The sequence below is a fragment of the Nitrospira sp. SG-bin1 genome (genome assembly GCA_002083365.1).
Lineage (GTDB): Bacteria > Nitrospirota > Nitrospiria > Nitrospirales > Nitrospiraceae > Nitrospira_D.
On the sequence record LVWS01000042.1, the window covers coordinates 1 to 57671 of the forward strand.

A 57671-nucleotide genomic window follows, 5' to 3' on the forward strand; every position below is an offset into this window, starting at 1 on the left:
GGCTTTCACTAGTACGAGAGGACTGTGAAGGACGGACCTCTAGTGTGCCGGTTGTCGCGCCAGCGGCAGTGCCGGGTAGCTATGTCCGGTGGCGATAATCGCTGAAAGCATCTAAGCGAGAAGCGTGCCTCAAGATAAGCTCTCCCGGGGCGTATGCCCCCTAAAGACCACTCGTAGACGACGAGTTTGATAGGCTGGGTGTGGAAGGCGTGTGAGCGCTGTAGCTAACCAGTACTAATCGGTCGTGCGGTTTAACATCCTTTGCTCCTGATAGACATGGTCTCACCGCAATGCTATGAACGCATTGCGGAGTGCTGAGTAAAAAGTTCTGAGTGCTGATTATTTTACTCGGAACTCAGCACCCAACCCTCAAGACTGCTCAGTTTAGAATGTTCCCGGTGGCCATACCGGAGGGGCCCCACCCGTTCCCATACCGAACACGGAAGTTAAGCCCTCCAAGGCCGATGCTACTGCTGCCGCGAGGCAGTGGGAAAGTAGGACGCTGCCGGGTTACAAATAGAAAGCCTGCTGGTGAAAGCCAGCAGGCTTTCTTATTTTGTGTAACCCGTAGCAGCGTCAGAAGAAAGTCGATGGGTTTCATCCGGCGACGTTAATCACGATACAACGATAGAGAGTCGCCGGTACGAGCAAGCTCGGTGTGGACCTCTGCCGGGTTACAAAAAGGGCCGGTTGATCTTTGGATCAACCGGCCTTTTCTTTTTTGTCCCCCCGGCAGCGAAACTTACTTTCAATGAATAAAGTCGAAAGGTTTTATCCGCCGGCAACAAATCACGATAAAACGCTAAAGATCCAGCGGTTCACACTAAGTGCGGTTTAAACATCTGCTGGGTTACAACGAGGCTCGCTGGAGCACTGCCGTATCGCATAGAGTACAATGCAAAGCATGAAATGCGAATATGAAGGAAGTATCCATCATAAACTCTGCTATGCCATCAACAAAAGGCTTAAGGCAAAAGTAACTTATAAAAAGGATAAGGATGTCCGGATTATTGAACCCCATGACTATGGAGTTCTTGAAGGAGAAGCCATTCGCAAACTGCTTGCCTATCAGCTTAAAGGCAACAGCCGCAGTGGCGGTCTTCCTGATTGGCGAGAGTTTGCAGTGGCCGGCATTCGACGAATGACGGTCTTACGCGAACGATTCCAGGGAACTCGCCTTGCGCTGAAGCACCACAAATGGGATCGTGTATTTGCGAGTGTTTCGCTGCCGAGCGAAGGGTGTGGATGTCATGAAGGTGCCCATAGGACAGGTTGAAAACATCGTATCGGCTTCTGGTGGGCAAAGAGAAGATTGGTATGTCTGAACTGCCCGACTTGGCGGTGTTTTCTGAAAATTTACACGCTTGTCTTCAAGGGCGGAATGTTCTCTCGCCCTCATTGGCTGTCACGCGACGAGAAGTCGCTCGATGTCGGAGTGTAAGGTGCGGCCCTATTCAGATGCTATGAAAGAATCGACAGAGTACCGGATCGTCGAAAAGGGGCGAAGACAATCGGTAAGTGAGTAACGTCGGCCCACGACAGCACCGCGACCTCCTGTCCGATCCCGAACGATTGAAGCAGCAGGAAGAGACCGAAGACGAGAGCCATGATGCCGGGCCAGATCATCGAGAGAGAGCCAAGAACAAGGACGAACGCCATCGCGGCCACTGTGTCTTGTGCAAGTTGGCTTTTGGCTGTGAGCATACACTCCCCTTTCCTGGCTTGCTCGTTCCCGAACACGCGAGCAGTGTCGGTTGTATGGTTCGCATGATAACTCCTGAGGAGACCTAATTAGCAACAGAGAAAAAGACCTAGTCATGGTTAGGGCTATTGCCAAGGTGGCAATTGATACGGTTAGAGGTCAACACCGAAGCCGAAACAAAGGGTCCGGAACAAGGGCGGGAAGTCTTTGGTTGAAAAAGTTCTCTGGACGATTGTACTTGGTCGGGCCTCCCCTGAATCTATTGTTCTCCTCCGCGAGATGTGACGACGACTCTGCGCAATTGACGATGCCGTAGCCTGCCTAGTCGGTGCTTCATAGGTGTTGAGGTGAAAGAGGTGGCCCGGGAGAGCGGGCAACCTCTTTCGGACCTCAGGCAGCTTTTGCTGGTTTTAAGAGCTGCTTTTGCGCCGCAGCCACGATGTTGTCCGCCGTGAACCCAAATTTCTTTTGGAGTTCTTTGAGGGGCGCCGAGGTCCCAAACGACGTCATACCGATGATCTCGCCTGTCGACCCCGCATAGCGCGCCCATCCAAACGTGGACGCCTGTTCCACGCAGACCCGGGCCGTCACGTTCGGCGGAATCACGCTGTCGCGATAGGCCTGTGGTTGATGCTCGAACAGCTCCCACGATGGCATGCTGACGACGCGAGCTTTGATCCCTTGCGCCTTCAGCTGCTCCGCTGCCTCAAGACAGAGCGAGACTTCACTGCCGCTGGCGAGGAGCAGCACGTCCGGTTTTCCGCCTGGCACGTCGGCCAACACATAGGCGCCTTTTGCCACGCCGGATGCGGCAGCATAAATGGAGCGGTCGATGGTCGGGAGTGCCTGCCTGGTCAGGATCAAGGCCACCGGCTCATGTTTCAGTTGCATGATGACGCGCCAGGCTTCTGAGACTTCGTTTGCATCTGCAGGACGAAGGACGATCAGATTGGGGATCGCCCGCAGCGAGGCAAGTTGCTCGATCGGCTGGTGCGTGGGCCCATCCTCGCCGACCCCGATCGAATCATGCGTGAAAATGTGGATGACCGGGATTTCCATCAGCGCGCTCAATCGGATCGCGCCGCGGCTGTAATCGCTGAAGATCAGGAAGCCTGAACCATAGGGGCGCACCTTTGAAAGGGAGAGTCCGTTCAACACGGAGCCCATCGCATGTTCTCGAACGCCGAAATGCAAGTTGCGGCCACCGCGGCACGTCGCGGTGAAATCACCGGCTCCCTCGAAGGTCAGGCGTGTCTTTGTCGATGGAGCGAGGTCCGCGGAGCCGCCTAACAGCCAAGGGACGTTCTTCGCCAGAGCATTGAGTACCTTAGCCGAAGCATCGCGACCGGCCACGCCCTTGGCATCGGTCGGGAACAGGGGCAGATCCTTGTCCCAGCCTTCAGGCAGTTGGCGCTGTTGCATGTGTGAAAGATGATCAGCGAGCTGCGGGAATTGCTTCTTATACTCTTCAAACTTCGCCATCCAGGCTGCGCGCGCCTCATGCCCACGTTTGCCCAGGCCCTGCTGGAAATGTTCGTGGACGCCGTTGGGCACCAGGAACTTTTCCAGTTCGGGCCAGCCGTAGTTTCGCTTCGTCAACCTGATTTCCTCTTCACCCAACGGTTCGCCATGCGCGGCGTGGGTATCTTGTTTATTGGGGGAGCCATAGGCGATGTGGCTGTCGACGATGATCAGCGTCGGGCGATCCGCTTCCTTTTTAAACGTCGTAAAGGCCCGCTCAAGCATGTCGAGATCGTTAGCATCGCCGACTCTAGTGACGTTCCAACCGTAGCCGATGAACCGAGTGGCCACGTCCTCGCTGAATGCCCACTCTGTATGTCCTTCGATCGTGATCTTGTTGTTGTCGTAGATCCAGCAGAGGTTGGCCAACCTCAAGTGCGCAGCCAGGGACGCGGCTTCGGCTGCGACACCCTCCATCATGCAACCGTCGCCACACAACGCGTAGACGTCGTAATTAAACATGTCGAACCCTGGGCGGTTGAAATAATGCCCTTGCCACTGGCCGGCAATCGCCATCCCGACGCTGGTGGCAATCCCTTGTCCGAGCGGACCGGTCGTGGTCTCCACGCCGGAAGTCCAGCGGTATTCCGGATGTCCGGCGCACTTGCTGTTGAGCTGGCGGAAGCGTTTGAGGTCGTCGAGCTGCACCGAGAGCTCACCCAACCGTTCGTATTGGGGGTTCACCGCCTTTACCCCCGTCAAATGCAGCAGCGAGTAGAGGAGCATGGAGGCATGCCCCATCGACAGCACGAACCGGTCCCGGTTCGGCCATATCGGATCGGCCGGATCAAATCGTAGAATGCGCTGCCAGAGACAGTAGGCCACCGGCGCCATGGCCATCGGCGTTCCCGGGTGCCCGGAATTGGCTAGCTGCACGGCATCCATCGAAAGGGTGCGGATCGTGTTGATGCAGGTCTGATCGAGCTGGGTGTTCGTCACCATGGCCCCCTTCTTAGTTAGCATTGTGGTCCGAGTGCGTTGTCGTAGGTAGTCCTATTCAATAATGATGTCGGTCGTTTCAAGCGCAGGCTTGAGTAAAAGTGGTGTGATGAGCAAGCTCACCGGCAAAGGACCCCGTCTCGGCTGGTTCGGGGGGATGTATTTGACAGCCTGACTCGTGGGCGCGAGTAGGATATTTATGCAACTGGGGCAGTAGGTTGGGAGCGTCTCCCGTGTTACAGTCTAGTTGATGAGCGATAACTCGACGAGCAGGTCCCCCCTGTCTCCGCAACACGGCCGTTGGACAATAAACATAAAAGGCAAGGTATACGCATGAGATCAGGAACAATCACGTTTACGAAACAGTCGCTGTGGTTTCTAATCACTGTGTTCACGGTTGTGGCGTTTTCTGGGGCAGGGTTTTGCGATTCAGGGGCGGTTAAGCCAGACACCGGTACATTGTCCACAGATATTCCTCTGTTGCCTGCTGCAATAATGCAGCCTGAGAAAACGATTGGCCAGGCGATGATGGATAAGCTGTCAAATGCGGTCAGCAGTGAATATGTGATCGGTGCCGAAGATGTATTGGACATTACCGTCTGGAGGAATCCGGACCTGTCAAGGCAAGTGCAAGTGCGTCCGGATGGGCGATTTTCAATGCCGATCATTCGTGACGTGGTGGCAGTGGGGAAAACACCCACTAAATTGGCCGAGGAAATGACGAACAGACTCAAGGAATATGTCCAAAACCCGGTCGTTGCCGTGACCTTGAAGGAGGTCAATAGCTCAAACATCTTTCTGCTCGGCGAGGTTGCTAATCCTGGCAAGTATCCGCTGAAGAGCAAAACGACGCTCTTGCAGGGAATTACCATGGCAGGTGGATTCAAGGAGACTGCGGCGAGAAATCAGATCGTCATTTTTCGGTTTACGGAGGTTGCCCCAGGGCTGAAGCGATTCACGGCGAGCTATGACGATATCGTGCTCCGCAGCGGAATAGCGGATAACTTTGAATTGAAACCGGGTGATACTCTTGTGGTCCCAAGTGAATCCATGGTGGTCTTCCCTGGTCGGTAGAGAGGGGAAAACGCACGCTTCAAGCCAGGAGAAAGAAAAAAGACGGGTTGATTTGTTACAGCTGTCGGGCTCCGCGCAGGATCGCGCTTCGTCTGTTCCATCGCCTACGCGGGGGACACGCTTGCCATGTAGCCCGGCGCGCGCTGCACTTCGAGAATCGCCGGGTCCCAGCGGGCATCGAATGGATGGTCCGGCTATCGATGGTTACCGGTGCATGATCCGAACGGAGCGGTTCGCCTTTCGCGACTCGCGATCGAATTCGACCCAGATAGGACCGCGTCTAATGACGCGTTATGATCAGGTCGATCTGCGTGCCGTTGTGGCAATCGGCAAGAACACGATCATGGGCGCCGTGCAGTGGTCGTCCCAATAGTCCCGCCGCTTGTTCGCGATTCAGAAATCCTGCATGGGTTCATTATTCCTCTCATTATAGCGAGCTCCGTAGGTTCCGTAAGGGCTGGGACTTTCGCTAGGCCACAGTGTCCAGATCACCTCGTACACTGGAAGTTGGCCGGGTATAAACCACGCCGGACGGGTGTGCATGAAGAAAGCCAGCGTCGACGAATCTGCGCTGACCTTGCACGGTGTGACGATCACGCATCCCGATCGGCTTGTCTTTGAACAGGGCGCGATCACCAAAGGAGAGGTGGCCCGCTACTATGCAGCCGTCGCACCCTTTCTTTTGGAGGAGATCCAAAACCGTCCGATCAGTTTGTTGAGATGTCCGAGCGGTGTCGACGCCGACTGTTTTTATCAACGCAATCTCGGTTTTGGATTAGGCACGCATGTGCACCCGTTCGTGTGGAGGTATAAAGACAGAAGCTACAACTATATCTATGTGAGGGACGAACAGGGGCTCATGGAGATGATCCAGATGGGCGTCATCGAAATACATCCCTGGGGCGCTACGATTGACCATATCCATGCTCCGGACAGAATGATTTTTGATCTGGACCCGGATCCAACCGTGCCGTTTTCAAAGGTGAAACGCGCGACGTGTGAAATCCGCGATCGCCTCAAGCAGGTAGGACTCGAGAGCACGTTGAAGTGCACGGGCGGCAAGGGACTGCATGTCGTGGTGTCGTTGGCGCCGACCAGCAGTTGGAAGCAAGTCAAAGACTGGTCGAGGGCGTTGGCTCAAAGCATGGTACGAGATGCGCCGAATAAATATGTCGCGACGATCACCAAATCCAAGCGCGTCGGAAAGATCCTGATCGATTTCTTCCGGAATGATTATACCGCCACGGGTATTGCCGGCTATTCGTTACGTGCCCGTCCGGGCGCGCCGGTCGCTGTGCCCTTGGAGTGGCGCGAACTGGCTGGCCTTAAAAGCGCCGATCAATTTCACATGGGTTCGGTCCTGGAACGGATTAAGGGTCGCACACCACGGCAGGCACCGCTGCAACAGCAGCTGCCGAAGATGAGATAGTCAGGGACTCAGTATGCCGACAAGCCTCCCGTTTCCGATGGAAGCGCTGCTCGTCAGTGAGTTGCCGATAGGGAAGGAGTGGCGGTATGAGCCGAAATGGGATGGCTTTCGCTGCTTGGCTCAGAAGCGGGAGTCTACCGTGACGTTGCGGTCCAAATCGGGAAAGCCGCTGGAGCGCTATTTCCCCGACATGGAACGCCTGCTCGGGAAGCTGGCAGCCAAGGCGTTTCTTCTCGATGGGGAATTACTGATCGAAGGTGAGAACGGGTATTCGTTTTCGGATCTCCAGCTGCGCCTGCACCCGGCGGCCAGCCGTGTTCATAAGCTGGCTCAGGAACAACCCGCGACTTTTGTGATCTTCGACATTCTCGAGACAGGGGACGGGCGGACGTTGATGTCGATGCCCTTGTCTCAGCGCCGACGACTGTTGGAGCAATTTTACGAGACGTATTGCTCGAAGGAAAAGGCCATCCGGCTGTCACCCCAGACGGATCAGCTGAATGAAGCCATGAATTGGCTGTCTTCTTCAGGTTGGTACATCGACGGCATTGTCGCGAAAAAGAGCACGGATGTGTATGTGCCGGGCGAACGGGTGATGCAGAAGTACAAACCCATGCGGACGGCGGATTGTGTGGTGGGCGGGTTTCGTTACGGCAAGGATTCGGACGAAGTGGGTTCCCTGCTGCTCGGCCTGTATGACGATGCCGGACGGCTCAATCATGTCGGATTTACGTCCTCCATTGCCAAAACCGACAAGCCTTCGCTGACGAAGCAACTCGAACGGCTGATTCAAGAGCCGGGCTTCACCGGGAACGCGCCCGGCGCACCCAGCCGGTGGTCGACCGAGCGGTCGGCTCAATGGAAGCCGCTGTCTCCCCAACTCGTCGTGGAAGTCAGTTTCGACCACGTGACGGACGGCCGGTTCCGCCACGGCACCAAGTTGATACGATTTCGGCCCGACAAGTCACCTCGGCAATGCACCATGAAACAGCTGCGGCCATAGATCGTGGCTTAACCCCTCCCCTAAAGCCTGGGACGCCGCCGCTACTTACCGCTAGGAGATGCTCTTCGTGCTGAAACCCCGCTCTGGACCTGGGAGCCATACTGGCTTATCATATTCTTGTCTACCCGCCCGGAGGTCCGTATGAACTCCGCGACCGCCTTTCGATTCCTCATCCTGATCGTTCCAGCAGTCTGGGTCATCTTTCGCCTCTTGCCCGCCGAGCACCCGCCATACGGGAATCTCCGTGCCCTCGCCTCGCATGAACAGCAATCACACCAGGAAACAACCGGGAGGGACAAGACCCCATTCGAGCAGTTCGCCGGCCACGAGTCGATGTTTAAGACGCATTACCAATCGCACTACGCCGCATCGGGATACGATTACAATCATTATCGATTGGCGTACAAGTATGGGTTTGACCTCGCCCGTGACCCAGATAATCAGAAGATGAACTGGAACAGCATCGAACCGCAAGCGCGTCAAAACTGGAATGAAGGAATCATGGGACGGTGGAGTCAGCACCACCAAGCCGTGCTCTACGGATGGGAACAAGGGATCAAGGTGAACGGCGGGTAAGTCATGCGAACAATCGGGGGCGAAGGAGAGGAACCGTTCAACCCGAAGCGACCGCTCCCCAGTGCATGATCCTCCCTTGCCATCCAACATGATACCAAGGTCTCTGTCAGCGGCGCGGACTTCTTGGTAGACTTTTAAAAGAGCTGAACATGAATCCCGCTTATCACAACTAGAAGGAGGCACATATGGATCATATAAAACTGCTCATCTATGGCTTTGTCGGCGTGGGAGTGCTGGTCGCGATCGTGGCTTTGCTTACGCAGATGCTCGGCATCGCCAGGCCGTCATACTAATGAGCCGGAAATGACTAAAGCGATCTGTGGAAGGATGAAGTAAGGAAGCTTTCACAGGCCACCTTCGTATGGAACATAGTCGGCACTGCCGGATGCACCAGCGAAGAGCCGACGATCACAAAGATCGTCGGCTCTTTTCCACCCGGCGGTCGTCTAGATCGAGGTGGTTGAGACCGGCGTCAGCAAGTTTGCACGATCAGCGGGCATCGGCTTACATCTGACCATGTGTTTCGTTCCCACAGCCTCTTGCTTTTGATTGATGCACGGCACAACGCCCAATCCGAATGACGCTGGTTCTCGACCGGAGCCTTCGAGATGAGCGCCTCCTTTTTCACGCTTGGCGACGTACGCCGCCCGCTTTTCCCCCCACGATCGGCACGAGATGAGCTAATCTGTACGCATGCGGATTGCCACCTGGAATGTCAACTCGCTCAAGGCTCGCCTTGAGAAGGTCATATGGTGGTTGGATCGGGCGAAGCCCGACGTGCTGCTGATGCAGGAAACAAAGCTGGTAGACGCGGACGCACCTGCCGAAGCATTCAAGCAGGCTGGATACGAGCTGGTGCATCATGGTGAGGCCCGATGGAACGGCGTGGCGATTGCAAGTCGGTGCGGGATTGGGAGCGTAAGCATGAATTTCGGAGAGCCGTTACGGACGGTGCGGACCTCGGATACCGGTGATGATGAACCACTGGCTGAGGCGCGGATGCTCGCTGCCGAATGCGGCGGCATGCCCATCATTTGTATATACGCGCCGAACGGCCGGCAGGTCGATTCGCCGTTTTATGAAGCGAAGCTCGCCTGGTTCGACAAGCTGGCTTGCTGGATTACAGCGTTCATCACAGCAGAGACACCGGCTGTCATCGGTGGTGATTTCAATGTGGCGCCCGAGGATATCGATGTATGGGATCCTCAGGCTTGCCATGGCGGCACACACGTCTCCGGGCGAGAGCGGCAGGCGTTTGCACGGCTGTTGCGCGCGGGATTTGTCGATGCATACCGATTGCACCATCCGGAACCCGGACGGTACACGTGGTGGGACTACCGAGCCGGCAATTTTCATAAAAACATCGGCATGCGCATCGATCATCTGCTCGTGACGCCGCCGTTGAAAGGCCGCGTAGTCTGGTCCGATATCGACCGCGAGGCGCGAAAAGGCAAACCGTTGCCCTCGGATCATGCACCGGTGGTTATTGACATCGATAGCCCCGGCCATCCGTTCGACGCCGGCTGGGCGTCGGCGGAATCACGAATCGCCGCGCGTACGAGAAAAGAGCGATGACTACAGGCCGGTGCGGACGGTGCTGCATCGGATGGTTCTGGCGAGGTCATCCTACCTCTGCCGGAGTCGCATCGACGCATGTACAGACAAAGAGTTCCCTGACCACTTTTTTTCCTATTGATGAGTAGCAATCTTCCCCCTATTCGTAGCATAGCGGCCGTCCCCTCGCCTTTCATACTCTGATTCCGTGTCTTTACGCTCCTTGCACCGTTCGCTAGGGTTTGACCCAGTAGGTGTACGGCTCAGTGTTGTTATGCTCGAACCTCCAACCGAAGTACACGCACATCGCGTACGGATTCTTCGTATGTGTGATCGAACTGGTGCTTTTCTGGAGACACAGCGCCCGCTTCTCACCGGACCTCGCACACAGCGGTTGATCCCCCTCGCTGCCACAGTGGCGCTGATCAGCCTTGGGGCACAAACAGGATGTCGTCCCACGCCTCATGCAGTTCTCAGTCAATCTTCACACGCTCCGGTTATGATGAGCGAACGTGTGCCGCAGGATGTCCGTCGCTTGGCCGTATGGTATCCCCGCACGTCCGAGCAAGAACTGCTGTACGGGTACGGGAGGCTCGAACAGGCCACGTTTCAGCTCAAAACACAACGCTCGTGGATCAAGATCGTCGAACGGCGCGACATCGGCCGATTGACGGATGAACAGCGGTGGCAACTCTCAGGGCGAGTCGGAGATGACAGTGCGGTACGGATCGGCAGGTGGCTCGGCGCGGACAGCATGGTCCTGTTCAGGATTGAAGGCCCGACCATGAGGGAACGGATGCTCGCACGCTTGTACGGGAGGATGCCGCCGTTCGTGGTATCGAGCAAGATTATCTCGGTGGAAAGCGGCGAAGTGCTGTACCACGACGTCGTCACCGCTATGGCGGTTCCCCCATCCGGCGAGTGGGGGGACTACGAAAGCGATTATGAATTGCAACCGGCGATGCACGCCGCGCTCGATCATGCGTTGTCCGTGGCGATCATGCATCTGACCCAATCATTTCGGTGAGCGGAGCTCGCAGAGCTCCACCAAACCCCTGAAATCGATCCCAAGACCAGGAAACCGTTTCCGTCGAATCACCCACCGGCAGTCATCAACCTCGGCAGCCCCGGCCATCCGTTCGACGCCGGTTGGGCTTCAGCGGAAATCGTCGCGAATCCTGGCACACTGTCAGTGATGCGCCGCAGGGCGGTGGGGATGCCACAGGAGGCGATCACGTCGCGAACCGCCGCGTCTCGGAACGGGACTCTGCTTCATTCCGATGAGCCTGATGGTCGGCCGCATTCTTTGCGTGGTAAGAGGATGGATTTACGCGGAGTCAATCGGACCAGGACGTTTCGCTTCGGGGCTGATACCGTACGCAAGGGCCGGTCAGAGTGTGAACCCGGCCGGCCTTGCCCTGTATGTTCTTCCGCCACTATTTTTTCTTTCCCATTGTTTCTTGGAGCAGTGATTTCCATTCGTCGCGGTTGACGGCCGGCATCGTCGTGATCTGGATGTGCCCCAGCGAGGCATTCCTCACCGCTGCCTTCATGGCCGTCTTGTTGTCCGGAAAGTCCCAGATGGCGACGACGTCGTATTCGCCCAGGCAATAGTAGGCCTGGACCAGCTTGCCGCCGAGCGCCTGGGCGTTCTTCTTGACCATCTCGGCGCGCTCGATGCCATGGTCCTTCATGGTTTGAAGACCATGTTGGGTAAACTTCACAAGGCTCACGTAGGTTGGCATGGCAGACCTCCTTTGATGGGGCGACGCGCAGGGCGTCGAGTAAGGAAATCTTAGGCGCTTTCGGTCGGCTAAAACAAGCGAGGTGTCGATCGGCCATTGGTTCCATACGTGGCGGAGGCAGTTCGAAACCTCACCCCTTACTTCTCCTGCCGTGCGTCTATCGCATTTCCCACTGATTTCCCATCAAGCCCACTCGAACGCGGCGTCGGGTGGGATCATCATGTGGCTTGCCGTCGATGCTCATGCGGATATCGGCATTGATATTCCCCACCAGATAATAACTGTGCTCCACGAGCCCTTTGACGATCGGTGTGCAGTCGATCTGATGAACCTTATTATGGACATGGGTCGGCCGCGCGGGCCCGTTGGAACCCAGACGATCGGGATTGCCTTTGGTGTAATCCGATATGACCAAGGCGGCATCACCTCGGTTGTGGTAGACGCTGATGCTTCTGGCTAATTCGTGCGCGCGCCACAAGGGTTGACCTTCTTCCAATGCCGTGTCGTCGACGTCGGGTGCGCACAAAAAAATGTGCTCGAACAGGCGGGGCAAGGCGTTTCCCGGCGTGAAGGCGTCGCACCGCTCGAGGGCGTTCTGCAGCAAATAATTGCCCATGGAGTGGCAAAGGAGATGGAGGTCCTGCTTGCAGAGCTGCTCGTCCGCGCGCCGCAGGCTCGCGAGAAAATCCCGTACTTTGAGAATGCCTCGTCCGACGGCGTTCCCGGACCCGGCCGCTTCCGACCGGTCCGATTTATAGGAGACGAACGGCAACCCCAGGCCGTCCGACGGCCAGGTGAACAGCACCACTTGCACGTTCTGCTCGGCATCCCTCTCCGGGCTATGGTTCAGCATTTCCTGAAGCGACAGGGCCGTGCCGACGGCCTCGGTCCAGGAGACATTGAAGCCATGGATGAAAATCACGACGTCCGTGTTCTTGCGCATGATCGTCTGCAGATCGGAAAACGCCGCTTGCGAACCCAACTTAATGTTGTCCTGTTGGTCCTCCGCAATCGACCGATTGATCTTCTCCCGATAAGCGACGATGTCGGCGGACTCGGCGCACCTTGCCAGGTACTTGATCAGTCCTTCACCGTCTCCTCGTCCCATGGGTTCGCAGTCCGTATCCAGGTGCTTGGTCAATTTGGCATCATCGACCGTGACGGTCAGACGGCCGAAGCGGAGATTCTCGACTCCGTCGTCGCTGAACTTCTTGCCGTAACCGTCCGGGTGCCAACGATCATTGCCGAGGTGGTTGCGATTGGTCGCGTAAAAGAGTCGTCGCTCAGCCATCTTCTTGGCTCCTTGTCTGAGACGTGAGGTGCAATCACCGCCGTCGGGCGGCGCCGGGCGAGATGTGCTTAGCCGCTTCGACCGGGAATGTCAAGAATGCACCTAAGCTTTTCTTCGTGAGCGACGGGGCCGGCTGATCGTGGAAGACAGCGTGTCGTTCCAACACGACGGGTGAGGAATTGTGTCTCTATCCCGCCGCGAGTGCCTTCAGGAGAAATCCTTGAACCTGTTCGCGCGCATTTCGTGAAGGCCGGCCTGCTTCGCCCTGCGCTCTCCACGAACCGATCAACGTGCTGTGGGCCTTGACCGGCTTCCCGTCCATCCGGTACTCGATCGCTCCATCGAATTGGAAACGGTCCGGGAAACGCGCACGTAGCGTGGTGATTTTGTCGGGATGTGAGACACAATCGGTTTCAAATCTCAAACCGAGAATTGCGGCGGTGCTGCGCTCGGCATGAGCGACATCTTCAGACGAAAGGCCAAGAGACTTGCGGTCGGCATCCGTATACCACCAGAACCGGAGAGGCAGGGCCGGTTGGGCCACGACGACGGCTCGTACCGCTGGGTGATCCAGCAGCGCGAGAGGGATCGGGCCTGACATGCAGTTGCCGATGATGCCCACGTGTTGACGGGGATGCCGTTCTCCTACCGTCCGTACCACGCCTCGCAGCCACGTCACGACAGGAGCGCTTCCCTGGGCGGGGATGCCCCATTCGCCGCCGGGGAAAAAGTCCATGAATCCCTGGAACCAATAGGCCCACAATCCCGTCGTCAGGGAGAACTTCCCTTTCTCGCCGAAGAGGAGCGGCACATACACCGTGAAGTCCTTCGAGAGCTCCTCTGCGTAGGCCAATGTTCCCGGAGATAGTCCGGTCAACTCATGGAGCAAGAGCAGCGGCGGTTTGTCCGCGCCGTCATTCAGGCAGAACACCGAATGGGTGATCCCGGCATGAGCGAAGGGTCGTTCGAAACACTCGACCCAATTGCGGGTGGGTGTTCCTTCTTCTTTGGCATGAGGCGCGCACATCCCCATTTGGGCGGCGCCACAGCCGGATAGGAGAAAGACAGCCACGATAGTGTGGAACAGGGAGCCGTGCGTTGTCCTCATGTCATTCCTTCGCCGCAATTTTCGCGGGTTCCTGGTTCTCTCGTCGTCGAGCAACGCAGCGGGAGCTTGCCAGTGTTCACGGAGCAGTGCAAGAACCTTCCTGAGTCGGACACCAGGGGTTCCAGAAGATTGATGAATGAAAAATTGATTCGGTTGTTGAAGGACGCCCTTAAACAATGATCCTACCGCGCTGTTCCATGTGGGGAAGGGATATGGTACGCTCCGCCGCTGTGGCTCCCGAGAGAGAACAGCATGTCACAATCCCGGCGTCTCCTGATGCCATCAGCCCGGACTGGCTGACGCTGGCGTTACGGCGTGCAGGTGTGCTTCATCACGCCAATGTCGTGGCCGTCAATGTGCGGCCTGTCGCGGGCGGCAGTGGCTTTGTGGGCCAGACGGCCCGCTTGCAGATTCGATATGACCGGCAAGAAGCAAGCGCTCCCGCCACTGTCTTTGCCAAACTGTCCTCGGCGGATCCTGCTATCAGGCAGCAACTCCGGAAGGTGGGACTCTATGAAACGGAGGCCGGTTTTTACCGAGACGTGGCGCCGCTGCCGACCTTCCCCTTGCCGGTTCCTCGGCCCTATCTGAGCCTGTACGATGAAGAAACGAGCGAGTGTGTCCTGCTGCTGGAAGATCTCGGTCAGGTGGAGTTCGGAGACAATCTCACCGGCAGTTCTTCAGCGGATGCTCCCATGGTCGTCCGGCACCTTGGGCGCTTACATGCGCGATTTTGGAATGACCCGTTCCTGAAAGAGTGGCCCTGGTTACGTACGCTCACCGATGAAGCCGAGACCCGGATCGGCCTGTATCGGGCGATGTTGCCGCGATTCGAACAACGGTGCGCCGACTTTCTGACACCGACCTTGCTGCGGTCTGCAAGAAGGTTTGGAGAAGTGTTTCCGCAGTATGTGGAGCAGACTTCAGGCAAGCCGCAGACCCTGACCCACGGAGATTTTCGGGCCGACAACTTTGCCTTTACCACGACGCGCGAGGGCAGAGGCGTGACGGTATTCGATTGGCAAGTGGCACGGCGCGCGCCTGGTCCTCGGGATCTGGCCTACTTCCTGTCCGGCTCGCTCCCCGTGGGGGAGCGCCGCGCCACGGAAGAGTCGCTGCTGAAACTGTATGAGGAGGCGCTGGCGGCCAATGGCGTTGAAGGATATACCGGCGAGAATCTCAGAAGGGATGTTCAAGCCGGACTTGCCGCGCCGCTCACCACCTGGGTCATCGCCGGAGGCATGCTCGACTTTTCGAGTGAACGTGGAGCCAACTTGGTGAGGCAGGTATGCGAACGGCTCGATGCCACGTTGAAGGATTATCAGTTTATCGATTATCTAAACAAGCTTGCCGCGCCTCGTTCCGGGTCCGGTCGCACAGTGAGACTGGAGAAACACGAAACGTATTCCGCCGGATATGATCCGATGGTGCTGCAAGGGCTTGCCAGACGAACCGCAGCCCGGGATGCCGCGTTCTTCATGCCATACCTCAAATCGGACATGCACGTGTTGGATTGTGGATGTGGGCCGGGGGGCATCAGCGTCACGCTGGCGGAACTGGTTCCTCAGGGACGGGTAGTGGGAATCGATATTGAGGACAGCCAGCTTGAGATGGGGCGCCGAGAGGCCCAGCAGCGCGAGATCGGGAACGTCGAGTTTCACCACGCCAGCCTCTATGCGCTTCCGTTCGCGGATGGAACCTTCGACGCAGTGTTGGCCCATGCCGTGCTGTATCATCTCGCCGAGCCGATGAAGGCCTTGCGGGAACTGTGGCGCGTGCTCAAGCCTGGTGGGGTGATCGGGCTGCGGGATGCCGATTTTGATGGGGATGTGTACTATCCTGCCGATAAGGACGTCGAACGGTTTTGGAAATTGACGGTGCAGGTGATCGAACATCACGGCGGCGATGTCCGGTTCGGACGCCAACAACGCCGGCTGTTGCGGGAGGCTGGATTTCGGAATGTGGTTGGCTCAGCGTCGTCCGATGCCTTTGGCACACCCGAGATGACCGCCGGCTTCAGCCGTTACTTCGGCGGCGTGTTTTTGAATCAGCACCGCGAAGTGATTCTGAAAGAGCAATGGGCGACAGACGCTGAGCTCATCTCCATGCAGAATGCGCTGATCGCTTGGGGCGGCAGTCCGGACGCCTTCTATGCCCGCTGCCGATGCGAAGCCGTGGGGTGGAAGTGATCGTGCTGCTCTATTCATTTCTTAAGGGGACTTCGGTGCAGTGGTCTCGGCCAGTCCCACTGGCCGAACAGATCAACGTCAGTCCTCCTTCCGCTTCGATAAGAACCTGGGTCAGCGATCTCAAAACATTCGAACGAGCGCATGACTCCGTTTGGCGTTGACCGGAGCAGCAGGGAGAAGGGTTGCACTTCTCCCTGCCTCATCTCCTCCAGAGCCGCTTTGTAATCTTTCAGGCCGTACGGCGGGATGGAATCCGCCGATGTATCGTTGCTCTCGTCCGCCCAATGGGTTTCTGTCGCGGCCGGCCATTGTTCTCGATGGTCTCGGCTCGATGATCACCGGCTTGAAAGACGAGTTCGAGTCCGAACTGCTTCAGGGTGCCGACATCTCGCGCCTCGGCATCCCGGATGGTCAACGTCCACGAGCCGTTGAGGCTCTTTCCCTTGAATCCGGCCAACGCGATGGTGTCCAACATGTCGTAGGTCCGTTTGATATTGTGGGCCGCCCCTCCCGCGCGGTTATGTAAGGAAACTTTGGCGGGAGTGATTCCGCGAGGAGGACTCAATGTGACGATGAGATCACCGATGTAGGTATGTGCCAGATCGAGATGAACGATCAGATTCTCCACCGGGGTCTGGTCGTTCACCTCCAGCGAAACCGAGACGGTGTGAAGATCCGGGAGCGGCTCGTTGAATGTCCGGCTGATCAGAACACGGTTTTGTGCCGACGGTTGTGCCAGAGTGACCGCCGTCTCAGCATTCAGACGACCATAACCGTAAAACCGGCTCCAGCCAATGGTGTCGTAGTGGCCACCATTGGGATCGATCTTGTCGCACGCTTGCTTCAGAATCTCTCGCACTTCCTGCCATTTGAGATCGGGATTGACCGACAAGACCAACGCCGCGACACCGGCCGCCCCGGGACAGGCGCTGGAGGTCCCTCCGAAACTGTTGGTGTAGTTGCCCCGCGGGTCTCCTTCGTTCGAATTACCGGTGTTATATCCTTGCAATCCGGTGCGATCGGTGGTCCAAATACCGGGCGTGAGAGGGGCGGGGTGTTGAAAGGGAGCATGACCCATGTCGCTGCTGGGGAAGGAACACCAGACCGCCTTCCCAAAATCGCTGTACACGCTGCGCTTGCCCCGATCATTGCAGGCCGCCACCGCGATAACGCGCTCATAACTGGCGTATCCATCGTTCTCGACACTTTCGTTCCCGTTGCCGGCCGCGAAGAGCACGATGCAGCCCTTGCCGCCTCGGCCTTTCGTCGTGGCATAGTCGATGGCCAGTTTCGTGCTGGCGGGGAGCGGGACTTTCTGATTGTGGGTCGGATCGTTGGGGTTCCACCATTGCCCATCTGTCGGCCCCCAACTGCACGAAATCACGTCAGCTCCATGGTCGGCCGCCCATTCGAACGCCTCCGCTTCTTGCTGCGAGCCGAGCGCGGAGTTCAAGCGAATCGGCAAGAGTTTCGCGGTCGGCGCGACGCCGGAGGCCTTGACCAGTCCACCCGCACAGGCCACTCCGGCACAGGCGGTTCCATGGTCTTCTGTAAAATGGGTATCTTTGGGCCGAGGATCACTGGTGCCGAGCGTGGCATCGCGAGGCGCGACGACTTTTCCCGCTCCGGAAAATTCCGGGTGATCGATGTCGACTCCATCATCGATGATGGCGATCGTCGTGCCTGCTCCCGTCGTCACCTGATGGGCCGCCTCCACGTTCGCACTGGCGGAGACCGAGGTGCCGTTGACGGTGGTGGTCTTCAGGTGCCATTGCTCGGCCGCGATCGCGCGCCGACCTTTCGGTCGAACCAGTTCCGGATGGCAATACTCCACGTCTGTTCGACTCAGGAGCGAGGAAGCCGTGTCGAAGATGGACGTGCCGGTGCCCTCCGGCGCCCCGACAAAGAAGGCATTGGTCGCATACGTCAATTCTTTCTTGATCGTGAGCCCCGCGTTCCGGATCACCGTGCGGCAGTCTTCGGGATCCGCCTCATCGACGAATTTGATGAAGAGGTTTTCGGTATAGAGCACCGGCTCTCCCGACTTTTCATCCACCATCACACCGCCGGCAAATCGGACGTCCGGAGCCGTGCGCAGCGCCGATTTACGGCTGTCCAACGACCTGCGTCCCGTCCCCGCCGGAACCCGGTAGACTTCAACGCCGGCTTCCGGAAACGTGACGACGAGATGTCCGTCGGCCACTTCCCCGGACTCCGGCGTGGGCACGGCGCCGCTTCTGATCGACCGGGTGGAGTGCGTGCGGACTGCGATTAAATCGTCGCTCTTGCGGAGCGTGATCGGGGGTTCGTTCTTCTTGCCCAATCGAACCTGTGTCAGTTCAGGCATGGCATCCTCCTCGAATGAGTGAAAGGTGGGGGTGCGTTTGTCGATCGGTCACCAACGGATAGCTCAGATTGGATAGCTCAGATTCGTATGTCTTCCCAGGTGCGAATTTCCGTTCGCATGGGGCGTAGGGTTCGCCGTTCCTCGGTAGTATAGCCGTCGAACTGTCGCAACTCGCCGAAGTCTAAGTTCGTGAGTTCTTCGATCTGTCCGATACTCACTTGATAGGTCTTGTATCGGCCGAAACCGAACGCGCGCAGCCGTTCGAGCAGATCGGATTGGCTGATCATGTAGGCGGTGGCGGACGGTCTTCCTTCGGTGACGACGGCGACGACTTTCCAATATTCTCGCGGGAGTTGTACGCCGCGATACTCCGGATCGTCATCGCGGAAGACGGGGCCGGTGAACACCGTGACTTTCAATTGGTGCGCGCGGGAATTGTGCAAGATATAGTCTTCCAGGCCAACCCACGTCCGTTGGTTGAAGTGCGCATGCTGCGGCGAACAGTTGGTGAAGTGGAACGTATCGTGATTGGCGGTGGTCGCCTCTTGTCTCCCGCCCCAGACCGGGTCTTCGCGCCGGACCAGGTGACCGCGATCCAGTTCGTTGTCGGCATACAGCACTTCGCCGGTTTGAAACTGCTCGTCCATCCGAGGGTCCAGGCTCCACCGGTCTTTTCCACGCCGGAGTCTCTTGAAACGTCCTCCGTTGATGTTGCAGGCCACATAGAGCGCTAGCCGGCGCGATTTCGACATCACGATGGAAAAATGTTGGTACTTGAGTTCCGTCCCGCAGTCGTCCCGCAACGGGGCCGCGTCATCCTGCCGTATACCGGTGAGCATCGGGTGAGGCACCTTCAAACTTTCGAGGAAGGTCGCGCTATAGCCCGATCGCCCTTCATACTCGAAGGCCGATCTGATCATCGAAACCGGTTCAAGATCACTCGTAGTCCGGGGCGTGGGAGCTGCCTTGTCGGATAATTCCCGGAGGGTTTTCATCTGGGACAATTCAGTTGTCGCAGCCACGATCATGATGCGCTTCCTTCGTCGGTGAACACGCGACACACGAATCTACACCATTTCGCTGAGGTCGGCTAGAAGCCGCACATACTTTCTATGCCAGTGGTATTGCGCCCACGCCTTCGGTCGCTGAAGGACCTTGCAAACTGCCGGCCACTAACCGATAAGAGCAAACTCGAAGGATTTATGAAGAAAGAAGGTCGAGACGAGATTCTGGTACTGAATCTCTTTTGATACGGTGGTATCCATCTTGATACACCTTGAGGAGTCCGGAGATTACCGTTCTGTTTCTTCGCCGGCGTTGCGACCGACTTGGCTGGTTTGGGAATTCACCTGGTGCCTTTTGCTCTCGTTGCTGCTGTGTCCTCAGCCTGTACTTCTTTGAGTTCATAGAGGCCCACTATTCCAACGAGTTTCTGAACTTTATCCTGTAACAACTTTTGTCGCCGTGCCGCAAGAGAGCCACTCTCAATTTTATTGAGTCGGCTGGGAAAAGTCTACTTATCGCGGAGCGTCGCCACGTCTTGCACCAGCTACGCCGTTATTGTGTCAAACACGGCCCATGTCTTAGGCCCTACGATACCATCGGGCACCAGGCCGTGTTCGCGTTGGAAAGCTCGGACTGCTGCTTCCGTCTTGCCTCCAAAAATACCGTCGACATCAGTCACCCCGGTTTTTTGCTGTATTTGTTTAACTAACTCCCCAGTTGCGCCACGCCGCAAAGTCGCTCTTCCAGGAGCAGCTCCTGCTCCAGTTGGTGGCTCAACCGCAGGAATTAAGAGCGGTGCCGGTGCTGTTCCGCTCATAATTTCCGAGACGGAAAGACGGAAGGCATTCATATCGAAATCAGGATCTGATTTGCGACCTGATGGCAAGGCATACTCTTTATGCCCAGCACAGAAATCGACAGTCTGTCCAATGTGCCGTAAAATAGCCGCCACACCGCGGTGATAAGCATTCAGTTGTACATCAGGCCAAGGAAAATCATCAGCGCCGCCAGTATTCTCTGCTTCAATACCGATAAAACTCGCATTTCCGTCGGTTACGCCGCACCAGCTACCCTTGCCTGCATGGTTACATTTTCCCGCTCCAATTACGTAATACGTACCATCGCGTCCCAGTCCCAGCTGTGACAGCGGTCCAGGAAGATCGCTGCGCCCCTCGATGAGGGTTCTTAAACTAGGCATGTTTCCATTCTTTGGCCCCACAGTATGGTGGCACAGGATACCCAGGATCTTTTTTACATCACCGCGCCCTCGGCTCTCCCAGCCGTCAACCTCTGCCACTTTTAATCCGGCTGTTCTTAAGACCGAAGGGAGCCAAGTTAAGGAATAAATCATTTCAGGCCACTCCTCCCTTTGCTGGAGGCAGTTCGTCGTCAGGAGTTGCGTTAGTGATAGGAACTTCGCAAGCGTCCATATGGCTCTCGCTCATTGTGTGCGGGTCGGCAGAGGTTGCCGATTGTGATGCTTGAGCAGCGGTTGGGCTGCCGTTTACACTAGACAATTTTTCTTCGTCCTTTCTTTTCAGCTCTGCGGCCCGGGAGGCAAAATAGAAACTGGTGACAGATGTCATTAGCGTGCCAATAAGTATCAGCAGTTGCTTGGCAAGATCGGTGGATTCTTGCGTCGGAGATGGACGTATGTGAACTGAAAAACGACGATCCTCGGGCCCGCATGGTTCTGATGAGCTCGCGCAACGTTCAGGCACAATGGCAATTACCTGATTCTCACGGATTTTTACTATATTCAATAACGCTTGCTCCTCTACGCCTGGGATGACATACGGCTTATGATCCGATTGGAACAACATAATGGAGATAATGGCAAAGAGGACAATCAATGATAAGGCAATGGCTGCCCTGATCGATCCTTCTGGAAGGGCCAGAGGCTGAGAGGGATCGTGCAGCTTCAATCTTGCAAACAATGTGGAAATCAAAGCCAACGCACCGAACAGAATCATGATTCCGAAGATCGCCAGAATAGGCAATCCTACTGGTTGATTACGGCCTATCTCATCGATTCCATAATACAAAGCGACACAAGGGAGCACGACCAGTGCCAGACCTGCGCCAACGGCTCCGCCAAAGTACTTCCCTTCCTTCTCGTTCACTGGCTCTTTCGATAACTCTGTCATTTGATCTGGCATGCTTCACATCCTCTAGATTTGTGATTCTCAAGTGTTCGCTAGTCGAGCTCTTCTGTTTCACCCTGTGAATTCACAGGGGCAAACACAGTATAGAGGCTTGCGGGTACGATGCGCTGGTAGTAATCCAGACGATCTTCTTGGCTGAACTAGAAGTTCAGATATCGTTTCAACTGGATCGCTTTGTTTTGTCCTTTGAAGGACACAAGGGCGTACAACATGAACTCCCCCCACGCTTTTATTTCAAGATCAAAAGGAGCTTTATTCACTGTCCTTTCTCGTTCCGAAAAAGTTGGATGAAGAAGATAGGTTGCCTTATCTATCTTATCCAAGATAGAAGCTTCATCCGCGTCAAGGTATATTTGGACCTGATAATAATCACTCTTGGGGATTTTGCGAGCACGATGGCAGACGTAAATGCTATCCCTAGGAATTCCGACAGCCTTGTACTGCTCTAGCTCCTCGAGATTGTCGATAATTCCTTCAGCCGTCGGTTTGGGAACCCCGGGTGCTGCCAACAACCCTTTTTTCACATGTTCAATATCACTTACGGCAAGCAGTTCTGTGCGTGGCGTGCTGGGAGGCGCAGGCGGGCCCGGCTCCTTCGGGGCTCGCTTCAAACTGGCTATTCCAGAGCCCCATGGAAAACTGAACTCCTGAATCTGAGGAAAAACCCAGATCAAAACTGCAACTGCGCCTATCAATAAGAGTACCTTGTATACCCAATCAAAGTAGAACTGCCAATTCGCGTGTGAGGCTTTGCTCTCTTCTACATCGATCTTCTTGCCTTCTACTTGCGCTTTTGTCATCTCTGCTTCTGCTCTTGTTTTTTCTGCTTGTGCCTTGAGGTTCTCTGCCATGCCCGTTGCATGAGCCTTGATCTCTTCTACTTCTACCTTTTTCGCTTCAGCTTGTGCCTTGACCATCTCTGCATCAGCTTTTACTTTCTCTGCCTCTGCCTTTAGGTTCTCGATTATATTGGATGCTTGGGCGGAAACGGTTCGCGAATAATTTGTTCCGCTCTTGCTAGCTCAAAGAGATGGAACGTTAAGCACAATGGGATCAAGAGTGTTATGAAAACCAAAGGACGAATTTTAGTAATATGCCTAAATGATTGCATGGTGAACGCTCAGATCAAGGGCTGTATGGATGAGAAAAAGGCATCTTTCCTTTAATATGTTACCTTCCATCCATAAGTGTCGGGAGCTTGATCTACTCGATCAATCTGTTTGATGCAGTGGTGATACCAGACAGCTAGGACTAGATCTTTGAGTCTCGAATTGCGCGATTCGCAGTCTGGCAGCTGATAAGTAAAATCAGCTGGATTATCACGCTTAAAGTCAGTAGCCATGTTGTTCCTCCTGAAACGATGGGCAGCTATCTTTTTAAAGAAGAGATGTAATAGTCCACGGCCTTTAGAACTGTCTCCCGCTTCCCCCATTCGTCCGTGAATTGCTTCAGATGAAGTTTCTGTTCTTCTAGTTCTTTTTGCAGGGTAGCGGTATCTGGGATGCCGTTGTCGCAATTAGGTGGCGGCGGTGAACCATCAACGCGTGGCGGGCAATCAACAGAGAAGCTATTCCTGGGCCGCTTCAGCAATCCCGTAAGCAGTTGGATCGATGATACAAGCTCACTGTGATAATCAATCACTCCATCAAAAGTCATTCTTGCTTTAGGGCTCGGCGATCCTTTTTTAGGATCCGCAATAACAATGTTTGCACTTGCTTCCCTATAATTGTTGAATTCATACTTGTCGGGAAGATACTTAATTAAGTCATCAAGTTGCTTGACCGTATGGCGGGATATTGCATCATCTTGACCGACAGGAGGCTTCGTTCCGAGCTTTGTAAGACCAGAATAGACTTCCCGAAGTAAAGTTAAGGTTCCCAGCCCACTCTTGCCTGATAGCTTATCCGAGAAGGCAGCAGCTTCGGCGGCCCTGACAACTGCGTCAGCTGTGTTCCCCTTTAATTCCCCCTCGTCATCTTTAGCAAACATGAACGCCGCACCGGGCTGAGACACAGCTGTCTTGCCTACGGCTAAGCGCTGGTATATTCCCGATGACTTGCCAGTGTCAAAAATTCCTCCATAGCGCAATTCCATGATTACCTCACCATGGTCTTTCGCTCCATCTCCCATTGAATTTTGTGCGGTTGTGATTTTTTCGGCAGACCGATTAGTTGGAACAACTGCTAGCTCAGCCCGTTGATAGCCAAGCTTGGCCTGAGGTACTTGAGTTGCTGGATTCTGAGAGACTTCCACACCGATCGACGTTCCGGTGGCAGCAATAACCGAGTGGTTATAACTGTGGCAACCCATTTGGACGCTCAAGCCAACGCCCAGTGTCAAGAGTAGCAACAGCTTCATTTCATCGAACATGTTGTCCACCATCTTCTTCCTCCATTTCCGCGCTAGGTGTATTCACGGTCAAAGGCCCACCAAATGGTTTGGATACTTCCACCCGAACATCGGATGCTCCCGGAGCAACTGTTACAACCGTACTTGCTGTGTATCCAATACCAAATTTAAGCCCAGGCCGGTCAGATAAGGTAATTCCGAGCGCAGTAAGATCAGTAGCAACAACAGCATTGCGGGAAGCCTCGTTAGTAGATACCATTCCGAAACCGATCACGATGTGATGTCTCGAATTGTTTTTTCCGTTCATGCTCACAGCACAGCCTGACATTGGTATCAGGAAAATTAATAAGGTTAGATATTGAATAATCCGTCTGTTTTGAAAACACCCGGTTATCATTAGAATAGCGTCACAAGCTCGGTGTCAGCGCGACTATTGGCTTTTCCCGTGCTCCGCGCCGCTTTGCGGTACGGAGTTTCACCGGGCGGTGAGAGTGACCGTGAGCAATAGGAGCAACCACCCAATGTTCAACCACAATGAGCTGCGCATAGGATACCCTTCAAACCAAAAGCGATATGATGCCAAGCACGCCACTAAAATCTTGATGTGCGCATGAACTAGTCCGATCGGTCATGCTGCTTGTCCATCAACAAGCTGTGTAATTTCATGTGCAGTTCCTTCCAGCAAAGAACGGACCACACCGGAATCCATGAGTATCATGTGAATTTCCAAGTATTGTGACGATGGATGATGTCGGCAGCATGTCGAGGTGAATCTCTTTCGATTCATGAAGTATCGAATCAGATTCATAGCTCTTTCTCGAACCGTCAGATTCTTGTGAGCGCGCTCGAATCTTATGACTATTCACACGCATTTCGAGGAATATGTCTCATTCATTCGCGGCGGGATGGTAGCGCTGAAGGAAAGACGAAGATATGACTCGGAGGTGTAGAGAAGAACAGATCTATAAATAGATACGTATAGCTCTACACTGAAATTAGAGCCCAATGGTCTTCTCCGCTACTTTTTATGTGTTCACATGAGAATCGTCTTGCGGCGGCAGCGTGGCATCCAGCATGGCACGCTGTTTCAGCAGTGCTGTCCGAGCTTTCGCGAGGGTGCAGCGGGCAAATGTGATGCTATCGCCGGGACTCAGCTGGGCGGCGAGGGGGAGATCCGCAGAGATCACCACGGCGATCTTGGGATAGCCGCTGGTGGTCTGACGGTCGGCCATCAAGAGAATCGGTTGTCCGTCCGGCGGTATTTGTAGCGCTCCCATCGCCGTGCCATCGGAGATGAATCGGGCCGATTCTTTCCAAGCGATTTTAGGTCCGGTCAATCGATACCCCATGCGATCTGATTGAGGAGAGACAATGTAGGCTGCTGTAGTCAATGTTGCGAATGAGTGTTCCGAAAAGAAACCTTGTTGAGGGCCGGGAATGATGCGAAGGGTTGCGGAATGTTCGTAGCGAGGGTGTAGGTGGTCTGGAAGTCGTGTGCCGATCGACCGATCTGTGGATTTACCTGGTTTCCCGCTGCACAAAATATCTCCCGACTTCAACGGCCGTCCTCCGAATCCGCCGGTTTCGCTCGCGCAATGTGTTGATCGGCTGCCCAAGGCCGATGGAACATCGATCCCGCCGGCGATGGCGAGGTACGCACGAGCGCCGGCACGTCGTGTGCCAAAGCTTAATCGGCTACCTCGTTGAACTGTGATGCTTTCCCACATGGGAATACTGTGGCTGTCGATGGTTGGAGAGAGATCCGCACCGGTGACGGCAATGACGGAGTCTTGTTCGAACTGAAGTTCGGGTCCTTTCAGCGTGAGTTCGAGCACCGCCGCCCGGTCTGGATTCCCCACCAATCGATTGGCGACTCTCGTGGAGAATGAGTCCATCGCGCCGGCGGCGGAAACGCCATAGTGTTGATAACCGTATCGTCCGAGGTCTTGCACCGTGGTGAGCCATCCACCTTTGACCACGATGATGCGGGGGAGATCGCTGTCGCTCATACGCGGTGAACATTGGCGACACGGAAGCCCGCCGATTCAATTTCCTGTCGAACGAGCTGGACGAACTCAATCGCGTGAGGGGTATCGGCATGAACACACAGACTCTCAGCTTGCAGAGAGATTCGCCGCCCATCGATACTCGTGACAGAGCCTGACAGGATCTCACGCAGTTGCCGACGAACTTGCTCCTCGTTGTTCAGCAGTGCGCCTGGTTGGGAACGGGGGACCAGCGTTCCATCAGAGCGGAACGCGCGGTCGGCAAACGCCTCCTGCACCACAGTGAGTCCGGCGCTTTTTCCGCTTTCAACGAGCACTGATCCCGCGAGGGCGAAGAGCAGCAAACGGCGATCGAAGGAAGCCACGGCTCGGGCGACCGCGTCAGCTGCTGTTCGATCTCGTGCCGCCAAATTGTAGAGCGCGCCGTGCAGTTTCACATGGCCGAGCGTGAGATGATCCGATGCCAGGACCTCGGCCAGGGTATTCAGTTGTGTGGTGACCAGTAATTCAACCTCTTCCTGAGATGCGTGACGATCCCGGCGGCCGAAATCTTGGGCATCGGGAAACCCCGGATGGGCGCCGATCGCAGTTCCGTATTGCGCGGCCAGCCTGGCGGTCCGGCGCATGAAGTGAGGATTTCCGGCGTGACCTCCGCACGCAATATTGACCGAGGTAATCAGCGGCATGAGGTGCGCTTCACGAGCCAGCGACTCCGGGCTCTCGTACTCACCCATGTCGCTGTTCAGATCAATGGTCGTCACCCTGTCCCTCGCGGCTCAGACGATCGAATTCACCGTGATCGATCGACTTGAATTGGACCATGTCGCCCGGTTTCAGCAGGAAGGGGACTGCGTTGCTTTGGCGATACAACGAAATTGGTGTCCGGCCGATCAGGCGCCAGCCACCAGGCGTCGTGGTGGGATAAATGCCGGTCTGGCGATCCGCGATACCCACTGATCCAGCGGGGACCTTGATGCGTGGAGTCGGTCGTCGAGGCATGGCCAGCCGCTCAGGGACGATCCCAAGATAGGGAAAGCCGGGACTGAATCCGAGCATGTAGACGCGATAGCGAATCGAGGTGTGTAGCTCAATGACCTGCGCTGGTGTCAGGCCTGCGAAGGCTGCGACTGCTTCCAAGTCAGGTCCCCATTCGTCGCCATACAAAACGGGAATCTCATGGAGGGTGCCATGCGACTCGTGTTCATGTGGCTTGGGCCGAGGCAGTCCGCGCAGCTTTTCTGTCAGGACAGAGGAATCCCATCGAAGCGGGTCGAACGAGACGGTGACTGATCGGTAGGCGGGGACGACATCCAGGATGCCCTCCCACGCTTGGTCAGCAATAGTTTTGGAAAATGCGATCGCGCGCGCATTGATCTCCGGATCGATCTCATTGCCGAACTCGATCGTGATGGCTGCGTCGCCGAGCGGCAAGATGCGGAATAGTTCTTTAGACGTGCGACGCGGCCGCCGTACATGAGCTTGTGGTGGCATAGACTCATGCCTCCGTCCTAACGTTTTTTTGTCGTGCTCAGAATCGATTTAGCCGCGGCGATACCGGACAGTGCCGCTCCTTCCATGAAGCCCTGCCATTCATAGAACGAGTTTGCATGTTCCCCGGCGAACAACAGATTGCCGGCCGGGATCCCCTCCAGACCGGCCATCGTCGTAAATTGGCCGGGGCGGTAACAGGTATAGCTGCCTTCCATCAGGGGGTTCGACGGCCAATGTTCAAGATGCGCGAGGTACGGTCCCCCCGCTCGGGTGGCAGCGCCGAGTGCACCAGGAAAAACGTGATTCAGATGCGTTAGAAATCGATCGGCTTCCGCCTGCACGTTGTTCGGATTCAAACCGGCCCCTCGTGCGCCACTGGAATAGTCGGTCAGCACAGCTCTGGTCTCCGTGCCTCGTGACGGATTCGTTTCCCATGTTGTCTGCATGTTCGCGAGATCGGCGTAGGCAGTACCGTTTCCGCCTAACGCTCTCCACGGTCGGCCGGAAAAACCGACCATCATTTTCGCGTTGGTGCCGTAGCCGAGTTCTTGGATCGCGGTCAGTTGAGGAGTGGGGATTGCCAGATTGGCATCGAGTGCAACGTCGCGGAGGATCGTAAAGGGGATGGCGAGCACGGCGACATCGTGCGCGAAGGTCACGGTACGGGAACCCTGCTGAAACGTGAGTTCGATGCGTCCGTCGCTCAACTTGCGGACTCGTATGAGTCTCGACTCATAGGTGATTTGTCCGGGAAGCTCACGCGTCAGTCCTTCGATGATCCGCTCATTGCCGTCGACCAGGTGATAACGTTCATCGCTGAACACGCCGAAGGGGGTGAACTTCGTGCGGCGGTCGGCATGAATGAACAGGAGAAACGCGAGACAGCTTTGTTCCTTCGCCGCGAGTCCATACTCGGCCTCATAGGCGGCGATGATGGCGGCTTTGGCGAGCGGCCCGGCGGGGACGCGGGCTCCGTTGTCCCCCTCCAGGTAGGCCAGCAGACTCGTACCGTCCAGGGCCACGTCGTCCGCCGTATGGGAGGCGGCCGTGACTTCTCGCGATAGCCGGTTCAGGTCGATCCGCATCACCGAGACGAAATCTCTAAATTCCGCCACGACGGCGGCTTCCGAATACCGCTGACCGCGAAAATGATAAAAGACTTCTCCCGGCTCCTTGTTCACATCCTCGAGACCGAGGCGGAATCGTCGGGCATAGCCCAACATCGTCTTATGGAGATTGTCGATGAGTTCGCCGCCTCGCTCCGCGACCTGGCCGGGGAAGAATCCTTGTAACGACCAGCAGCGGCCGCCCGTTCGCTTGGCCGCTTCGTAGACGGAGGCTCGAATGCCCCGAGTCTTCAGCATATCGGCGCACGCCAGTCCGGCGAGTCCTGCGCCGACAATGCCGATGGAGAGCGAAGAGGACGCCGGTTTCGCAACAGCTCGCAACGGAAATCCGGCCATGGTGCCCAAGGCCAGTGCGGCGCCGGTTGTGCCTGCACTGATCAGAAAATCGCGCCGCGATATCGCCTGTGATGTCCGGTTTAAATTCAACTCATGAATGGTTCCAAGGGCCTCATCGGCAGCACAGCCTCGGCGCTCGGCCAATAACGCAGCTCGTATCAAACGGATCAATGAACGAAACGAAACGGTTCGAGCCATCGGCACACCTCCGGTCGGTGAACGGTTCGGGGCGTATCTTACAGAAGGGGGAGACAAGCGGAAAGAGGTTGAGCAAGGACGGGGACGTCTCTTACGGAAGACGAATGCCATCGGTGATGGCGTAGGCCATTGCATAACAGATGAAGATCCCGGCTCCACCGACTGTGCCGGCCAGGACGGCCGTCGTCCAAGTGCTCCGTGACACCTCTTTGGCCAGGATGGCAAGCAGGATAGCGATGGCGGACTCGCCAAGGATGATGTAATAGGGCGTATGGGAGAGCATCCGGCAATTGCTGTACCGCCACCAGTTGATGTGCCGAGCCATTTCCTCGTAGTAAGGGATATTAATGGCGCCCAGGAGGCCGACTCCTGCTAATCCCCAGCTGCCGAATCGATTCCAGAGCCACAGTCCGATATACCCCAATTGCACGACGACGACTTCCCAGGCAAACGGCATCCAGAGGGGCGAACGCCATAGCATCGGACCGCCGCCGATGGAATAGTCGAGCGTCTTTGTAGAGTCCACCAGCCAGGCATCCGCCACCAGTTCCGTGAATCCCACGACCAGACCGAACAACATGAACCGGGCGAGCAGTCTGTCTCTATGTTGAACGACGAACCACAAGAGAACGGCATTGTCGACGAGGTTCAATGCCAGGCCGGTTTTCCAATCGGACCACGGCGCCAATGTCAGGAAGGCCACTGCGACGATGTTGATCCCAATGGTGGCCATGATGAGCGACAGTCGCTTCTGAGCCAGTAAGTCGTCGGTTTTCCGCCGGGAAGACGGCGACGCGGCAAGACTTAGCGGCTGGCAGTTGGGTACAAGCACAGGTGACTCCCTCATGCTGATATGTTGACCCTATGACCTGAACTACGAGACGGAAGTTATTTTGGATGTTTTGTTGACCGTTGATCCGATCGAGGAGAGCTCAAGGCTTGGATAGCGAAGAGGCGTTCAGCCCATCGAGGACACTGCGCAAAGCAGGATATAGGAAGACGTAGGAATGGGTGGTTACGTGGGTATGATCGGCGGAATGAATGATGTATGCCGATTCGAGATGAGCAGAACCGAGCATGAGGGAGCGTCAGCCCCCTCGTTCGCTTTCTATCAGAACGGGCCGTGACGGGCTCAGCCGCGGCGAAAATTCCGAAAGAATCATGGTCGATTGTTGGAGTTCATCGACCACCGGATGGGAGCCCATGTCGATTGAACCCTTAAAGAACGCGCCTTCCTCCAGTGAAAAGGACGGGGAGGAAATGTCGCCGAGCAGAACCGCCGGCTTCAGGAGTTGGATCTTGCCGCTTGCGGTGACGTTTCCTTGGATCTTCCCCCTGCAGACGACGGTCTCGGCGACGATCGAGCCTCGGATGACCGCGTTTTCGCCGATGACCAACATGCCCTTGGCGTGGATTTCTCCTTCAATGGAACTATCGAGTTGAACGGTGCTATGGAAGTGAACGATGCCTTTGAAGGTGACGTCTTTCCCAAGAACCGTAAAGTTTGCGTTGTCGGACTCGAGTTCTCGTTTCTTGTCCCACATGATGGTCCTCTTTCCCAGTGGTTTCGAAAAATGAGGGATTACCATACAGGAGTCGGTAGAAAGAATCAAAGGCTGATTTGGGGGGTGTGGCTCGGTGGAGAGGGCACTACTTCTTGTCGGATGGAGGATTCCGAGATGGTATGTTTTCCCAACGATTTCCTGCGATGCGGTCCATGTGAAAACTATAGCACATGAGGAAGTCGGTTCCATGACCTCGTGCGCGAGATGGAGTATTCGGATGGGATCGCGTATGATCGCCTCTCTTTCCATAACCGTTCTTGCCGGGGGAACCGGATACAAATGGATGTCGATACATCATCGCGATGGTTGGTGCTTGTCGGCTGCCTCAGTGCAGGACTTGGGGTGGCGGCCGGCGCATTCGGCGCCCATATGCTCAAAGGCCTGTTGGATCAGCCGACGTTGGCCGTCTACGACACGGCGACCCGCTACCAGATGTACCACGCGTTCGGCATGGTGTTGGCCGGATTTGCCGTGCGTCTCGGCCGCGATGCTGGAGCGGCCAAAGCCGGGTGGTTGTTTTTAGCGGGGACGCTCCTATTCTCCGGGAGTCTTTATGGAGTGTCGTTACTGGGTATCCGATGGCTGGGTGCGGTGACGCCGGTCGGGGGCGCACTGTTCATCTTGGGCTGGGCACTGTTGGCCTGGCGCACCTGGCGTTGGGCCGGGAGTTAAGGCTGACAGGGGGCCGTACGTTTCCCACTGATCGGTCCCCATCCTCCCGTGTTGTTCATAAACGAACCTTCAATTTTGTTGTCGTCTTTGATGAACAACAGGCTGTCTTCTTGAATCTGGCCGTTCTGCTCCCAGCGCAAGTAAATCGCATCTCCCAGGACGATGGTTTCCGCGGGTGTTGCGGCATGGGCTGGCGTTTGTCCGGGGGGAGGGAAGATGATGGTGGACTTCTGTTCTCCGTGGATCTGGTGATTGTGAATGATCCACTGCCAGGTCCCGCAGAGCCGAGCTTGGCCTTTCGCCTGTCGGATGCGGTCCTTCCATCCGTGGATGTCCCACCACGTCGCCGTGGCCCGTTGGCTGGACTCAAACGCCGTACGTTCGGCGGCCAAGAGCAGTTCGGTGTTCCGTGGCGGAGAGGTCGGCTGAGCGGTCCGAAGCGCCTGGTCTTCTCGTGCAAGGCGAAGCAGGTCTGAAAACGACGTCGTCCGACTACGGCCTCGCAACCACTCCTGTCGCGCGGCAGGAAGGGAGAGTAGGTCAGGGGACGAGCCTACATCACGACGAACCCCATCGGCGAACTGCCATGTCGCCAGTGTGGCCATCAATTCAGAGGCGGACTGGGACAACTCTGCCAGCCCCAGCTCCTTAACCATTCTACTTGGGAGCCGGGCCCCCAATGCTCCGGCTGCGTCCTTCAGTCCAAGCGCGGGCCCGATCGTCGTGGTAAACAGCTTCAGCGCCGCCGCATCCGAGTCGATGGCGGCCAGTTGGTCGGCTCGTTGAGTCACGACGGCAGCCAGCAGGGCCGGCGACACGTTCCCTTCTGCCATGGCAAGGGAGGCGGCGAATATCGAGAACAGCGCGGTCAGGAAGAAGCCGGTCGTGCCATGGCGATGCACGCGGTGAACCGGATCTCGGCCGATCTTACTCATGACACTGGCGGGGGTGCGAGCTGGCGCGTGGTGCGGAGTGCGATGTCGGATCATGTTCCTTGGAAACAAGACTTCAGGAAGCTCGTGGTTCTGTCCCAAGCAAGGGCCGAACTGTCGGGATCATAGGCATGAGGCTTCATCTCGTTGCAGAAGGCATGGGATGCCTCGGGATAGAGATGAATCTCGACACGCTTGGCATATTCGACCGAGGCGTGGCGCAATTGCTCGGCGTCCTGCTGGGTCGCCCAGGTATCCTTTCCCGCTTGGTGGTAGAGCACCGGTGATAGAAGGTCTTTCATCAGTTCGAGGGGAGTCACCATCTTGCCGTAGTAGGAGACGGCCGCGCGCAGCCGTTTTCGATGGCACGCGAAACGGAGCGCGTAGGATCCTCCCATGCCGTAGCCCACGACTCCGTGAATGTTCCGTTTCGTGAAATGGCGTGCATTGAGGTATTCGCAGCAGGAATTGATATCCGTCATGACGTGGACATCGTTCTGACGTTCCAGTAAGGCGGCCGCGACGTCATCGTTGGCGGTCACCATTCCACCCAGCCGTCCATAGAGGTTGGGGATGATCACCGCATATCCTTCACAGGCCAACCGGGCGCCCAGGTCTTTCATTTGTCCGGTCAGTCCCCACCAGTCATGCAGCAAGACGAGCCCCGGATAGGTTCCCGCTTGTTGCGGCCAGAAGAGGAGGCAATCGAGTTGGTGTTCCTTCGGCATCTTGCTTTTGAAATAGGGGTCCACCATCTGATCGGTATGGGTGGGGATCGGCACACCGCTTGGGAACCGGGCCGTGCCCGTCCCGATCTGCGCGAGTGTGAAAGGGGCCGTCTGTGTCGTGGGCATGACCGATTGTTCTACGGGAGAGGATTTGAGCCGCGCATCACGTTCCTTTACTATATGAAGCCGTTTATCCGAATGTCAAATGAGGTCCGCGAGGCGACGAATAAGGAGCCTCACGTTTGCGGACGGGCGCGAGTTGGTGAGCGCCCAGTGTCTCGGTGAGCCGGCAGTGTCTTCGTGATAGGGCCTGGTCTCGTGAGCCCACTCTCCAACGTAAGAACGAGCCGAACAGATTGTTTCAACGCCCTGGAATATGACGTGGTGAATAAACATTGTATCGGTGTGGGATTGATCGGCGTGGGTCGGCATGGGATGCGCTATGCCCGCCATCTCATGCATGACATCCCAACCGCGTCTCTCAGGGCCGTGTGTCGGCGACATCCGGAGCAGGGGTTTCATGTGGCGGGCGCCGAGTCGGTCACGGTTTACGGAGACGCGCAAGCCCTCGTCGCCGATCCTTCGATCGACGTGATCGTCGTGGTCACGCCGCCCATGTATTCCTCCGACATCTGTCGACTCGCGGCTCAAGCGGGGAAACCGCTGTTGATGGAGAAACCGTTGGCCGCGACGGTTGATGATGCCCGTACGGTGGTGGCTCTGGCCCGTGAATCCGCGGTGCCATTGATGACGGCGCAGACCCTACGGTTCGACAAGACGATTCAAGAAATGAAGAGGCTCCGACCTCATATAGGATTGTCCGAGCGACTGGACTTGGTCAGTCACATCGAGCACAAACAGACGGCTCCAAATCATGCCGACGGCTACGGCAAACGAGGAGCCGTGCTGGAAATCGGTGTGCATATGCTCGACCTGGTTCGATTTTTGATCGGTGAGGAGGTCCAGGAGGTACGTTGCACGATGGATCGGCATCCACCGGCAGCGCCGGAAACCAGGGCATCGGTTCATCTGACGACTGTCGGCGGCACACACTGCCGGATAGACATCCAGCGAGTCGCGGAATCACGCGTCGGTCGAGCGCTCTGGGTCGGCTCACAGGGACGGGTGGAAGCCGACTGGATGCAGCGCCGAGTCCGCTGTGTGAATAGTGCCGGTGTCGAGACCCTGAACGCCGATCTTGCTCCGTCTCAGACCGTCCTCGACACGCTCACCGCCTTCCTGCAGGCCGTGAGCAACAAGACTCCCATGCCCGTCACCGGCGAGGATGGATATCGCGCCGTGGAAATCGCCGAAGCCTGTTACCGGTCGGCAGGGCTCGAGGGAGCGCCCGTCGCCCTTCCGCTCACACGCTAAGATTCCGCCACGATGTGGGTATCCGTTTCTTCGACGCCGTCGATCGCGTGGATCTTCGTGATGACGACGTCGGAGAGCGCCCGCTCGTCCTGGACGCTGATGAAGACAAAAATATCCGGACGACCGAAGCAGGAGTGCGCTTGTTCCACTCCGGGGATGCGTTTCAGCGCGCCGACTACCTCCTTGGTTTTGCCGGCTTTCACTTTGATGAGAATGTACGCTCTCGTGGCCATGTGATCCTCCCTCTAGCATGATGCTGAAAAAGTCTGCCGGCGGCGTTCTCGCGGGACACAGCCGCCTCACCATCTCGGCGGCGTTCACAGTCGTGCCGTGCCTTATTCGGCACGGCGTGAACCTCAGAGGCTCAACGTACCGAAGCGTACGCCTCGCCCCCTCGCTCGCTGCAGTCTTGCTGGACAGCCTTTTTGAGCATCCTGCAGTTATCCTGACGTTAGCGTCGTTCGTGAAACGTAGAATGTAGCACGTTCACGTTCTTTGCGTTGTGAGAAACGAAATACGTTCACAAGATACTGTTTCACCGCCCAGCCCCTCCCGGCATCGCCCGTCGATGACGAGCATAGACCTCTACAAAACTCCGTCCTCGCGCGGCGAGCGCCGATCGGCCGTCTCGGATCAGCTGCATGAATCGTGTGAAGTCCTCGACGGACACATTGAATGGTTTGAACCCGATTGCCAACCGCTCCACCTCTTCGTGCGGCGTGCGCTCTTCCGCGTCCGCGAGCGCGTCCAATAGTTCGGCGGTCCATCCGCTCGCGCGAAAGACTTCGAGCATCGAGACGGCCTCCTCGCCGTATTTGCCGGCCACGGCACGATGCGTGAAATCCTGCAGGGCGCGGTCCGTCCCCTTCGCGAAGGCGGATTGGAACTGAATCACGGACTGAATGACTCGATCGGCTTCGCGGGTGCCCTCCGGGGGAAGGACCTGAGCCTGTTCGAGCGTCGCCAGCACCGCCATGGCCGATCCGACATGCGATGAAGCGCTCGTCGCCCTTTGTAGAGGAACGGGAGTCGGTCGGCCCGCGGAGGACCAAGAAGAACCGTCTGCCGACGGGAAAGATAGCAGAATAGCCAGGCTGATGGTAAGAGCCTGACATGCCCGCCAGTGACGTTGTGGAAGAATCGAAGGGATCGTTCCCTCCGGGACGCACCAGAGGCGCATGGGCGGATTATACAGAGTCGGCGGGAGGGCCGCCAGAGAAGACTCGGCCGCCGGACGCTCTATTGAAACCGCCCGCGGCGACTTCCTATAATTGCCGGGTTTGGCCGCAGTCCCGAACAGAAAGGCAGTATTTCCATGCTTGCCAAGGTCACGAGCGCGGCTCTTGTCGGTCTCGACGCCCACCTGGTGGATGTCGAGGTCGATATCTCCGGCGGCCTTCCGCAATTCTCCGTCGTCGGGTTGCCCGATGCCACCGTCAAGGAGAGTCGTGACCGCGTGCGCTCGGCGCTGAAGAATACGGGGTTTCATTTTCCCGCCAAACGCATCACGGTCAATCTGGCTCCCGCCGGAGTCAAAAAAGAGGGATCGGGATTGGATCTTGCGATCGCCGTGGGAATCCTTGTCGCCGAAGAAGTGATTCCCCAGACGATGCTGGATCATCGCGTGCTGGTGGGAGAACTCTCGTTGGACGGTCGCGTGAGACCGATCATCGGCGCGTTGTCGTTTGCGCTGGCGTGCCGAGCCCGGTACGACTTGTTGTTGCCGGCGGACAATGGCGCCGAGGCGGGCCTGGTGGAAGGCGTCAGCGCCTATCCGGTCCAAAGCCTCCCCGAAGCGGTGGAGTTTCTGAAGGGCAACCAAGCCATTCCGCCGAGTCGATCGACCCATGACGTGCTGGAGTCCGCTCGAGGAGTGGAGGACGAGGACTATAGCGATGTCCGCGGGCAGGACCATGCCAAACGCGCGTTGGAGGTCGCGGCGGCGGGTGGGCACAATGTGCTGATGGTCGGTCCGCCCGGGTCCGGCAAGACGATGTTGGCGCGCCGGCTGCCCTCGATTCTTCCACTTTTGGAGTTGGAGGAAGCGCTCGAAACGACTCGCGTCCATAGCGTGGCCGGACAACTCGCTCCGGAGCGTCCGCTCCTGACCGTGCGGCCGTTTCGAGCCCCGCATCATAGTATCTCGGATGCGGGGCTGGTGGGCGGGGGGACCGTCCCGAAACCGGGCGAGGTTTCGCTGGCCCACAATGGCGTGTTGTTTTTGGACGAGTCGCTCGAATTCAAGCGAGGCGCGCTCGAAGGCTTGCGGCAACCGTTGGAGGACGGCTACGTCGTTTTGACGCGGGCGAGCGGAACGTTGAAGTATCCCGCCCACTTCATGTTGGTCGCGGCGATGAATCCTTGTCCCTGCGGCTACTATGGAGATCGGACCAGGTCCTGTATTTGTACGGGAGTACAGATTCGTCGCTATCGCGCGAAACTCTCCGGTCCGCTGCTCGACCGTCTGGATATTCATCTGGATGTGCCGCCCGTTCCGGTCCGGGAGCTCCGAACCGAATGGCCCGCCTCGGAAGGATCGGCTGCGATCCGTTCGCGAGTGGTGACGGCGCGGGAGCGTCAGCGCCGGCGATACCGCCATGACGGGATTTACACGAACGCCCAGTTGAAGCCGCGGATGGTAAAGCGGTATTGTGGGCTTGAGCAGGCGGCGCAGGAGTTGCTGGAGCATGCGATGGCCAGGCTTCGGTTATCGGCCCGGGCCCATGGGCGTATCGTGCGCGTGGCGCGTACCATCGCCGATTTGGCCGACTCGGACAGGATCGAGGCCGTCCACATCGCGGAGGCTATTCAATACCGTTCCTTTGACCGCAATCCCGACGTGTGAGGCGTCCGTGACATCGGCAAAAGTGTTCCTCTGGTGGTTTGTCATCGGCGCGACGATGGCGCTGTCCGTGATCATGGTGCAAGGCGGCATCAGGGAAGTCATGCAAGCGCAGGGATCCGTGTGGGAATTGAAGCTCGTCGAGCTGCTGACGACCGTCATGGGCGGAGGGTTGCTGGGCGGCTGCATCGCGTTGATCCTCGATCGAATCAAGAAGTCGTAAATTGTAATCCTTCCTCGGGAGTCGTTTTCTGATCGGATGTCGTATCGGCCGTGCCGGAAGCCTCTCCGGCCCTATCACCGTTTACTTTCAAGCAGCCCGTTCCGGCCAACCAATATTATCCCTGACGTGCCCTTCGCGCCGTGGGATCTGCTGCGCTCTCCCGTAGCAAGCCATATGGACGAGCAGGCGAGGACAGCGGGCTTAAACGAGTAAGACGAAAATAGGGAATCACCGACTCATGCCGGCCGCGTGGAGCACGTAGTCCAGTTCACCGTGAAGGCCGAGCTTGTCCGCCCAGTTCCAGAGGTACGCCAGGTCGAGCTGAAGGTGGGGGTTCTTCACGACGCCCAGCGCATCTTCAAAATCATGAGGGCGGCCGGCCTTGAGCTTAAGTAGGACCAGGTCCTCCGGGCCGCAGACGTACAAGGAGACGCCGAAGAGCTGAAGTAAATGTCTGCGAGTAAGCGCCGATTGAGACTGTAAGTCGTTCGCGAAGAGAAGGTCTAGAGGAATCCTAGGGTAAGAAGGATGAGCCAGACGCATCACGACATCCTTGGCCATCGGATTGTGTTCCAGCCAGGTTTGGTCGATTTGGAACTCGTGAGCACGCAACGCATCGATCAGGTCGGTGCGAGCGGGCAGGTCGCCCAGCACGAGCAGGTCAATATCTTTAGTGGCTCGAAGACGGCCCCATGCATTGACGGCCAGCGCGCCGACGAGACAATACGAGGTCAATTCCGGAAGTGCCGTGACGACGGTGTGCAGGTAGTCGGCGAGAGAGTCGGGGTTAGCGGGCGACATCTCGCGATACTGACGGGGCTTGATCGATCGGTGAAACGCGGCGGAATGGATTGTCAAATGGAGGAGGGGCGGGGAGCGGAACAAGTCCCAACGCTTCAGTGCAAACCCTCGACCATCGTCGTATGGCATCGGAGAGACGACAGCACTCTAAAATGCCTTCTTCAGGCGTGAGCGCGTAGTCATGAGAGCTGAGTTGTGCCGCGCTCACGTGGAGTTTGCGCAGCCAGATGGGCGGATTGGCGGGATCGAAAGCCATGAGGCGATTGTACAGGAAGGGCGTGGAAAGGCAAAGCCGGGGAAGAGGCGTATTCCTCAAGTCATTTGTTTCTACTTGCTGTACATGCAACCCTTGTAGTACGGTCTTGTCATACAAGCGAAGGAGAGACGCTCGATGCCGCTCACCGTGCGAGTCGATCAGAAAACCGAACGATTGATCCAGCGGCTGGCCCGCAAGCGGGGGCGGAGCAAATCCGAGGTGATCAGAGACGCCATCGACATCCTGGCGAAACGCGCGCACGAACAGGAACAGACCGAGCGCCCCTATGAGGCTGTGCGGGATCTCATCGGCAGTGTCCGCAGCGGCCCATTTGATCTGTCTGAGCAAGCAGGCGATCGGTTCAGAAGGATGCTCCAAGGCCGGCTTCGTCGGAGCTAAGTATGGTGCTGGTGGATGCCGGGCCGCTGATTGCGTTGATTCATGCCGACGATCGGCATCACCGGCGTTGCGTGGCGGCCTTTCAGCAATTGACCGAACCTTTGGGAACGGTCTGGCCTGTGCTCACCGAAGCCATGTACCTCCTCGCATTCTCGTGGAAATCTCAAGAAGCAATCTGGGAGATGCTCGACCGCGGCGTCATCGTCCTGCTCCCGCTGAGAAACGACGACGTTTCCCGTATGAGAGAGTTGATGAAGAAATATAGAGATCTGCCGATGGACCTGGCCGATGCTGCGTTGGTGGCCGTGGCCGAACGGGACAAGATCCGGCGTATCTTCACGCTCGACCGTCGGGACTTCGACGTCTATCGCCCGGCCAAGCTGGGCCGGTTTATCCTGCTACCGAGTTAGGCGCGTCACAGCAGTCAGGTGCCGTCTACCCCCTCGTGCCTATGGGCATGTTCAGTCATCCAGTCCTATCGCTTGTGAGCATCCCGTGACGGCCATAAACCTTACGCCACGCCATCGCGCTTGGTCATGAAGGGGCGTGATTTCTTAAAGAGAAAGGGGTAAGCTTCCGGCGGAATTGCAGCCTTTTCTTTGGTTGCCCATGGCATGATCACAGAAGCGGATACTTGTCGGAAGTACGTCCTGCCGAAGCTCATCCAATCCGGATGGGATAACGATCCACATTCGTTCACAGAACAGAAGACATTTACTGATGGCCGTATCGTTCTCGTTGGCGAGAAAGTCCGACGTCGAGCTCAAAAACGAGCAGATTATCTGCTGCGCTATACGCGAGATTTTCTCATTGGGGTTGTGGAAGCAAAGGCGGCTTACAAGTTCCCAGCCGATGGTCTCCAGCAAGCCAAAGACTATGCCGAAGTCCTTGATTTAAAGTTCGCCTACTCGACAAATGGGCATGGCATTGTGGAGTTCGATTTTCTCACAGGCCTGGAGCGGACTCTTGATTCCTTTCCGACTCCAAATGAGCTTTGGAATCGGCTACGGGCAGGGGAAAGGTTAAAGGACGATATGGCTGCCGGGCGGTTACTGACTCCTTATAACCACCTGTCCGGGAAAAGTCCACGTTACTATCAGGAAATCGCCATCAATCGAACAGTGCAGTCGATCTTGCAAGAGAAGCGCCGCATCCTCCTCACAATGGCGACTGGCACGGGCAAAACGGTTGTGGCCTTTCAGATCTGCTGGAAACTGTGGCAGGCACGATGGAATAGAGCTGGAGAATACAGACGGCCCAAAATCCTCTACTTAGCAGATCGCAATATCCTCATCGATGATCCAAAGGACAAAATCTTTGCGCCGTTCGGCGATGCACGTTGGAAGATTGAAAACGGCGAAGTGAACAAAGGCCGAGAGATGTATTTTGCAATCTATCAAGCCATCGCAAAAGACGAGCGGCGGCCTGGACTTTACAAGGAATATGCGAGCGACTTCTTCGACCTTGTTATCGTTGATGAGTGTCATCGGGGTAGCGCCAAAGAAGAAAGCAGCTGGCGTGAGATTCTCGAATACTTTGAGCCGGCCTATCAGCTCGGCATGACGGCCACGCCTTTGCGGGAAGACAACCGCGACACCTATGCCTACTTCGGTAATCCCATTTATACGTACAGTCTGCGGCAGGGGATTGAAGACGGGTTTCTCGCACCCTATCGGGTCCACCGAATAGTGAGTACCTGGGATGCAGCAGGGTGGAGACCGAGTCGAGAAGATCTGGATCGATATGGACGAGCCATTCCCGATGACGAGTATCATACCAAGGATTTCGAGCGAGTCGTCGCCCTACGTGCTCGCACGCAGGCGATTGCACGCCATCTAACTCAGTTTCTGAAAAAAACTAATCGTTACGCCAAGACAATCGTGTTCTGTGTGGATCAGGAGCACGCAGCCGAGATGCGCGAAGCACTGACCAATCTCAATGACGATCTGACACAGCAGCATGCCGACTATGTTTGTCGGGTCACAGCCGAGGAGGGTGATATTGGCCGTGGACACCTGGGACGATTCCAAGAATTGGAGAAGGATACACCGGTCATTCTTACGACGTCACAACTCCTCACCACGGGAGTCGATGCGCCGACCTGTAAGAACATTGTGCTAGCTCGTGTGGTCAACTCCATGACTGAGTTCAAGCAGATGATCGGGCGCGGCACCAGAGTTCGTGACGATTATGGCAAGCTTTATTTCAATATTCTTGACTACACCGGATCAGCGACGCGCCTCTTTGCTGATCCGGATTTTGATGGTGATCCGGTTTCTGTTACTCAGGAAGAAATGAGCGAGACCGGAGAACCCAAGACCTACAAGATCGTCGAAGAACAGCCGGTGATGGCAGAGGGGGAGGAATCATTTCAGATCTCAAATTGGCAAACCTCAGACGACAGGGAAGGAGAACGCCGCAAGTACTACTTTGACGGAGGTCAGGTCGAAATCGTCGCGCATATCGTCCATGAACTAGATCCGGATGGGAAGCAGCTGCGTGTGGTCAAGTTCACTGATTACACGGCGGAGAAAGTCCGCACCCTGTATCGAAATGCCTCTGACCTGCGAAGTCAATGGGCTGATCCGGAACAGCGGGCTGAAATCATTCAGCGACTGGCCGATCGGGGCATTGATTTCGAGCATCTGGCGCAAACCGCTGGTCAGCCGGACGCTGATCCGTTCGATCTGCTCTGCCACGTGGCCTTCAATGCACCCTTGCGGACTAGACGGGAGCGAGCGGACAGGCTCAAGAAGGAGAAGAAGGACTTCTTTGAGCGGTATGGACCACAAGCGAAGGAGATCCTGACCGAGCTATTGGAGAAATATGCAGAATATGGCACGGCACAATTTGTCATTCCGGACGTGCTCAAGGTACCGCCGATCTCTGATCGCGGCAACGTCGTGGAGATCGCCGAGTTCTTCGGCGGGCCGGAGCAGCTTCGTGCAGCAGTCAATCAATTGCAAATCTTACTGTATGCAGCATAACGTCTCGCAAATCTCAGATCTCAGAGATTATCGGTGCTCTGAAATTTGCCATGTGAAATCTGAGATTCGCCTAGGAGACCATGAAATATAAGTCCTTCGAAGATCTTCCCGTCTGGCAAGCGGCTATTGATCTGTCGCGTCGAACCTATGCATTCACTGAACATCATGCCTTTCGCGGCCATGCTGGTTTGCGAGACCAATTGGAGCGTGCCGCCCTATCTGTCTCCAATAACATCGCGGAAGGCTTTGAGCGAGGGTCTACAAACGAACTGCTAGCCTTTCTTTACATTGCCCGCGGCTCTTCCGGCGAAGTCCGTTCTATGCTCTGTCTTTTGGAGCGCATTCCTAGCTTTTCCCCGCTGAAATCTGAAATTGGCAATTTGAAATCCAGCTGTCTCAGTATCTCCAGGCAGCTCTATGGCTGGATTGAGCAACTCAAGAATTCTGATATCTCCGGCCAACGCCATTTGAATGACAAAGTGCGCAACCGCACGGCCGAGAAGAAGGATCAAGAAGAATTTCTCAAAGAATTAGCGCGCATCAGTCGGTCGGTAAAACCCTCTGAAGTATGAAAACCTAATATTCTGCTATGGCCAAGAAACCCTCTACTCCTCCGACCACTGCCCAACAACTCAGCAGCCTAATTAAGTCCGCGCGCGACATCATGCGTAAGGACAAGGGGCTCAACGGTGATCTCGACCGCCTGCCCATGCTTACTTGGATCATGTTCCTGAAGTTTCTCGACGATTTGGAGCAGATCCGTGAAACGGACATGAAACTGGCCGGTAAACGTTTCCGTCCCGCGATCGAACCACCCTATCGCTGGCGCGACTGGGCCGCCAAGCCAGACGGCATCACCGGCGACGAGCTGATTAAGTTTGTGAACAACGACGAAGCTATCGGCCCGGACGGTAAGAAAGGCCCGGGCCTCTTCGCCTACCTCCGCAGCCTCCAAGGCGCCAACGGCGGTGACCGTCGCGACGTGATCGCCACGGTCTTTCGCGGCACCATCAACCGCATGATCAACGGTTACCTCCTGCGCGATGTCGTCAATAAAGTGAACGGCATCCACTTCTCTTCCAGCGATGAGATCCACACCCTCGGCCATCTCTATGAATCCATGCTCAAGGAAATGAGGGACGCCGCCGGCGACTCAGGTGAGTTCTACACCCCGCGCGCCGTCGTCCGTTTCATGGTTTCTGTCACTAATCCTCGATTGAGCGAGACCATCCTCGATCCCGCCTGTGGTACCGGCGGCTTTCTTGTCGAAGCCTTCTCGCATTTGGAGAAGCAGTGCAAGACGGTCCAGCAGCGAGAGATTCTGCAAACGAGAAGCTTGTGGGGAGGAGAGGCCAAGCCGTTACCTTATCTCTTGGCGCAAATGAATCTGCTCTTGCACGGCTTAGAAACCCCGCAGATCGATCCGCTCAACAGCTTGCGATTTCCCCTGAAGGAAATCGGCGATAAAGACCGTGTGGATATTATTCTCACCAATCCACCCTTCGGCGGCGAAGAAGAGCGCGGTATCCTCTCAAACTTTCCCGAAGACAAGCAGACGTCCGAAACGGCCTTGCTCTTTCTCCAGCTCATCATGCGCAAGCTCAGGCGATTACCAAAGCCAGGCCGAGCTGGTGTGGTCGAAGATGGCTGCTTGCCAATTTCGCAAGCATTATTCTTGGGATGAGTTTGCTGTTGTGCTCCCCAAGTCATGCACAGATCGGTGGAGCGGGGGGAGCGATGCCGAGTGTTCCTGGAACAGCGTTTGGAGGGGCAACGGATCCCAGTTCGATGCAAGCGGTAGACGGATTGCGCATTGTTCCTTCAATTCAAGTTTCGGAGCAATACGACACTAATGTATTTTTCGCACCGAAGAGCCTGCTTCAGGGACTAACTCCGGAGGATATTGTCACGACGCTCGCGCCTCAAGTCAGAGGGTTGTATGCCGATCGGGAAAAGCTGGTAAAGGTGAACGCAGTGGTGGGAGCGGTCGGCAGTTATTATGTGAACAATAGCGGACTGAGTTATGTGGGCGCGAATGCCGGTGCGGTTCTGGACGTGAGCGATTTGTTGAGTCGATGGAGACCCGGAGCTAGGTGGACGGTGTCCGACACGTTTTTTTACAGCCCTCAACCCCCTGCATTTCTTGTAGGAGGCCAATTGGGGGAACAGGCAAACCCGTTGGTGGTAGGTTTTCAAGCATTTCGTACCAATACCAAGTCCAATAATGTCACCACACTATTCGAACTTCCCCTCTCCATGACAATCAAGTTGACTGGAAGCTATAGCAACAGTTTTATCCGTTATGGGGCATCGCAAGTCCCGGGTGCCCCTACCCTGATTAGCCAAGACCTTCATGCCTATACTGCTGGTCTCTTAAAGGAGGTTTCCCTTTACGACACGGTGAGAGCAGACTTCACCGGTAACGAATTTGACCTTGGTGGACTGGGATCCTTTAGCCTAAAGGGTGGGACCCTCAGCTGGGTTCACAAGTTCTCACCGACAGCCAGCCTCAACGCTGCTGGTGGTGCTCAGCTGCTGTCGGGGCAATTCAATGGGACGCCCTTCTCGGTGATTGCACCGGCAGGCAGTCTTGCGCTCTTCTGGAGCGACTCTACAACATCGCTTACTCTTGCATACAGGTCCAGTGTTACTCCTTCGTTTCAGTTTCGGAGTGCGGCACTGCTCAACCACTCAGTGTCGTTCAATATGACAAAGAATACACACATTCCAGGCTTGGTCGGTCTGCTGGGAGCGAACTATGGTGTCGCTGACGAATATGGGTCAAACTCAGGAGGCGATCTCTCCTGGACCACTGTAGGCGGAACGGCAGGTTTGCGGTATCGAGCCACTCAGAAGATGTTTCTTGTGCTGACCTATTTCTACCAAAACGTTGATAACGTCTTCGGGGAGACGCATTTCGCTTACGACAAACATGTTGCCCAACTGAGTCTAGTCCAGGCTTTCTACTGAGGCAGAGAGAAGTTCACTCACATGCAATCGCTCACACAGAGAGAACTCATTAGGATCTCGCTGAAGAGAAGATGGTGGATCCTCCTGAGTATTGTGGTTTGGATGCCCTTAACCTTCGGAGCTTGGAAAATCTTCCCTAAAACTTATAAGTCTACCGTCATCGTGACGATTGATAGTCCCAAAGTGGCAAAGGATTATGTGAAAGGACTGGGAGGATCAGAAGGAGGAAGAGGATATGAAGATCCTGTTGTCGCCGCCATGCAACAAGTGCTGCTTAGCCTTACGAACCGGTCCGTGCTGCTACCGGCAATTGAGAAATTGAAGCCGTATCCTGATAAGCAAGATGAGACAATAGAAAATCAGATGAAGCGTCTCCGCAAGGCGATTATAGTCGCAAAGCCAAAAGATGGGGTCGGCATTGGGATCTCTTTTCTGCACTCGGACCCCCACGTAGCACAAGCCGTGATGGCCCTCCTCGTCGCGAAACTGCAGGAGGACAATATGAAGCGCCGAGAAGGACTGATAGGGACTACCACCGAGTTTCTTTCTACTGAGCTGAGTCGAATGAAAGCGGAACTTGAGGGCAAAGAACAGGCGATTTCGGATTTTAAGAAAGCCCATATTGGGGAGTTGCCGGAACAGCTGGAAGCTGGCCTGCGGACTCTTGATCGGTTGCAGGCCGATTTTGTGGCTTCCGGTGAATCTTTGAATCGCGCGGGTGAACGACTTACAGATTTGGAAAAAACCATCAGGGAATTCTCTGACCTTGGGGAAACCGACATGGTTCCCGTTGAGAGAAATGGACGAATGGGTGTTACAAAGTCTCTTGACTCGCGCGGTGTCAAACTAGAGGAGCTGAAGCAAAAGCTAAATGAACTTTTGGGAATCTACAAGGAAAACTATCCGGATGTGGTGCATCTCCGTGAAGAGATTCGTCGGTTAGAGCTGGAGCCACGATTAATGGATGGTGATCAGGCGGGTGTGGGAGAGTCGGTAGGCGGACCGGTTGTGAACGGTGACAAGGCTATTCGGAGGTCAAAAGATCCGTTCTTGAGAGAACTGATGAGGGAGCGCAATGAAATAAAGAGCGAGATGGTTTTCCTCAAGGAGAAGCAGGCCAATACACTTCGGCAAATCAAGGAGCTTGAATCCCATGTTCAACGGATCCCTGCCACAGAGCAGCGTCTCGCCGTCCTCGTCCGAGACTATGAAAATATTAAGAAAGGATATCAGTCTCTTCTTGATAAACAGACAAATGCCAGAATCGTGGAAAATTATGAGAGTCGCCAATTTGGGGAGCAGTATCGAATCATAGAGCCGGCAAACTTGCCAAGTGGCGAAGAGCCACCGACGCTCGTCCATTTTCTGCTGGGGGGTTTTGTACTGGGCTGTGCCACCGGTTTGGGAGGAGGTATTTTGGTTGAACTTTTGAAGCCTGGATTCCGCCGCCCAGAGGAAGTCGAAAGCTATCTTGGTCTCCCAGTGATCGCGATGATCCCTCCTTTCGGGACCGGGATGATCGAGATGGGTTCGACCCGGTCACGTGCGTTACTCACTGGACCAAGAAGTGCTGCTCAAATTCCACAGCGGGTACCGGCATATTATGGATACGAAAGGAAGTGGAGGGGTGCCGACTTTGGTAAGAGCAGTAAGGCATGGACTGATCGATCCAAAAACAACTTTCATTTAGTCACAAAATGGGAGCCTCATTCCGTCGTTGCCGAGCAATACCGTGTAGCTGCTACGCGCCTGCTGTTGATGGCGGCTGAAGTGAAGAACGTGGTCACTCTTGTGGCCAGCAGTATTATGGGGGAGGGCAAAACAACCACGGCAGTCAATCTCGCCTATGTTCTAGCCCATGATTTGAAGAAATCTACCCTCTTAATTGATTGTGATTTTAAGCGTCCCATGGTGCACGAATACTTGGATATTCCTGTTGCGCCGGGCCTCAGTGAGGCTATTCAAGGAGGAGTCATTCTTGAGAATTGCGTTCATCATTATGACGCTTGCCCTCTGTCTATTTTACCATGCGGAGATCGGAAGATTAGACCTGCCAGTATTTCTGGGATTCAGTATGTGAGACAGATTTTGCCGGATCTAAGAACCCGCTACGACCATGTGATCTTGGATGGACCTCCTGTGTTGACGCTTGCTGACGTCAATATTCTCGGCAGCTTGGCGGACGAGATAATTTTCGTGGTGAGAACTGGTGTGACGAGTCCGGAGATGGTACGCAAGGCAGTCAAACAGGTCAGCATCGATAGCAACTCCATCGGAGTGGTGCTGACGCAGGTGGAAATGGAATTTGCACCCTATCTCATGTACGAAACGCACCATGCCACTAAAAACAATTGAGGTCATGAATAATGAGGCTGGAGTGGAGCAACGGCTAGAGTTGTGCCGTTTCACGGAGGAAGCATATCCGACGCGGAACAAACTTCGTTCCAGGAGGCGCGTGCTTATCTTGGGGGCAGGGAAGCTCGCCAGAGAGCTTTATCGAGTCGTACTTTCGGAATGCCTTGGCTTGATAGAGATTGTTGGGACTCTTGTAGTGGAAAATGAGCGAGTGGACAGGAGTCTAAAAATACCTGGTTTGATTGGAACACATGAGCAGTTGGCTCAGATGGTAGAGGAACAGAGAGTGAATACCATCGTGGTCTGTTTTGAAGATCGCCGTTCGGTACTTCCGGTTGAACAACTCCTCGATTTAAAGGCAATGGGAATAGATGTTCTTGATGGGCATCAGTTGTTCGAAGAAGTCTCAGGCCGCCTCTCGGTTGATTCGCTTCGTCCGAGCGCTCTGATCTTTTCAGCCGGCTTTAAACAGGGCACGGTCGCCCGTGTCATGAAGCGGTTCATGGATATACTAGTTTCAGCCGGCGGGTTAGTGATGCTGTTGCCGCTATTCCTGCTAGTTGCCATGCTTATTAAGATAGATTCTCCAGGGCAGGTAATTTATCGACAGTTCCGTGTCGGATTGCTTGGCCGTCCCTTTGAGATTGTGAAGTTTCGATCAATGCGGAAAGATGCAGAAGAGTTGGGGCCTCAATGGGCTCAAGTGGACGATCCTCGGATCTCCAGAGTTGGAAGGTGGCTGCGAAAAGCTCGGATCGATGAGCTTCCTCAGTTATTTAATGTCTTAAAAGGGGAGATGAGTCTTGTCGGCCCGCGTCCGGAGCGCCCGACGTTCGTGCAAGAGCTGCGAACTATCATCCCCTATTATGATTTGAGGCACACAGTACGGCCCGGCATCACAGGATGGGCACAGGTTAAATTTCGCTATGGGGCTTCTCAGGAAGATGCCCATATGAAATTACAATATGACTTGTACTATGTGAAAAACCTTTCATTGGTTTTTGACCTGAAAATTCTGATCCACACCGTCAATGTTGTGATGTTTGGGAAAGGCGCGTACTGATTCGATAACCAGGTACGGTATAAATATTTTGATGGAATTCACATTAGAAATTGTGCTCTATGGCTCGATCGCCATGCTTGTATACACATACCTGGGCTATCCATTACTTCTGGCAATGTGGGCCAGGTGTGGAAGCATCCCTGTTCGCAAATCGAAAACAACACCTTCTGTTACCATCGTCATTGCAGCATGGAACGAGGCCTTGAGGATTAAAGAACGGGTTATTGACTGCCTGGCGCAGGAATACCCTGTTGAGTGTCTCAATGTTGTAGTTGTTTCCGACGGTTCCACTGATGGAAGCGTGGAGATGGTAAAAACAATATCATCTTCGCGGGTTAAGCTTGTCGTCTTGGAAAATAAGATGGGGAAAGCAGTGGCGTTGAATCACGGGGTGATGGCTGCTGATGGTGAGATCATTGTCTTTACTGACGCGCGACAAAAATTCTCTCCAACGGCGGTGAGAGAACTGGTCCAGAACTTTACAGACCCGACAGTGGGGGCCGTCACCGGTGAACTTGTGCTGGAGGAGTCCCTCGATAAGAGGAGGCGTTCTCACGCGGGCGGGCTCTATTGGAAAGTAGAGAAATGGATTCGGAAGAACGAGGGAGCTATTGACTCGGTAATTGGAGCGACCGGAGCAATCTACGCGATTCGAAGATCCCTGTACAATTCCCTTCCGCCCGGCACCATCCTTGATGATCTATTGACTCCGATGCAGATTGCGATGCGGGGACTGCGGGTGGTGTTTGAGGCTCGTGCGCTGGCCTACGACGTAGTGCCTTCAAGCTATAGGGCCGAGTTTTCAAGGAAGGTGAGAACCTTGGCCGGCAATTATCAGGCGATAAGTCTCTGTCCAGATTTGCTCGTGCCATGGAGGAACAGGCTGTTTTTCCAATTCATGTCCCATAAGGTTTGTCGGTTGGTAGCCCCGATTTGCATGATGACTCTCTTGCTTGCCAATTTGTGGTTATGGTCGGGATGGTTAGAATTGCTCTTCGCGGCTCAAATCGCAGGCTACGGACTTGCCCTGATTGGATGGAGGTTGAGAATCATGGGGATCCATGATCGATGGACTAGTCCTGTATTCACGTTTTGCATGTTAAATGTTGCCGCCGTGCTTGGTGCTATACAGTTTTTTAGATCACGGGCGATATCGTGGGAGAAGACAACGTAGCGGAAAGCTAGGATCGGCGGGAGTGTGTTGCTTACTACAAGGCGTATACGACTGGTGGTGTGATGTTCTGAAAAGAACCCGCCCAAGATCTTGTTATGTCGTCGCACTTTGTGATTTTTATAGGCGAGGCATTTATTTCATGCCTGAAATACCCTAATGGAGTTCCACTCGCTACGGACGACACGCAGCCAAGGAAAGTCAGGTAAGTGAACCGAATAGTGGAGGTATAGTTCACGACTTCTGGCTCTGCTTGCTCGAAGACCCTTACTGTGAATCGATGTTTCCGCTCGCATACTGCACAGGCTCGTAGTATCCCAACTTGGGCTCGTTTCCTCGCTTCGTGATCCATGAATTATTTCATATACCTCAATTAACGACTACGTATGTTGCGTAAGATGGCAAAGTACGCGATCGTAAACGCATTGTGGAGTGTGGGCCACTATCAGCGAGTGTTTGCTAACCTGAAGATTCCATTCATTCTCAAATACCATCGGACTGGGCCTGACAGAGGTCTGTTAACCTCAGGAGATATGAGGTCGGAGTTTGAGTCTGGTGTCCGTCGGAGCAACTTGGAAGCCCAAATGCGTCTATTGCTGAGGTATCGGAGACCAGTTCCGATGGACGAATTGGCAAGAGCACTGTCAAAAGGTGGCCCCGTTCCAGAAAACGCCGTCGCACTCACATTTGATGATGGGTATAGCGATAACTATGAGATCGCCTATCCTGTCCTAAAGCGCCATGGTATACCTGCGACTTTCTATGTATGCCCTGGTCTTATTGATGCGAGGAAAGGATTCTGGTGGGATGAGGTATATGCATGTTTCCGCCATACTCGGGTGAGCTGTCTCAATACAGGGGGACTTAGGCAAGAATTCGGCGGAAGATGTCAGCTCCCGGAAGTGGGATTCGCGCTGAAGACCTCAATGCAAAAACAGGTTGCGGCAAATATGATGATTAGTTTTGGGAAACAGATCACGGCGAATTCAATTCCCCGACTTCTGAAGATTCTGAAGGAAGAGTTACAGGTTGGAGGCCAAATATCGGACGGCGCGAGCGCATTGATGATGTGGCCTGAAATTAAAGAGATGGCCAATAATGGTATGGACTTTGGCAACCATACCATGACGCACCCGATGATGACTCACATTTCGGAGAAAGAGTTACAAGCTGAAGTTCAAGAGGCGCAGACACGACTTCAGTCTGAACTAAGACGGCCTATCAGCGGGTTTGTCTATCCATCGGGGAACTACGATGAGCTTGTGCGAGAGATGGTAAGGAAGACCGGTCATTCATATGCTTGCACAAGCGATAGTGGTTTTGTCACGCAAGGGGATGACACGTATCTTCTCAAACGTGTCAATATTTCTGACGGGAACATGGCATTCGCCTGCCGTGAGATCATTTTGACCCATGGCCATCATGCTGCCAGTAAAAAAAAATCACGCTACACTGCAAATTAAAGAAGAGCCGGTTGAAGTGAGTGAAAGGGTTTGGACGCTCCCTTTCATAGGATTGACCATTTTTCTTGGAATCTATTACCTGAGCCCTGAAGATTTCGTTCCTGGCTTGGAAGGGATCCCTTTCGCCAAGGCGATAGCGATTGCCACATGTATAGTTGCAATCAAGGACAATCTCTCTAACGGTCGTCCATGGTTTGTGCTCACAAAAGAAATTAAGCTGTTTTTGGCATTATGCGCAATCATGATTGTGGGGATCCCATTCTCTGCGTGGCCTGGCGGCAGCACGGAATTATTTACCACTCAGATTGTCAGGCTCATGATGTTGATGCTCCTGTTCGGGAACTGTCTGCAAGCACCGCGGCAGATCACCATCCTAGTGCGATGCATTGTTGTCTTTGGCACAGTGATAGCGACAGTGTCATTCTATCACTATCTCACGGGCCAACTTGATAACCATGGGAGACTAATAGGGTATGGCAGTAAGGAGTATGAAAACCCGAATGACCTTTCACTCGGGCTCCTAACGCTGATCCCATTAGCAGCGGCCTTGTATGCGCAGGAACATCAATCTGTCATCGTCAGAATATGTTATGCCATGACTATAGGGCTGATGGTAGCTGTTATATTGTTATCTCTGTCACGAACTGGAATGGTAGGTCTTGCATTTCTAGCCGGTCTTTCCTTGTTGAAGATGGGCAAGCGGAACCTCGCGAAGGCATTGGTCGTGTGCATGGTTGTAGTGATGACGGTTGTGGTGGTAATGCAAGTTTCTCCTACCATTGCAGACCGAGCTGATTCCATATTCGATTCTGATAAGGATGAGAGCGGAAGTAAGGCTGAGCGACTCAGTCAGATGTCAGATGGGATTACCTTGGCTGTGGACCATCCAGTGTTGGGCGTGGGGCTTGGAATGTCTGTGGTAGCTATCGCTGCGATGCATAATAATGCTGCTAATCGGTGGGTTAAAATTCACAACACCTACATACTAATCGCTACAGAACTGGGGATTCCTGGACTGGTTCTGTTCCTGTCCATGGTGATGTCTTCCATTCGTAACTTGAAAACAATAGGTGCATTTAGATTGCATGAAGAGAGTATGAGCGGTTCAGGAAATGGACTGGCAGAAGGTTTACGAAGGGCTCTGTTGGTCTTTATGGTTACGGCAAGTTTCTCACCTGTTGCATATAACTTTTTCTTGTATATTTTGCTTGGCTTATCAGGCGCGCTGCTTAGTGTTGTGCGGAAGCTTGAAGAGTGCGGTGCGTCATGCGTGAGTAGCCAGTCCCTCTCCTGCCAATCACGAATGCCGGCCGCAAGAATATAAAAACCCTCTGAGCAACGTCCACTCTTAAAGTGTGGAAGGTCTTCTGCACGGTTCTTCTTTGATTTCTTCTGTGTACAGTCGTCGTGTTCGGCATCATGCTATCCTACGATTTTGTCATGCTTTTCCCTAGAGGCGGTGTCTGTTGACGCCGACATCAGACGGTAGCTTTCCCGTGGATTTTTCAGAGCGATCGAATGGGCAACAGAATGGCAGTGAGACAAGATTTTCGATTTCTCTGGCAAATATTAATGCGGATATGCAGGCCATTTTGGATACCTGGAAAGAGAATCTGCTCGACCCTCCAAGCACACCTGAGAAATTCGTCTGGTACTATCAAAAGAATCCATTGGGAAAGGGGCAGTGCTGGTTGCTTCTCGAAAAAGATTCAGGTGAGTTCATTGGTACAGCGGGTCTTGGGCTTCGCGCAGTAGAAATTGGTGGCCGGAGGCTGATGGTCGGGCTGGCTTCAGACTTTGCGGTGAAGAGGCGCCACAGGACAATCGGGCCGGCAGTCATGCTTCAGAAGACACTTGCTGCGGAATTAGGCAAGAGCCTGCCCGCGATTTATGTGATCCCAAACAAAGCAGCAACTCCGATCATGCAGCTATGTGGCTTTAAGAAGGTCGGCCAGCTCATTCGTTATGTGAAGGTGCTGAATGTAGGTACCTACGTTTATGAGCGGTTTCCACACAAGTCTTTTGTTTCCATGATTAGCAAACCAATCGATTATCTTATGAACTTGACCTCGCAAGATGCCTGGTATTCCTGCCCGGTGAACCGTGTATTCAAACCTATGTCTGCGTTCGATAATCGGTTCGATGAACTGTGGGAAAGGGCGCGAGGGGGTTTCCGAATAATCGGAGAAAGGAATTCACAATTCCTTCGGTGGCGGTATGAGGATTGCCCCACGGCAAAATTCGGGGTTTTTGGTCTGCTCGATAGAAGCGAGCAACAGCTTCATGCATACATAGTCTCATATCACCGGGGAAAGAGTCTGAATCTAGCGGATTTGTTCTTTGATAGTCCCGAAGCGTTAAAGGCCATTCTCCTTCTGTTCTTAAAGGAGATGCGCCATCAGGGGCAACGTTCGGTCAATATCGCGATGATGGCACCGACCTCTATTTTGAGGGTCTTAACGGATATAGGATTTCTGCCTAGAGGTGAAGCTCGCTCGTTTCTGGTGCATTCGAAGATGGACCAGACCATGAATCAAATCATGGAATCACCAGACAACTGGTATCTTCTGAGCGGAGACAACGATTACAGCTGAGGATATGCTTCCGCAAGCGATTGATTTCAATAGTCCAACTATTGGTAAAGAATCACTACCGTGAAGAGAACGTCTGATCAAGCAGCTATTCTATTCATAAGTAAAGCTCTTACAGCGGGACTCTTGTTTGCGCTGGGACCAATTCTCGTGAGGAAGTTGGATCAGGCACAGTATGGGACCTTTTTACAGATTAATCTAATCACATCCCTGTTTGTGGCAATTCTGCCATGTGGCATCCCACAAGCGATCTCATTTTTTGTGCCGCGAATAGATCCTTCTAAACATTTCAGGTTTGTGACTAGGACGTTGACCGCTTTGTTTCTCCTTGGAAGTGTAGGGGTAGTAGTGATCTGGGCGGGAAAGAACTATATCGGACAATGGATGAACAATCCGCAATTGGTCACGCTCGCTCCATACATAGGCGCCTTGATCATCGTCACGATACTAATAGATACGACAGAGACGATTTTTCTTGCATACAACCGATCCGGAGTAGTGGGGATCGTTCTTCCAATAAAAGCCATTGCGAGAGTGGTGGGTGTGGTGCTTCCTCTCCAATTGGAGAGAGGTCTTACTGGGGCATTGGAGGGGCTCATCATCGTGGGGATCGCTGAGTCGCTCATTTTATACGGATATCATGTTGTGCGAAGCAGTGAAGAGGCAAGCGGTCCTTCAGGAGTCTCTATAGCAGAACAGCTTCGGTACGCGTTTCCTGTTGGGATAATAATGATTGTGGGAATCCTTGGATCGAGTATCGACAAGTTCATCGTCTCCTCCATGTTCACACCCGCACAATATGCTTTGTACGCAAGAGGTGCATTCGAGTTGCCACTGGTGGGCATCCTCCCTGGAATGTTATTTGACCTGCTCCTGCCAAAATTTTCCCAGTATCTTCATGAAGGGGGGAAAGGAGAAGTCTTGAGACTCACGAGTGAGGCGATCCGAAGAACCGCCCTGGCATTCTATCCTATCTGTGCGCTGTGTGTCGTATTGGCGGATCCATTAATCACCTTCTTGTTCACGGATGCATACACGGCCAGCGTGCCGATCTTTCAAGTCTATGTGCTTCTCATGCTGTTTCAAGTGGCTCCGCTGCAAATCATCTTTCGTGCAACGGGAAACAATTTTCCGTATCTAAGAGTCACACTCTTGAGGATTGTGTTAGGGGCGGCGTTGACAACCGGTCTCCTTAAGCTGATAGGGCCAATCGGCGCGGCCCTCGCGGTCGTGATCATTCAGGCGATCGTCACCCTGCTCTGCTGCGTTCTCGCGGGTCATGAACTCAATGAGCCATGGAAGCAGCTCGTTCCCTGGAATGATTTGGCAAGAACCTTTGTGCTCAGCGCATGCATTGCCGTGATGATTCTTCCGATCACATGGTTGACGCTTCCAAAGTGGGCGATCCTGATTCTAGGAGGTGGGGTGTTTTCGCTTCTATTCATCTTCTTCGCCTTTTATCTCAGAAGAATCTCCGAGATGGATAAGGAGATTCTTACTCGATGGGCAGCCTTGGTGGTTCGACCGTGATGGGAATCCTCACGGTCGGGTTGTTTGCCACAGCCTTTTTCGGTTGGGTAATCCTGCGAGTCATCAAGGCTAAAGCGCTGGACATTTGGCTGATGCCCTATGCTGCTAAAACCATCATGCCTCGTGAGTCACCTTTCCCCGGTTTGCCGGTCGATGTGATGTTTTGTGTTATTGATCACTTTGAACCTAAGTATGTCAAGCAGGATTCATACGGACACGCAACCTACTTGACCACAAGAGAGGATGAGATTGCAGTCGTTGATGGGTGGGTAGACAGATATCCAAAAATGGCAGCGGCATACAAAGATTCTGACGGGATTTCTCCTCGCCATACCTGGTGCTATCCGATCGAGAATTTTGATTCATCACATGTCGGGAAGCTTGCGGAACTGTGCCGGCAGGGGTTTGGAGAAATAGAAGTCCATCTCCACCATTTTCACGATACCTCGGAAGGATTAGAAAAGGCTTTGGAGATCGGAAAGAAGAACCTAGCGACATATGGAGCCACTGTTTCAGTCGGAAGTCAACGCACTGAACGCTTTGCTTTTGTTCATGGGAATTGGTCATTAGACAATGCCGGCGGCAATGAAACCTGCGGCGTCAATAATGAACTGGAAATCCTCAAAAAAGCCGGATGTTTTGCTGACTTTACTCTTCCATCAGCGCCTAGTCGGACGCAAACAAGAAAGATCAATTCCATCTATTATGCTCACGATGATACACGGAAGCCTAAGTCGCATGATACTGGGATAGACGTGGCCGTGGGTGGGCGAGAACAGGGGACGTTGATGATCATACAGGGGCCTCTCTGTGTCAATTGGAAAAGGCGCAAGTTCGGCATTGTCCCGGCGATAGAAAACGGAGAACTCCATCCTAATAACCCTGTCACTCCTCAACGAGTCAGGTTATGGATGAAGACAGCGGTGCATGTAAAAGGTCAACCGAATTGGACCTTCATTAAGGTGCATTGCCATGGAGGAGTTCGTCGCGACCTCGAGTTTTTCTTAGGTGAACAAGGGCACAGGTTGCACGCTACGCTAGCCAGTGAGATAAGAAATATTGCGGGGCATCGACTTCATTATGTGACGGCGCGCGAGATGTATAACATCATCAAGGCCGCAGAAGACGGTAAACAAGGCAATCCGCACCAATACCGAGACTATCTTATCCCACCCTATCTGAATTCCAGTTTTCATGGTGCAACCGAGTCCCTTTACTCCTGAGCTCATTGATACGTCCTCCGCTGAAGTGCGTTTGTCATTCTGCCGAGGGGCGTGGAAATCTTTGTTAGGCAAGACATGGAGCATTCGAGGTATGAGGCGTTCGTAGTTGGCGATCTCTCATCCATGAAGGTGACAGGCGATGTGTGGAATTGCTGGGTTTGTTGACGATAGCGTCTTTGAAGAAAGGGTGCAGCGGAAGATTCTGGACCGGATGTGCTTCGCGATTACCCATCGAGGTCCGGACGATCAGGGAACGATAGTTGATGGCCCCGCCGCCCTTGGGATGCGCCGACTTTCTATTATCGACGTTGCAGGCGGGCATCAACCGATTCTCAACGAGGATGGCACGGTTTCCGTCGTCTTTAACGGCGAAATTTACAATTATTCGGAGATTCGCGCTGAACTAGAAAAGTGTGGCCATAGATTCCGTACACAATCAGACACGGAAGTCATCGTGCATGCCTACGAGGAATATGGACCTGAGTGCGTTTCGAAATTTAGAGGCATGTTTGCGTACGCAATCTGGGACCGGCGATCGAGCACGCTTGTCTTGACTCGTGACCGTGTGGGTAAGAAGCCGCTACACTACACCCTCGTAGGGAGGGCACTGATATTTGGTTCAGAAATAAAGTCCTTGCTTCAGCATCCGTCAGTAAGGCGCGTTCCTCATATGGAGGCGCTGTCGAACTTTCTCACGTTCGGGTACATCCCCGATCCGGCCACTGCGTATAAAGAAATCAACAAGCTGCCTCCAGGATATCTCCTTATATTTCGAAATGGTGTTGTGAAAATAAAAAGTTATTGGGACTGGCAAACCCACAATTCGTGGAACCATTCTGCGACCCTGTCAGAGGCTGATGCCGTTCATGAGTTACGACAGAAACTGGTTGAAGCGGTTAGGATTCGGCTGATCAGCGAAGTTCCCCTCGGGGCGTTTCTCTCGGGTGGGATTGATTCAAGCACCGTCGTTGGACTTATGGCACAGGCAATGAATCGGCCCGTGAAAACGTTTTCGATTGGTTTCACGGAAGGCTCTCATGACGAGTTGGATTATGCCCGTCTTGCCGCCGGACAGTTTCAAACTGACCATCATGAGTTTGTGGTGACGCCAGACATGTGTAGTCTCGTTGAGGAGCTCGTATGGCACCATGACGAGCCATTCGCCGATGCGTCAAGCATTCCGACGTATGTTGTGTCAAAGATGGCCCGGGAATATGTCACGGTGGTTCTTACGGGTGACGGTGGAGATGAGGTGTTTGCGGGTTATGATCGGTATCTTGTCGACCGACGGCGTGGATTCTATGAGTTTCTTCCTCGATCGTTTCGGGATGGTTTTTTGGTTCGCCTTGGTGGTTCGCTCCCACAAGGTTT

Annotated in this window: 48 protein-coding genes, 2 rRNA genes and 2 pseudogenes (1 of these 52 running past the window's edge); 30 read left to right on the plus strand and 22 right to left on the minus strand. The window is 54.8% G+C overall.

Annotated elements, in window-relative coordinates:
• From A4E19_20680 to A4E19_20690, 3 genes are all read left to right on the plus strand, one after another.
• Positions 1 to 259 (plus strand): 23S ribosomal RNA (locus tag A4E19_20680); the annotation flags it as partial.
• Positions 260 to 394: 135 nt separating this feature from the next.
• Positions 395 to 511, plus strand: a 5S ribosomal RNA gene (gene rrf, locus A4E19_20685).
• Between the two features lie 384 nt (positions 512 to 895).
• Complete coding sequence (locus A4E19_20690) at positions 896 to 1276, plus strand: hypothetical protein (protein ID OQW30986.1); 381 nt, start codon at positions 896 to 898, stop codon at positions 1274 to 1276.
• A gap of 185 nt (positions 1277 to 1461) precedes the next feature.
• Here A4E19_20690 and A4E19_20695 read toward each other — a convergent pair whose 3' ends face one another.
• Both A4E19_20695 and A4E19_20700 read right to left on the minus strand, forming a co-directional pair.
• Positions 1462 to 1704, minus strand: a complete 243-nt coding sequence (locus A4E19_20695; GenBank protein ID OQW30987.1) for a hypothetical protein — start codon at positions 1702 to 1704, stop codon at positions 1462 to 1464.
• 388 nt (positions 1705 to 2092) lie between these two features.
• Positions 2093 to 4165 carry a transketolase gene (locus A4E19_20700; GenBank protein OQW30988.1) on the minus strand — a complete coding sequence of 691 codons (2073 nt, stop codon included), beginning with the start codon at positions 4163 to 4165 and terminating at the stop codon, positions 2093 to 2095.
• A 492-nt stretch (positions 4166 to 4657) separates the two neighbouring features.
• Between A4E19_20700 and A4E19_20705 the strand changes: the two genes are divergently transcribed.
• The 6 genes from A4E19_20705 (at position 4658) to A4E19_20730 (ending at position 10825) form a co-directional block, all read left to right on the plus strand.
• Positions 4658 to 5236, plus strand: coding sequence for a hypothetical protein (locus A4E19_20705; protein ID OQW30989.1), 579 nt, complete (start codon positions 4658 to 4660; stop codon positions 5234 to 5236).
• A gap of 541 nt (positions 5237 to 5777) precedes the next feature.
• Entirely contained in the window at positions 5778 to 6665 is an 888-nt protein-coding gene (locus A4E19_20710; protein ID OQW30990.1) for a hypothetical protein, read from the plus strand.
• Positions 6666 to 6702: 37 nt separating this feature from the next.
• Positions 6703 to 7668 carry an ATP-dependent DNA ligase gene (locus A4E19_20715; protein OQW31033.1) on the plus strand — a complete coding sequence of 322 codons (966 nt, stop codon included), beginning with the start codon at positions 6703 to 6705 and terminating at the stop codon, positions 7666 to 7668.
• 141 nt (positions 7669 to 7809) lie between these two features.
• Entirely contained in the window at positions 7810 to 8244 is a 435-nt protein-coding gene (locus A4E19_20720) for a hypothetical protein (protein ID OQW30991.1), read from the plus strand.
• A gap of 693 nt (positions 8245 to 8937) precedes the next feature.
• Complete coding sequence (locus A4E19_20725) at positions 8938 to 9819, plus strand: hypothetical protein (protein OQW30992.1); 882 nt, start codon at positions 8938 to 8940, stop codon at positions 9817 to 9819.
• 304 nt (positions 9820 to 10123) lie between these two features.
• Complete coding sequence (locus tag A4E19_20730; protein ID OQW30993.1) at positions 10124 to 10825, plus strand: hypothetical protein; 702 nt, start codon at positions 10124 to 10126, stop codon at positions 10823 to 10825.
• Between the two features lie 409 nt (positions 10826 to 11234).
• On the opposite strand, the gene A4E19_20735 is transcribed toward A4E19_20730, so the two are convergent.
• The 3 genes from A4E19_20735 to A4E19_20745 form a co-directional block, all read right to left on the minus strand.
• Complete coding sequence (locus A4E19_20735) at positions 11235 to 11543, minus strand: hypothetical protein (GenBank protein OQW30994.1); 309 nt, start codon at positions 11541 to 11543, stop codon at positions 11235 to 11237.
• A gap of 157 nt (positions 11544 to 11700) precedes the next feature.
• Entirely contained in the window at positions 11701 to 12834 is a 1134-nt protein-coding gene (locus tag A4E19_20740; GenBank protein OQW30995.1) for a hypothetical protein, read from the minus strand.
• Between the two features lie 187 nt (positions 12835 to 13021).
• Positions 13022 to 13906, minus strand: coding sequence for a hypothetical protein (locus A4E19_20745; protein OQW30996.1), 885 nt, complete (start codon positions 13904 to 13906; stop codon positions 13022 to 13024).
• Positions 13907 to 13912: 6 nt separating this feature from the next.
• On the opposite strand from A4E19_20745, the gene A4E19_20750 reads away from it, so the two are divergent.
• Entirely contained in the window at positions 13913 to 14122 is a 210-nt protein-coding gene (locus A4E19_20750) for a hypothetical protein (GenBank protein OQW30997.1), read from the plus strand.
• 32 nt (positions 14123 to 14154) lie between these two features.
• Positions 14155 to 16131, plus strand: coding sequence for a hypothetical protein (locus A4E19_20755; GenBank protein ID OQW30998.1), 1977 nt, complete (start codon positions 14155 to 14157; stop codon positions 16129 to 16131).
• 343 nt (positions 16132 to 16474) lie between these two features.
• Here the strand turns inward: A4E19_20755 and A4E19_20760 are convergent.
• From A4E19_20760 to A4E19_20815, 12 genes and pseudogenes are all read right to left on the minus strand, one after another.
• Positions 16475 to 18478: pseudogene (locus A4E19_20760) on the minus strand (peptidase S8).
• 77 nt (positions 18479 to 18555) lie between these two features.
• Positions 18556 to 19506: a hypothetical protein gene (locus A4E19_20765; protein OQW30999.1), complete on the minus strand. Its 951-nt coding sequence runs from the start codon at positions 19504 to 19506 to the stop codon at positions 18556 to 18558.
• Positions 19507 to 20027: 521 nt separating this feature from the next.
• A complete protein-coding gene (locus tag A4E19_20770) occupies positions 20028 to 20834 on the minus strand; it encodes a peptidoglycan-binding protein (GenBank protein ID OQW31000.1) in 807 nt (268 codons plus the stop codon).
• Position 20835: 1 nt separating this feature from the next.
• Positions 20836 to 21642, minus strand: coding sequence for a hypothetical protein (locus tag A4E19_20775; GenBank protein OQW31001.1), 807 nt, complete (start codon positions 21640 to 21642; stop codon positions 20836 to 20838).
• Between the two features lie 146 nt (positions 21643 to 21788).
• Positions 21789 to 22565 carry a hypothetical protein gene (locus tag A4E19_20780; protein OQW31002.1) on the minus strand — a complete coding sequence of 259 codons (777 nt, stop codon included), beginning with the start codon at positions 22563 to 22565 and terminating at the stop codon, positions 21789 to 21791.
• Between the two features lie 451 nt (positions 22566 to 23016).
• A complete protein-coding gene (locus A4E19_20785; GenBank protein OQW31003.1) occupies positions 23017 to 24030 on the minus strand; it encodes a hypothetical protein in 1014 nt (337 codons plus the stop codon).
• A 992-nt stretch (positions 24031 to 25022) separates the two neighbouring features.
• Positions 25023 to 26006, minus strand: coding sequence for a hypothetical protein (locus A4E19_20790; protein ID OQW31004.1), 984 nt, complete (start codon positions 26004 to 26006; stop codon positions 25023 to 25025).
• Positions 26003 to 26764: a hypothetical protein gene (locus A4E19_20795; protein OQW31005.1), complete on the minus strand. Its 762-nt coding sequence runs from the start codon at positions 26762 to 26764 to the stop codon at positions 26003 to 26005. The genes A4E19_20790 and A4E19_20795 overlap by 4 nt, the downstream gene beginning before the upstream one ends.
• Positions 26751 to 27494 (minus strand): hypothetical protein, encoded by a 744-nt coding sequence (locus tag A4E19_20800; protein ID OQW31006.1) that lies wholly within the window; start codon positions 27492 to 27494, stop codon positions 26751 to 26753. The genes A4E19_20795 and A4E19_20800 overlap by 14 nt, the downstream gene beginning before the upstream one ends.
• A 17-nt stretch (positions 27495 to 27511) precedes the next feature.
• Complete coding sequence (locus A4E19_20805) at positions 27512 to 29155, minus strand: amine oxidase (protein ID OQW31007.1); 1644 nt, start codon at positions 29153 to 29155, stop codon at positions 27512 to 27514.
• A 91-nt stretch (positions 29156 to 29246) separates the two neighbouring features.
• The gene (locus tag A4E19_20810; protein ID OQW31008.1) at positions 29247 to 29987 is read right to left on the minus strand and encodes a hypothetical protein; all 741 of its coding nucleotides are present in this window, start codon (positions 29985 to 29987) and stop codon (positions 29247 to 29249) included.
• A 256-nt stretch (positions 29988 to 30243) separates the two neighbouring features.
• Complete coding sequence (locus A4E19_20815) at positions 30244 to 30699, minus strand: hypothetical protein (GenBank protein OQW31009.1); 456 nt, start codon at positions 30697 to 30699, stop codon at positions 30244 to 30246.
• A gap of 300 nt (positions 30700 to 30999) precedes the next feature.
• Here A4E19_20815 and A4E19_20820 point away from each other — a divergent pair, with 300 nt between their 5' ends.
• Positions 31000 to 31392, plus strand: coding sequence for a hypothetical protein (locus tag A4E19_20820; GenBank protein OQW31034.1), 393 nt, complete (start codon positions 31000 to 31002; stop codon positions 31390 to 31392).
• On the opposite strand, the gene A4E19_20825 is transcribed toward A4E19_20820, so the two are convergent.
• Together A4E19_20825 and A4E19_20830 are read right to left on the minus strand one after the other, a co-directional pair.
• The gene (locus A4E19_20825) at positions 31389 to 32381 is read right to left on the minus strand and encodes a hypothetical protein (GenBank protein ID OQW31010.1); all 993 of its coding nucleotides are present in this window, start codon (positions 32379 to 32381) and stop codon (positions 31389 to 31391) included. The genes A4E19_20820 and A4E19_20825 overlap by 4 nt on opposite strands.
• Positions 32378 to 33178, minus strand: coding sequence for a hypothetical protein (locus A4E19_20830; protein ID OQW31011.1), 801 nt, complete (start codon positions 33176 to 33178; stop codon positions 32378 to 32380). The genes A4E19_20825 and A4E19_20830 overlap by 4 nt, the downstream gene beginning before the upstream one ends.
• 255 nt (positions 33179 to 33433) lie before the next feature.
• On the opposite strand from A4E19_20830, the gene A4E19_20835 reads away from it, so the two are divergent.
• Complete coding sequence (locus A4E19_20835) at positions 33434 to 34426, plus strand: hypothetical protein (GenBank protein OQW31012.1); 993 nt, start codon at positions 33434 to 33436, stop codon at positions 34424 to 34426.
• Here the strand turns inward: A4E19_20835 and A4E19_20840 are convergent.
• Together A4E19_20840 and A4E19_20845 are read right to left on the minus strand one after the other, a co-directional pair.
• Positions 34423 to 34659, minus strand: a complete 237-nt coding sequence (locus tag A4E19_20840; protein ID OQW31013.1) for a hypothetical protein — start codon at positions 34657 to 34659, stop codon at positions 34423 to 34425. The two genes, A4E19_20835 and A4E19_20840, sit on opposite strands and share 4 nt — an antisense overlap.
• Before the next feature lie 302 nt (positions 34660 to 34961).
• Positions 34962 to 35402: a hypothetical protein gene (locus tag A4E19_20845; protein ID OQW31014.1), complete on the minus strand. Its 441-nt coding sequence runs from the start codon at positions 35400 to 35402 to the stop codon at positions 34962 to 34964.
• Positions 35403 to 35741: 339 nt separating this feature from the next.
• On the opposite strand from A4E19_20845, the gene A4E19_20850 reads away from it, so the two are divergent.
• Both A4E19_20850 and A4E19_20855 read left to right on the plus strand, forming a co-directional pair.
• Positions 35742 to 37271: an ATP-dependent protease gene (locus tag A4E19_20850; GenBank protein ID OQW31015.1), complete on the plus strand. Its 1530-nt coding sequence runs from the start codon at positions 35742 to 35744 to the stop codon at positions 37269 to 37271.
• 7 nt (positions 37272 to 37278) lie between these two features.
• A complete protein-coding gene (locus A4E19_20855) occupies positions 37279 to 37491 on the plus strand; it encodes a hypothetical protein (protein OQW31016.1) in 213 nt (70 codons plus the stop codon).
• 228 nt (positions 37492 to 37719) lie between these two features.
• On the opposite strand, the gene A4E19_20860 is transcribed toward A4E19_20855, so the two are convergent.
• Positions 37720 to 38421, minus strand: a complete 702-nt coding sequence (locus A4E19_20860) for a hypothetical protein (protein ID OQW31017.1) — start codon at positions 38419 to 38421, stop codon at positions 37720 to 37722.
• 262 nt (positions 38422 to 38683) lie between these two features.
• On the opposite strand from A4E19_20860, the gene A4E19_20865 reads away from it, so the two are divergent.
• The 15 genes and pseudogenes from A4E19_20865 to A4E19_20935 all read left to right on the plus strand — a co-directional run.
• On the plus strand, positions 38684 to 38947 hold the full coding sequence (locus tag A4E19_20865) for a hypothetical protein (protein OQW31018.1): 264 nt from the start codon (positions 38684 to 38686) through the stop codon (positions 38945 to 38947).
• A gap of 2 nt (positions 38948 to 38949) precedes the next feature.
• A complete protein-coding gene (locus tag A4E19_20870) occupies positions 38950 to 39357 on the plus strand; it encodes a hypothetical protein (protein ID OQW31019.1) in 408 nt (135 codons plus the stop codon).
• Between the two features lie 204 nt (positions 39358 to 39561).
• Positions 39562 to 41934 carry a DEAD/DEAH box helicase gene (locus A4E19_20875; GenBank protein OQW31020.1) on the plus strand — a complete coding sequence of 791 codons (2373 nt, stop codon included), beginning with the start codon at positions 39562 to 39564 and terminating at the stop codon, positions 41932 to 41934.
• A gap of 80 nt (positions 41935 to 42014) precedes the next feature.
• Positions 42015 to 42506: a hypothetical protein gene (locus tag A4E19_20880; GenBank protein ID OQW31021.1), complete on the plus strand. Its 492-nt coding sequence runs from the start codon at positions 42015 to 42017 to the stop codon at positions 42504 to 42506.
• 17 nt (positions 42507 to 42523) lie between these two features.
• Positions 42524 to 43543, plus strand: a pseudogene (locus A4E19_20885) (SAM-dependent methyltransferase).
• A gap of 179 nt (positions 43544 to 43722) precedes the next feature.
• Positions 43723 to 44904 (plus strand): hypothetical protein, encoded by a 1182-nt coding sequence (locus A4E19_20890; protein OQW31022.1) that lies wholly within the window; start codon positions 43723 to 43725, stop codon positions 44902 to 44904.
• 21 nt (positions 44905 to 44925) lie between these two features.
• Entirely contained in the window at positions 44926 to 47259 is a 2334-nt protein-coding gene (locus A4E19_20895) for a hypothetical protein (GenBank protein ID OQW31023.1), read from the plus strand.
• Complete coding sequence (locus A4E19_20900) at positions 47240 to 48322, plus strand: hypothetical protein (GenBank protein ID OQW31024.1); 1083 nt, start codon at positions 47240 to 47242, stop codon at positions 48320 to 48322. Before A4E19_20895 ends, A4E19_20900 begins: the two co-directional genes overlap by 20 nt.
• A gap of 31 nt (positions 48323 to 48353) precedes the next feature.
• Positions 48354 to 49496, plus strand: coding sequence for a hypothetical protein (locus tag A4E19_20905; GenBank protein OQW31025.1), 1143 nt, complete (start codon positions 48354 to 48356; stop codon positions 49494 to 49496).
• A 383-nt stretch (positions 49497 to 49879) separates the two neighbouring features.
• Positions 49880 to 50956, plus strand: a complete 1077-nt coding sequence (locus tag A4E19_20910) for a hypothetical protein (GenBank protein OQW31026.1) — start codon at positions 49880 to 49882, stop codon at positions 50954 to 50956.
• A 16-nt stretch (positions 50957 to 50972) separates the two neighbouring features.
• Positions 50973 to 52280 carry a hypothetical protein gene (locus A4E19_20915; GenBank protein ID OQW31027.1) on the plus strand — a complete coding sequence of 436 codons (1308 nt, stop codon included), beginning with the start codon at positions 50973 to 50975 and terminating at the stop codon, positions 52278 to 52280.
• A gap of 256 nt (positions 52281 to 52536) precedes the next feature.
• Positions 52537 to 53550: a hypothetical protein gene (locus A4E19_20920; protein OQW31028.1), complete on the plus strand. Its 1014-nt coding sequence runs from the start codon at positions 52537 to 52539 to the stop codon at positions 53548 to 53550.
• Positions 53551 to 53610: 60 nt separating this feature from the next.
• A complete protein-coding gene (locus tag A4E19_20925; GenBank protein ID OQW31029.1) occupies positions 53611 to 55077 on the plus strand; it encodes a hypothetical protein in 1467 nt (488 codons plus the stop codon).
• Positions 55050 to 56300: a hypothetical protein gene (locus A4E19_20930; protein ID OQW31030.1), complete on the plus strand. Its 1251-nt coding sequence runs from the start codon at positions 55050 to 55052 to the stop codon at positions 56298 to 56300. Before A4E19_20925 ends, A4E19_20930 begins: the two co-directional genes overlap by 28 nt.
• 139 nt (positions 56301 to 56439) lie before the next feature.
• Positions 56440 to 57671: the 5' portion of a hypothetical protein gene (locus A4E19_20935; protein ID OQW31031.1), read on the plus strand. 724 nt of this gene lie beyond the right edge of the window; only the first 1232 of its 1956 coding nucleotides appear in the window; the start codon lies at positions 56440 to 56442; the stop codon falls past the right edge of the window.

What these genes read in the sequence shown, in the direction of transcription:
- A4E19_20690 (OQW30986.1), top strand. Translation starts at nt 896, where the DNA reads ATGCAAAGCATGAAATGCGAATATGAAGGAAGTATCCATCATAAACTC.
- A4E19_20695 (OQW30987.1), bottom strand. Translation starts at nt 1,704, where the DNA reads ATGCTCACAGCCAAAAGCCAACTTGCACAAGACACAGTGGCCGCGATG.
- A4E19_20700 (OQW30988.1), bottom strand. Translation starts at nt 4,165, where the DNA reads ATGGTGACGAACACCCAGCTCGATCAGACCTGCATCAACACGATCCGC.
- A4E19_20705 (OQW30989.1), top strand. Translation starts at nt 4,658, where the DNA reads ATGCAGCCTGAGAAAACGATTGGCCAGGCGATGATGGATAAGCTGTCA.
- A4E19_20710 (OQW30990.1), top strand. Translation starts at nt 5,778, where the DNA reads ATGAAGAAAGCCAGCGTCGACGAATCTGCGCTGACCTTGCACGGTGTG.
- A4E19_20715 (OQW31033.1), top strand. Translation starts at nt 6,703, where the DNA reads ATGGAAGCGCTGCTCGTCAGTGAGTTGCCGATAGGGAAGGAGTGGCGG.
- A4E19_20720 (OQW30991.1), top strand. Translation starts at nt 7,810, where the DNA reads ATGAACTCCGCGACCGCCTTTCGATTCCTCATCCTGATCGTTCCAGCA.
- A4E19_20725 (OQW30992.1), top strand. Translation starts at nt 8,938, where the DNA reads ATGCGGATTGCCACCTGGAATGTCAACTCGCTCAAGGCTCGCCTTGAG.
- A4E19_20730 (OQW30993.1), top strand. Translation starts at nt 10,124, where the DNA reads ATGTGTGATCGAACTGGTGCTTTTCTGGAGACACAGCGCCCGCTTCTC.
- A4E19_20735 (OQW30994.1), bottom strand. Translation starts at nt 11,543, where the DNA reads ATGCCAACCTACGTGAGCCTTGTGAAGTTTACCCAACATGGTCTTCAA.
- A4E19_20740 (OQW30995.1), bottom strand. Translation starts at nt 12,834, where the DNA reads ATGGCTGAGCGACGACTCTTTTACGCGACCAATCGCAACCACCTCGGC.
- A4E19_20755 (OQW30998.1), top strand. Translation starts at nt 14,155, where the DNA reads ATGGTACGCTCCGCCGCTGTGGCTCCCGAGAGAGAACAGCATGTCACA.
- A4E19_20765 (OQW30999.1), bottom strand. Translation starts at nt 19,506, where the DNA reads ATGATCGTGGCTGCGACAACTGAATTGTCCCAGATGAAAACCCTCCGG.
- A4E19_20770 (OQW31000.1), bottom strand. Translation starts at nt 20,834, where the DNA reads ATGATTTATTCCTTAACTTGGCTCCCTTCGGTCTTAAGAACAGCCGGA.
- A4E19_20775 (OQW31001.1), bottom strand. Translation starts at nt 21,642, where the DNA reads ATGCCAGATCAAATGACAGAGTTATCGAAAGAGCCAGTGAACGAGAAG.
- A4E19_20780 (OQW31002.1), bottom strand. Translation starts at nt 22,565, where the DNA reads ATGGTCAAGGCACAAGCTGAAGCGAAAAAGGTAGAAGTAGAAGAGATC.
- A4E19_20785 (OQW31003.1), bottom strand. Translation starts at nt 24,030, where the DNA reads ATGGTGGACAACATGTTCGATGAAATGAAGCTGTTGCTACTCTTGACA.
- A4E19_20790 (OQW31004.1), bottom strand. Translation starts at nt 26,006, where the DNA reads ATGAGCGACAGCGATCTCCCCCGCATCATCGTGGTCAAAGGTGGATGG.
- A4E19_20800 (OQW31006.1), bottom strand. Translation starts at nt 27,494, where the DNA reads ATGCCACCACAAGCTCATGTACGGCGGCCGCGTCGCACGTCTAAAGAA.
- A4E19_20805 (OQW31007.1), bottom strand. Translation starts at nt 29,155, where the DNA reads ATGGCTCGAACCGTTTCGTTTCGTTCATTGATCCGTTTGATACGAGCT.
- A4E19_20815 (OQW31009.1), bottom strand. Translation starts at nt 30,699, where the DNA reads ATGTGGGACAAGAAACGAGAACTCGAGTCCGACAACGCAAACTTTACG.
- A4E19_20820 (OQW31034.1), top strand. Translation starts at nt 31,000, where the DNA reads ATGGATGTCGATACATCATCGCGATGGTTGGTGCTTGTCGGCTGCCTC.
- A4E19_20825 (OQW31010.1), bottom strand. Translation starts at nt 32,381, where the DNA reads ATGATCCGACATCGCACTCCGCACCACGCGCCAGCTCGCACCCCCGCC.
- A4E19_20830 (OQW31011.1), bottom strand. Translation starts at nt 33,178, where the DNA reads ATGCCCACGACACAGACGGCCCCTTTCACACTCGCGCAGATCGGGACG.
- A4E19_20840 (OQW31013.1), bottom strand. Translation starts at nt 34,659, where the DNA reads ATGGCCACGAGAGCGTACATTCTCATCAAAGTGAAAGCCGGCAAAACC.
- A4E19_20845 (OQW31014.1), bottom strand. Translation starts at nt 35,402, where the DNA reads ATGGCGGTGCTGGCGACGCTCGAACAGGCTCAGGTCCTTCCCCCGGAG.
- A4E19_20850 (OQW31015.1), top strand. Translation starts at nt 35,742, where the DNA reads ATGCTTGCCAAGGTCACGAGCGCGGCTCTTGTCGGTCTCGACGCCCAC.
- A4E19_20860 (OQW31017.1), bottom strand. Translation starts at nt 38,421, where the DNA reads ATGCCATACGACGATGGTCGAGGGTTTGCACTGAAGCGTTGGGACTTG.
- A4E19_20865 (OQW31018.1), top strand. Translation starts at nt 38,684, where the DNA reads ATGCCGCTCACCGTGCGAGTCGATCAGAAAACCGAACGATTGATCCAG.
- A4E19_20870 (OQW31019.1), top strand. Translation starts at nt 38,950, where the DNA reads ATGGTGCTGGTGGATGCCGGGCCGCTGATTGCGTTGATTCATGCCGAC.
- A4E19_20875 (OQW31020.1), top strand. Translation starts at nt 39,562, where the DNA reads ATGATCACAGAAGCGGATACTTGTCGGAAGTACGTCCTGCCGAAGCTC.
- A4E19_20880 (OQW31021.1), top strand. Translation starts at nt 42,015, where the DNA reads ATGAAATATAAGTCCTTCGAAGATCTTCCCGTCTGGCAAGCGGCTATT.
- A4E19_20890 (OQW31022.1), top strand. Translation starts at nt 43,723, where the DNA reads ATGCAAGCGGTAGACGGATTGCGCATTGTTCCTTCAATTCAAGTTTCG.
- A4E19_20895 (OQW31023.1), top strand. Translation starts at nt 44,926, where the DNA reads ATGCAATCGCTCACACAGAGAGAACTCATTAGGATCTCGCTGAAGAGA.
- A4E19_20900 (OQW31024.1), top strand. Translation starts at nt 47,240, where the DNA reads ATGCCACTAAAAACAATTGAGGTCATGAATAATGAGGCTGGAGTGGAG.
- A4E19_20905 (OQW31025.1), top strand. Translation starts at nt 48,354, where the DNA reads ATGGAATTCACATTAGAAATTGTGCTCTATGGCTCGATCGCCATGCTT.
- A4E19_20910 (OQW31026.1), top strand. Translation starts at nt 49,880, where the DNA reads ATGTTGCGTAAGATGGCAAAGTACGCGATCGTAAACGCATTGTGGAGT.
- A4E19_20920 (OQW31028.1), top strand. Translation starts at nt 52,537, where the DNA reads ATGCAGGCCATTTTGGATACCTGGAAAGAGAATCTGCTCGACCCTCCA.
- A4E19_20930 (OQW31030.1), top strand. Translation starts at nt 55,050, where the DNA reads ATGGGCAGCCTTGGTGGTTCGACCGTGATGGGAATCCTCACGGTCGGG.